The organism is Mycobacterium sp. NGS58, from assembly GCF_059812385.1.
In genome coordinates, this window is the sequence record NZ_JCALCO010000018.1 from 57,672 (window position 1) to 115,342 (window position 57,671).

Genomic DNA, 57,671 nt, shown 5'->3' on the forward strand with positions numbered 1-57,671 from the left:
CGACCGCGGCTACTGCATGTCGCTGCGCGGCCTGGCCCGCGAGATCGCCTGCGCCTACGACGTTGACTATGTCGATCCCGCCAGCAGCCAGGTGGTCAAGCCGCTGCCGGTCAACGGCGAGGCGTGGCCGCTGACCGTGCAGCCCGACACCGGCGTGCGGCGATTCGCGCTGCGCCCGGTCATCGGCATCGACCCGGCGGCGGTGTCGCCGTGGTGGCTGCAGCGCCGGCTGCTGTTGTCCGGCATTCGCGCGACCTCCCCGGCAGTCGACGCCACCAACTACGTGATGCTCGAGCTCGGCCACCCCATGCACGCCCACGACCGCAAACGGATCACCGGTAGCTTCGGCGTCCGGTTCGCCCGGCCCGGCGAGACCGTGGTGACCCTCGACGACATCGAGCGCAAACTCGAGCCGGTTGACGTCCTCATCGTCGACGACACCGCGACCACCGCGATCGGCGGCGTGATGGGTGCGGCGAGCACGGAGGTGCGCGCCGACTCGACCGACGTGCTGCTGGAGGCCGCGGTGTGGGATCCCGCCGCCGTCTCGCGCACCCAGCGCAGGCTGCATCTGCCCAGCGAAGCGGCCCGACGCTACGAGCGGGGAGTGGATCCGGCAATCTCGGTGGTCGCGTTGGATCGGTGCGCCACGCTGCTCGCCGACATCGCCGGCGGGGTGGTCTCCGACGGCCTGACCGACTGGCGCGGTGACCCGCCGGTCGGCAACTCGGTCGCCGATTGGGCTGGGTCGCCCATCGAGATCGCCGTCGACCTGCCGGATCGCGTCGCCGGGGTGGGCTACGCCCCGGGCACGACCGCCAGGCGGCTCACCCAGATCGGCGCCGACGTGGCCGAGCGGGGCGACACGCTGACGGTGACCCCACCGAGCTGGCGGCCCGACCTCGTCCAGCCCGCCGACCTCGTCGAGGAGGTGCTGCGGCTCGAGGGACTGGAAGTCATCCCGTCGGTGTTGCCGTCGGCGCCGGCCGGCCGGGGCCTCTCGGCCGTGCAGAAGCGCCGCCGCGCCATCGGCAAGTCCCTGGCCCTGTCCGGTTACGTCGAGGTCCTGCCGACGCCGTTTTTGCCCGCGGGCGTCTTCGACCTGTGGGGCCTGCCGGCCGACGACCCGCGGCGTTCCACCACCGAGGTGCTCAACCCGCTGGAGGCCGACCGTCCGCACCTGGCCACCACGCTCCTGCCCGCACTGCTGGAAGCCTTGGTGCGCAACGTCTCTCGCGGCCTGGTCGACATTTCGCTGTATGCCCTGGCGCAAGTGGTCCAGCCGACGACGGACACGCGCGCGGTCGACCTCATTCCCGTCGACCGCCGGCCCACCGACGCCGAGATCGCGGTGCTGGACGAGTCGCTGCCGCGGCAACCACAGCACGTGGCGGCGGTGCTGACCGGCCTGCGCGAGAACCGCGGGCCCTGGGGCCCCGGCCGCCGGGCCGAGGCCGCCGACGCTTTCGAGGCGGTGCGCATCATCGCCCGTGCCAGCGGGATCGACGTGCGGTTCCGCGCGGCGCAGCAGCTGCCGTGGCATCCGGGACGGTGCGCCGAAGTGCTCGTCGGGGACATTCCGGTGGGCTATGCGGGCCAGCTGCACCCCGCGGTGATCGAGCGCTCCGGGCTGCCCAGGGGCACCTGCGCCCTCGAGCTGAACCTGGACGCGATGCCCATCCCGCTGACGCTGCCCGCGCCCCGGGTGTCGCCTTTCCCGGCCGTGTTCCAGGACGTCAGCCTGGTGGTGCCCGCGCACGTCCCGGCTCAGGCGGTGGCCGACGCGGTACGCGAGGGCGCGGGGGAGCTGCTCGAAGACCTGCAGTTGTTCGACGTGTTCACCGGCCCGCAGATTGGCGAGGACCGCAAATCGCTGACCTTCGCGCTGCGGTTCCGCGCACCCGACCGCACGCTGACCGAGGACGACGCCACCGCGGCTCGCGACGCGGCCGTCCGCCGCGCCGCCGAGGCGGTCGGCGCGGAGTTGCGCGCCTAGTGGAATGGATTTGCAAACCACTGCATAACCATGCAGAATCGGCGGAATGGCCGACGGGATGAAGGTGGCGGTTGCCGGTGCCAGCGGCTACGCGGGCGGCGAAATCCTGCGCCTGCTGCTCGGGCACCCGGCCTACGCGCACGGGCGCCTCACCATAGGCGCGGTGACCGCCGCCGCGAGCGCCGGCAGCACGCTCGGTGAGCACCACCCGCACCTGACACCGCTGGCCCAGCGCGTGGTCGAACCCACCGAGCTGGACGTGCTCGCCGATCACGATGTGGTGTTCCTGGCCTTGCCCCACGGCCATTCGGCTGCGCTGGCCGAACGGCTCGGCCCCGACACCCTGATCATCGACTGCGGCGCCGACTTCCGGCTCACCGACGCCGCCGCGTGGGAGCGGTTCTACGGATCGCCGCACGCCGGGAGCTGGCCGTACGGGCTGCCGGAGCTGCCCGGTGCGCGCGAGCGGCTGCGCGGGGCCCGCCGCATCGCGGTTCCGGGCTGTTACCCGACCGCGGCGCTGCTGGCCCTGCTGCCCGCGGTCGCCGACGACCTCATCGAGCCCGCCGTCACCGTGGTCGCCGTCAGCGGCACCTCCGGCGCCGGCCGCGCCGCGAAGACGGACCTGCTGGGCGCCGAGGTCATCGGCTCGGCGCGGGCCTACAACATCGCCGGGACGCACCGGCACACCCCCGAGATCGCTCAGGGCCTGGGCGCCGTCACCGGCCGCGACGTCACCGTGTCGTTCACCCCGGTGCTCATCCCGACGTCGCGCGGCATCCTGGCCACCTGTACCGCGCGCACCCACGCACCGCTGTCACAGTTGCGGGAGACCTACGAAAAGGCTTACCACGCAGAGCCTTTCATCTACCTGATGCCCGAGGGGCAACTGCCCCGCACCGGGGCGGTGATCGGTAGCAACGCGGCGCACATCGCTGTTGCGGTGGACGAGGCCGCTCAGACATTCGTCGCGATCGCCGCGATCGACAACCTGGTCAAGGGGACGGCCGGTGCCGCCGTGCAGTCGATGAACCTGGCGCTGGGTTGGCCGGAGACCGAAGGCCTTTCGGTGCTCGGGGTGGCGCCGTGACGTCCACGGCTGCCCATGCGCGATTGCTGCGCGAACAGGGCGTCACCGCGCCCGCCGGGTTCCGCGCCGCCGGCATCGCCGCCGGGATCAAGGCCTCGGGCAATCGCGACCTGGCCCTGGTCTTCAACGAGGGGCCCGACTACGCGGCGGCCGGGGTGTTCACCCGCAACAAGGTCAAAGCCGCGCCGGTGCTGTGGAGCCAACAAGTGCTGACCACCGGCGCGCTGCGCGCGGTGATTCTGAACTCCGGCGGCGCCAACGCCTGCACCGGACCGGGCGGCTTCCAGGACACCCACGCCACCGCGGAAGCGGTGGCGGCCGCGCTGTCGGACTGGGGAACCGAGACCGGGGCCATCGAGGTGGCGGTGTGCTCGACGGGGCTGATCGGTGACCGGTTGCCGATGGACAAGGTGCTCGCCGGCGTGCGCACGGTGGTGCACGACATGGCGGGCGGCTTGTCCGGCGGTGACGAGGCGGCCCAGGCGATGATGACCACCGACACCGTGCCCAAACAGGTTGCGTTGCACCATCCGGACAATTGGACGATCGGCGGGATGGCCAAGGGCGCCGGCATGCTCGCGCCGTCGCTGGCAACGATGCTCTGCGTGCTCACCACCGATGCGGCCGTCGACGCGGCCGCCCTGGACCGAGCGCTGCGCCACGCCGCCGCGCGCACCTTCGACCGGCTCGACATCGACGGGGCGTGCTCGACCAACGACACGGTGCTGCTGCTGACTTCGGGGGCCAGCGGGATCGCCCCCGGGCAGGCCGAGCTCGACGAGGCCGTGCTGCGGGTGTGCGACGACCTGTGCGCCCAGCTGCAGGCCGACGCCGAGGGCGTCACGAAGCGGGTCAACGTCACCGTGACCGGTGCCGCCTCCGAGGACGACGCCCTGCTCGCCGCCCGGACGATCGCCCGTGACAGCCTGGTCAAGACGGCGGTGTTCGGCTCCGACCCCAACTGGGGCAGGGTGCTCGCCGCCGTCGGCATGGCGCCCATCGCCCTGGACCCGGATCGGATCACCGTGGCTTTCAACGGCTTTGAAGTCTTCGCCGACGGGACCGGAGCGCCGGGCGCGCGTGCGGTGGACCTCTCGGGACCCGACATCGACATCACGGTCGATCTGGGGCTCGGCGACGGCCGGGTCACCATCCGGACCACCGACCTGTCGCACGGCTACGTCGAAGAGAACTCGGCGTACAGCTCATGAGCTCCGCCACCGAATCGCTGTCCACCGCGGTCAAGGCGCAGGTGCTCGCCGAGGCCCTGCCCTGGCTCAAGCAGCTGCACGGCAAGATCGTCGTCATCAAGTACGGCGGCAACGCCATGACCGACGACACGCTGCGGCACGCCTTCGCCGCCGACATGGCATTCCTGCGCAACTGTGGCATCCATCCCGTGGTGGTGCACGGCGGAGGGCCGCAGATCAGCGCGATGCTGCGCCGGCTCGGCATCCCGGGCGACTTCAAGGGCGGATTCCGGGTCACCACACCCGAAGTGCTCGACGTGGCGCGGATGGTGCTGTTCGGCCAGGTCGGCCGCGAACTGGTCAACCTGATCAACGCCCACGGACCGTACGCCGTCGGCATCACCGGCGAGGACGCCCAGCTGTTCACCGCCGTGCGGCGCAGCGTCACCGTGGACGGCGTGGCCACCGACATCGGCCTGGTCGGGGACGTCGAACGGGTGAACACCGCCGCCCTGCTGGATCTGATTGCCGCACGGCGTATTCCGGTGGTGTCGACGCTGGCGCCGGACGCCGAAGGCGTGGTGCACAACATCAACGCCGACACCGCCGCGGCGGCGCTGGCCGAAGCGCTGTGCGCCGAGAAGCTGTTGATGCTCACCGATGTCGAAGGCCTGTACACGAGCTGGCCGGACCGCGGCTCGCTGGTCAGCGAAGTCGACACGGGCACATTGTCGCAACTGCTACCCACGCTGGAGGCGGGCATGATCCCCAAAGTCGAAGCATGTCTGCGGGCCGTCACCGCGGGCGTGCCGAGCGCGCACGTCATCGACGGCCGGGTCGAACACTGTGTGCTGGTGGAGCTTTTCACCGACGCGGGCACCGGCACCAAGGTGGTCCGCGCGTGACCGCGACGGACGCCATCAAGCAGCGGTGGGAAGCCGTGATGATGAACAACTACGGCACCCCGCCGATGGCTCTGGCGAGCGGCGACGGCGCGGTGGTCACCGACGTGGACGGCAAAACCTATCTCGATCTGCTCGGCGGCATCGCGGTCAACGTGCTGGGCCACCGTCATCCGGCGATCATCGAGGCGGTCACCCACCAGATGTCGACGCTGGGCCACACCTCCAATCTGTATGCCACCGAACCGAGTCTCGCGCTGGCCGAAGAACTCGTCGCCCTGCTCGGCGCCGGCAACGAATCGGGCACCACGGCGCGGGCGTTCTTCTGCAACTCCGGAACCGAGGCCAACGAGGTGGCGTTCAAGCTGTCCCGGCTCACCGGGCGCACCAAACTGGTTGCCGCACAAGAGGCCTTCCACGGCCGTACCATGGGAGCGCTGGCGCTCACCGGTCAGCCGAGCAAGCAGGCGCCGTTCGCGCCGCTGCCCGGCGACGTCACCCATGTGCGGTACGGCGACACCGACGCGCTGGCCGACGCGGTCGACGACGCGACCGCGGCCGTGTTCTTGGAACCGATCATGGGGGAGAGCGGCGTCGTCGTCCCACCGGAGGGATACCTCGTCGCCGCACGCGACATCACCGCGCGGCACGGGGCATTGCTGGTGCTCGACGAGGTGCAGACCGGGATGGGCCGCACCGGAACGTTTTTCGCCCACCAGCACGACGGCATCACCCCGGATGTGGTGACGCTGGCCAAGGGGCTCGGCGGCGGCCTGCCCATCGGGGCCTGCCTGGCCGTCGGCCCGGCCGCCGACCTGATGACCCCCGGCCTGCACGGCAGCACCTTCGGCGGCAATCCGATCTGCGCGGCGGCGGCGCTCGCGGTGCTGCGGGTGCTGGCCGAGCAGAATTTGGTGCGGCACGCCGAGGTGCTGGGTAAGTCGTTGCGCCACGGCATCGAGGCGCATGCCCACCCGCTGGTCGACCACGTGCGCGGCCGCGGCCTGCTCTGCGGCGTGGCGCTCACCGAGCCGCGCGCCAAGGACGCCGAAGCGGCCGCTCGCCGGGCCGGGTTCCTGGTGAACGCGGCCGCGCCCGACGTCCTGCGGCTGGCGCCGCCGCTGATCATCACCGAAGCCCAGATCGACGGCTTCGTCGCGGCACTGCCGGGCATTCTCGATGAATCCGCCGGAGCCGCAGCATGACTCGCCACTTCCTGCGCGACGACGACCTGTCGCCCACCGAGCAGGCCGAGGTGCTGCAGCTCGCCGCCGAACTGAAGAAGGATCCGCTGCGTGCCCGCCCGCTGGACGGCCCGCGCGGGGTCGCGGTCCTGTTCGACAAGAACTCCACCCGTACCCGCTTCTCGTTCGAGGTGGGCATCGCCCAGCTCGGCGGGCACGCCGTTGTCGTCGACGCCCGCAGCACCCAGCTGGGCCGCGACGAAACCCTGGAGGACACCGCGCGGGTGCTGTCGCGCTACGTCGAGGCCATCGTCTGGCGGACGTTCGGCCAGGAGCGCCTCGAGGCCATGGCCGCGACCGCGACGGTGCCGGTGGTCAACGCGCTCTCCGACGAATTCCATCCCTGCCAGGTGCTCGCCGATCTGCAGACCATCGCCGAGCGCAAGGGCGCGCTAACTGGTTTGCGGATGACTTACTTCGGTGACGGCGCCAACAACATGGCCCACTCGCTGATGCTCGGTGGCGTCACGGCCGGCATGCACGTCACCATCGCCGCCCCCGACGGCTTCGCCCCCGACCAGGCCTTCGTGACCGCGGCCCTGCGCCGCGCGGAAGACACCGGCGCTTCGGTCGCCGTCACCACCGACGCCGACGCGGCCGCGCGCGGCGCCGACGTCCTGGTGACCGACACCTGGACGTCGATGGGGCAGGAGGACGACGGGCTGGACCGCCTCACACCGTTTCGGCCCTACCAGATCAACGCTCGGCTGCTGGCCCTCGCCGACCCGGAAGCCATTGTCCTGCACTGTCTTCCGGCTCACCGCGGCGACGAGATCACCGACGAGGTGATGGACGGGCCGGCGAGCGTGGTCTGGGACGAGGCCGAAAACCGGCTGCACGCCCAGAAAGCGCTGCTGGCGTGGCTGCTGGAGCGACGCTCATGACTCGATCGAAGACCACACCCGAAACCACCCGGGCCGGCCGGCAGGCGCGCATCGTGGCCATCCTGTCGTCGGTCGAGGTGCGCAGCCAGAGCGAACTGGCTGCGCTGCTGGCCGACGACGGCATCGACGTCACCCAGGCCACCCTGTCGCGGGACTTAGAAGAGCTGGGCGCGGTGAAGCTGCGCGGCGCGGACGGCGGGGTCGGCGTCTACATGGTCCCCGAGGACGGCAACCCGGTGCGCGGCGTATCGGGCGGCACCGCGAGGCTGTCCCGGCTGCTGAACGAACTGCTGGTGTCGGCCGACGCGAGCGCCAACCTCGCGGTGCTGCGCACACCGCCCGGCGCCGCCGACTATCTGGCCAGCGCGATCGACCGCGCGGCGCTCCCGTACGTCGTCGGCACCATCGCCGGCGATGACACCGTCTTCGTGGCCGCTCGCGAGCCGATGACCGGCGCCGAGCTGGCCGACACCCTGGAAAAACTCACGTAAGCGTTTCAACCTAAGGAGATTTATGTCAGAACGCGTCATCCTGGCGTATTCCGGCGGTCTGGACACCTCGGTGGCCATCAGCTGGATCGGCAAGGAGACCGGCCGCGAGGTCGTAGCGGTGGCGATCGACCTCGGCCAGGGCGGCGAAGACATGGAGGTCATTCGCCAGCGGGCCCTGGACTGCGGTGCGGTCGAAGCCGTCGTGGTCGACGCCCGCGACGAGTTCGCCGAGGAATACTGCCTGCCCACGATCCTGTCCAACGCCCTCTACATGGATCGCTACCCGCTGGTGTCGGCGATCAGCCGGCCGCTGATCGTCAGGCACCTGGTGGCCGCGGCGCGCGAGCACGGCGGCAGCATCGTCGCGCACGGCTGCACCGGCAAGGGCAACGACCAGGTCCGGTTCGAGGTCGGATTCGGTTCGCTGGCACCCGATCTCGAGGTGCTGGCGCCGGTTCGTGATTACGCGTGGACGCGGGAGAAGGCGATCGCGTTCGCCGAAGAGAACGCGATCCCGATCAACGTGACCAAGCGCTCGCCGTTCTCCATCGACCAGAACGTGTGGGGCCGCGCGGTGGAAACCGGTTTCCTGGAACACCTTTGGAACGCGCCCACCAAGGACGTGTACGCGTACACCGAGGACCCCACGCTGAACTGGAGCACGCCCGACGAGGTGATCGTCGGGTTCGAACGCGGCGTGCCGGTGACGATCGACGGCAAGCGGGTCTCGGTGCTGCAGGCAATCGAGGAACTCAACACCCGGGCGGGCGCGCAGGGCGTCGGCCGCCTCGACGTCGTCGAGGACCGGCTGGTGGGCATCAAGAGCCGCGAGATCTACGAGGCGCCCGGCGCCATGGTGCTCATCACCGCGCACACCGAGCTCGAACACGTCACGCTGGAGCGGGAACTGGGCCGTTTCAAGCGGCATACCGATCAGCGTTGGGCCGAGCTGGTTTATGACGGGCTCTGGTATTCACCGCTCAAGGACGCCTTGGAGAGCTTCGTCGCCAGGACCCAGGAGCACGTGTCGGGCGAGGTGCGAATGGTGTTGCACGGCGGCCACATTGCGGTCAACGGCCGGCGCAGCGCGGAATCGCTGTACGACTTCAATCTGGCCACCTACGACGAGGGCGACTGCTTCGACCAATCGGCCGCAAAGGGTTTCGTCTACGTGCACGGGCTGTCCTCGAAGATCGCGTCCCGCCGGGACCAGACCTCACAGGGCCCGGCCGAAGCGTGAGCACGCGCGAGGGGTCACTGTGGGGCGGGCGGTTTACCGACGGCCCGTCGGACGCGCTGGCCGCGCTGAGCAAGTCCACCCACTTCGACTGGGTGCTGGCCCCCTACGACATCGTCGCCTCGCGGGCGCACACCGTGATCCTGTTCCGGGCCGGACTGCTCAATGAAGAGCAGCGCGACGGACTGCTGGCCGGCTTGGACCAGCTCGCCGAGGATGTCACGGACGGCAGCTTCGCGCCGTTGGTCACCGATGAGGACGTGCACGGGGCGCTGGAACGCGGGCTGATCGAGAGGGTCGGGCCCGACCTGGGCGGGCGGTTGCGGGCCGGCCGGTCGCGCAACGACCAGGTGGCCACGCTGTTCCGGATGTGGCTGCGCGACGCGGTGCGCCGGGTCGCCGCCGCGGCGCTGGACGTGGTCGGCGCGCTGGCCGCCCAGGCCGCCGCGCACCCCGGCGCCATCATGCCGGGTAAGACCCATATGCAGTCGGCGCAGCCGGTGCTGCTGGCCCACCACCTGCTGGCGCACGCCCACCCGCTGCTGCGCGACGTCGACCGGATCGTGGACTTCGACAGGCGCGCCGGGGTGTCGCCGTACGGCTCGGGCGCACTGGCCGGCTCGTCGCTGGGCCTGGACCCCGACGCGATCGCCGCGGAGCTCGGTTTCGCCACCGCGGCCGACAACTCCATCGACGCGACGGCCTCCCGGGATTTCGCCGCCGAGGCCGCCTTCGTGTTCGCCATGATCGGTGTCGACCTGTCCCGCCTGGCCGAGGACATCATCCTGTGGAGCTCGACGGAGTTCGGCTACGTCACCCTGCACGATTCGTGGTCGACCGGCAGCTCGATCATGCCGCAGAAGAAGAACCCCGACATCGCCGAGCTGGCGCGGGGCAAGTCCGGGCGGCTGATCGGGAACCTGACGGGCCTGCTGGCCACGCTGAAGGCCCAGCCGCTCGCCTACAACCGTGACCTGCAGGAAGACAAGGAACCGGTGTTCGATTCGGTCGCCCAGCTGGAGCTGGTGCTGCCGGCGATGGCCGGACTGGTGGGCAGCCTGACCTTCGATCTCGAACGGATGGCCGCCCTGGCGCCCGCCGGCTACACCCTGGCCACCGATATCGCCGAATGGCTCGTGCGCCAGGGGGTGCCGTTCCGGTCCGCGCACGAGGCGGCCGGGGCCGCGGTGCGCGTGGCCGAGGAGCGAGCCGTCGGCCTCGACGAGCTGACCGACGACGAATTGGCCGCCATCAGCCCCGATCTCACGCCGCGGGTCCGGGAGGTTTTGACGATCGAGGGCTCGGTGTCCTCGCGGGACGCGCGTGGCGGCACCGCGCCGGTTCGGGTCGCCGAGCAGATCGAAATTGTCCTGGCCAGCGCCGATAGGCTCAAAAGCCGGCTGCGCGACGAGTGAGATGAGGTGAGTTTCCCTGACGTGCCGTGACGTGCACACTAGAATTCGGGCTCAAAGCGATCCGCTTGAACGTGTGGGGCCAGGTCCTCGTTACCAAGGGGTGGAAGAACAATGAGCGTCGTCGCCGGCGTCTTCGGTGCGTTGCCACCGCACCGATATTCCCAGCGTGAGCTCACCGACTTCTTCGTCAGCATCCCGGAGTTCGAGGGCTACGAAGACATCGTCCGGCAGCTGCACGCCAGCGCCAAGGTCGGCAGCCGCCACCTGGTGCTGCCGCTGGAGCAGTACCCCGCGCTGACCGACTTCGGCATGGCCAACCGGATCTTCACCGAGCACGCGGTGAAGCTGGGCTGCGAAGCGCTGTCCGGCGCTCTCGACGAGGCGGGACTGCGGCCGCGGGACGTCGACGCGCTCATCACCACCACCGTCACCGGCCTCAGCGTGCCCTCCGTGGACGCCCGGATCGCCGCCCAGCTCGGCCTGCGCGACGACGTGCGGCGGGTGCCGCTGTTCGGCCTCGGCTGCGTCGCCGGCGCCGCCGGTGTGGCCCGCGTGAACGACTATCTGCGCGGCGCACCGGACGCCGTGGCCGCGCTGATCTCCGTCGAGCTGTGCTCGTTGACCTATCCCGGGTACACGCCGTCGCTGGCCGGCCTGGTCGGGAGCGCCCTGTTCGCCGACGGTGCCGCGGCGGTGGTGGCCGTCGGCGAGCGCCGCGCCGAACAACTGGATCCCAGCGGGCCCACCGTCCTCGACTCGCGTAGCCACCTGTATCCCGACTCGCTGCGCACCATGGGCTTCGACGTGGGTGCCACCGGGTTCGAGTTGGTGCTGTCCAAGGACGTCGCTGCCGTCGTCGAGCAATACATCGAAACCGATGTCACCCAGTTCCTTCAGGCGCATGGCTTGACCACGGCCGACATCGGCGCCTTCGTCAGCCACCCCGGCGGCCCGAAGGTCATCGAGGCCATCAACGCGGCGCTCAGCCTGCCACCCGAGGCACTCGAACTCACCTGGCGTTCGCTCGGCGAGATCGGCAACCTCTCGTCGGCGTCGGTGTTGCATGTGTTGCGCGACACCATGGCCAAGCCGCCGCCGAGTGAAAGCCCCGGCCTGATGCTCGCGATGGGTCCAGGATTCTGTTCCGAATTGGTGTTGTTGCGGTGGCACTGATTTTCGCCCGTGCACTTCTACCGCAAGGCGTCGCTTCTTGGGCTTGAAAGTTTGTGGCGATGGGACCGGCCCCGGCGTGGGACAGACCCATCGCGGGAGTATCGCCGTGATTGACACGAGAGGCCGCCTTCGATGAACGGCAACACCGAAGAGCTGATCAAGGCTCTTCGCCAATCGCTGAAAGAAACCGAGCGGCTCAAGCGCGAGAACCGCGAATACTTGGCCTTGTTAGCGGAAAGTGCGGCCGAACCGGTGGCGGTGGTCGGCATGGGCTGCCGGTACCCGGGCGGTGTGAGTTCGCCAGAGGCGTTGTGGCAGATGGTGGCTGACGGCCGCGACGTGGTTTCGGAGTTTCCCGGGGACCGCGGCTGGAACTTGGCCGGTCTGTTCGATGCGGATCCCGACGCCGTGGGCAAGTCGTACGCGCGGTGCGGCGGGTTCCTTTCGGATGTCGGCGAATTCGATGCCGCGTTCTTCGGGATCGCCCCCAGCGAGGCGCTGGCCATGGACCCGCAGCAGCGCCTGCTGCTCGAGGTGTCCTGGGAGGCGCTGGAGCGGGCCGGTATCGATCCCGCCACCCTGCGCGGGTCGGCGACCGGTGTGTTCGCCGGGATATTCCACGGCTCCTACGGCGGGCAGGGCCGGGTCCCGGGACACCTGGAGCGATACGGCCTGCGCGGCTCGACGCTCAGCGTCGCCTCCGGCCGGGTGGCCTACTCGCTGGGGTTCGAAGGGCCTGCCGTGTCGGTGGACACGGCCTGTTCGTCGTCGTTGGTGGCCCTGCACCTGGCGGCGCAGTCGCTGCGTTCCGGCGAGTGTGACCTGGCGCTGGCCGGCGGGGTGACGGTGATGGCCACACCGGCGATGTTCATCGAGTTCAGCCGGCAGCGCGCGTTGGCCGCCGACGGCCGGTGCAAGGCATACGCGGGCGCCGCCGACGGCACCGGGTTTTCCGAAGGCGTCGGTGTGCTGGTGCTGGAACGGCTGGCCGACGCCCGGCGAAACGGGCATTCGGTGCTGGCGGTGATACGCGGGTCCGCGGTGAACCAGGACGGCGCGTCCAACGGCCTGGCGACGCCCAACGGGCCGTCGCAGCAACGGGTGATCAGGGCGGCGCTGGCCGATGCGCGGCTGGGCACGGCCGATGTCGATCTGGTCGAGGGTCATGGCACGGGCACCACGCTCGGGGATCCGATTGAGGCTCAAGCGGTCCTGGCCACCTACGGGCAGGACCGGCCGGCGGATCAACCGTTGTGGTTGGGTTCGATCAAATCGAACATGGGCCATACCTCGGCCGCCGCGGGCGCCGGCGGGGTGATCAAGGTGGTGCAGGCGATCCGCCACGGGGTGATGCCCAAGACGTTGCACGTGAACGAGCCAACGCCGCACGTGGACTGGACGGCCGGTGCGGTGTCGCTGCTGACCGAGCAGCGGCCCTGGCCGGCGGTGGGCCGGCCGCGCCGTGCGGGAGTGTCCTCGTTCGGCATCAGCGGCACCAATGCGCACGTCATCGTGGAGCAGTACGTCCCGGAGCAGGAAAGCGTCGCGCGCCGAGGTGATGACGTGGTGGTGCCGTGGGTGCTCTCGGCCCGCTCGGGTGAGGCGCTGGCCAACCAGGCGGCGCGGCTACTGGCCCGCGTGAAGGCCGATCCCGGGGTGCGGGTGTTGGACGTGGGCTGGTCGCTGGTCGCGACGCGGTCGAGCTTCGAGCACCGGGCGGTCATCGTGGGCGCCGACGGTGCGCAGTTGTTGCGTGGGCTGACGGCGTTGGCGGCCGTTGAGCAGGGTGCCGGCCTGGTGACGGGGCGCGCGCAGCCGGTGGGCAAGACGGTGTTCGTGTTTCCCGGTCAGGGCTCGCAGTGGCCCGGCATGGGCGCCCAATTACTCGACAGTTCAACCGTGTTCGCGGAGCACCTGGAGCGCTGCGCTCACGCGCTCGCCGAATACGTCGACTGGTCGCTGATCGACGTGATCCGCGGCGCCCCGGGCGCACCCGGATTGGACCGGGTGGACGTTGTGCAGCCGGCGCTCTGGGCGGTGATGGTGTCCCTGGCGGAACTGTGGCGCTCGGTGGGGGTGGTCCCCGACGCGGTGATCGGCCATTCGCAGGGCGAGATCGCGGCCGCCTATGTGGCGGGGGCGCTGTCGCTCCAGGACGCCGCCCGCGTCGTCGCGCTGCGCAGCCGGCTGCTGGTGCAGCTGTCGGGCCGGGGCGGCATGGTCTCGTTGGCGTGCAGCCTGCCGCGGGCCGAGGAGCTGATCGCCGGCTGGGGTGAGCGACTGAACATCGCGACCGTCAACGGTGTTGGCGCGGTGGTGGTGTCCGGTGAGGTGGACGCACTGGACGACCTGATGCGACGGTGCGACGCCGAGAACGTTCGCGCCCGCCGGATCGACGTCGACTACGCATCGCATTCCGCGCAGGTGGACTCGATTCGCGAGCCCCTCGCCGACGCGCTGCGCGGACTCCAGCCGCGGTCCGCCGCGGTCGCCTTCTTCTCCACGGTCACCGGTGAGCCGATGGACACCGCGGGCCTGAGCGTCGACTACTGGTTCCAAAGCATCCGGCGCACCGTGCAATTCGAGCGTGCGGTGCGCAAAGCGTGCGAGGCGGGCTATCGGGCGTTCATCGAATCCAGCCCCCATCCGGTGTTGATGGCCGCCGTCGAAGAAACCATGCCCGACAGCGAGCGGGCATGTGTCATCCCGTCGCTGGGCCGCGATGACGGTGGTCTGGACCGCTTCTGGCTCTCGGTCGCCCAAGCCCACGTCGCGGGCGTGGCCGTGGACTGGCGCGCCGCGATGGCCGGCATGGGTGGCCGGGCGGTCGACCTGCCGACATACGGCTTTGTCCGGCAACGCTTCTGGCTCCCGGGCGGGTCGACCGGGTCGCAAGACGTCGCCACCCTGGGCCTGGCCGCCGCCGAGCACGGATTGCTCGGTGCCGTGGTGCCACGGCCCGATTCCGGCGGTGTTGTGCTGACCGGCCGGTTGTCGACGGCGGATCACCCGTGGCTGGCCGATCATGCGGTGGGGGACACCGTGTTGTTTCCTGGGGCCGGGTTCGTCGAGCTGGCCATCCGCGCGGGCGACGAGGTCGGCTGCGGGGTGCTCGACGAGCTGACCTTGTCAACTCCGTTGCTGCTACCCCCCGCCGGGGGCGTACAGGTACAGCTGGTGGTCGGCGCGGCCGACGAGACGGGCGTGCGGCGGTTGTCGGTGTATTCGGCCGGCGCCCAGCCGGATTCGGACTGGGTGCTGCACGCCGAGGGCGCATTGCGGCCCGGCTCCGCGGCACCGGCCGCGGACCTTTCGGTCTGGCCGCCCGCCGGGGCCACCGCGGTGGACGTAACCGGCGCCTACGCGCGCCTGGCGCGGCGGGGCTACGAATACAGTGCCGCTTTCCAGGGTCTGCGGGCCATGTGGCAGCGGGGGGACGAGATCTTCGCGGAGGTCGCCGTGCCCGATTCGGGCGCCCAGGACGGTGGCTTCGGAGTGCATCCCGTGCTCCTGGATGCCGCGCTGCATGCGGTCGGCGCCGTCACCGAGCAGGACCAGACCGTGTTGCCGTTCTCGTGGCAGGGTGTGTCCCTGCACGCATCGGGTGCGTCGCGGGCGCGGGTCCGGATCGCCCCTGCCGGCGCCGGCGCGGTCTCGGTGGATTTGGCCGACGGGACGGGACTTCCGGTGCTCACGGTGCGGTCGCTGGCGATGCGCCCGGTCTCGGCCGGGCAGCTGACGGCGGCGGGTCCCGCGCAGCGCTCCGAGGGATTGCTGGACGTGACATGGTCGCCGATCGCGCTGGTCGGCGCCGCGGGCGGCGCCGACGTCACGGTGTGGGAACTCGGCGATCATGGCGGCGACGTGGTGAAGGCGGTGCACGCCGCGGCCACCGAGATACTGGTGGCGCTGCAATCGGAGTTGCGCGACGAAGGCGGCGCGATGCTGGCCGTGCAGACTCGCGGGGCGGTCGCCCTCGCCGGGGAGGATGTTTCGGACCTGGCCGGCGCCGCCGTGTGGGGACTGGTGCGGTCGGCGCAAGCCGAGCACCCGGGCCGGGTGATGCTGATCGACTCCGACGGCTCGGTGGACGCCGGCGCGGTGATCGATTGTGGCGAGCCGCAGGTGGTGATTCGTCAGGGTGTGGCGTATGCGGCCCGGTTACGGCCGGCGCGCGCCGCGATCGGGCTACCCTCCGCGGGCTGGCGGCTGGACGCCGGCGGGGAGGGAACGCTGGAGGACCTGGTCGTAAGCCCATGCCCACGAACGGATTTGACTGCTGGGCAGGTTCGGGTGGCGGTGGCCGCGGTCGGGGTGAACTTCCGCGATGTCCTGGTGGCCCTGGGGATGTATCCGGGCGGTGGTCAGCTGGGAGCCGAGGGCTCCGGCGTGGTCGTCGAGGTCGGGCCGGACGTGACCGGTCTGGCCGTCGGTGACGCGGTGATGGGCTTGCTGGGGGTCGTCGGTTCCGAAGCGGTGGTGGATCAGCGTGTGGTGACCCCGGTGCCGCCGGGGCTTTCGCTGGTCGCCGCCGCTGGGGTGCCGGTGGTCTTCCTCACGGCGCTGTACGGGCTGTCGGTGCTGGGCGGGCTGCGCGCCGGCGAGCGGGTGTTGGTGCACACCGCCACCGGCGGGGTGGGCATGGCCGCGGTGCAGCTCGCGCGGCACTGGGGCGCCGAGGTGTTCGTCACCGCCAGCCGGGGTAAGTGGGACACCTTGCGCGCGATGGGTTTCGACGACGACCACATCGGCGATTCGCGCACGACGGAGTTCGAGGCGAAATTCTCGGGTGCCACGAACGGGACCGGATTCGACGTCGTGCTCAACTCCCTGGCGGGCGAGTTCACCGACGCGTCGTTGCGACTGTTGGCTGCCGGCGGCCGATTCATCGAGATGGGCAAGACCGACGTGCGTGACCCGCGCGTCGTCGCCGACCAGTATCGGGGCGCGCGGTATCGGGCGTTCGACCTGATGGAGGCCGGCCCCGACCGTACCGCGGCGATGCTGACCGAGATCGTGGGACTGCTGGCTGACGGCACCCTGAAACCATTGCCGCTGAGGACCTTTGACGTGCGCTGCGCCTCGGCGGCCTATCGGTACGTCAGCCAGGCACGCCACATCGGCAAGGTCGCGCTCACGCTTCCGTCGGGGCCCGGCGAGGTGCTCAGCGGCTGTGGTGGCGGCCTGGCCGGGGGCAGCGTGGTGATCACCGGCGGCACCGGTATGGCGGGTTCGGCGCTGGCCCGCCACCTCGTCGACCGTTACCGAGTAGCCCACGTGGTGCTGGTCAGCCGCACCGGGGCCCGGGCCGCCGGCGTCGCCGATCTGGTGGCCGGGCTGCAGGAGGCCGGCGCGCAGGTGTCGGTGGTGGCCTGCGATGTCGCCGATGCGAAAGCGGCATCGGCGATGCTGGCCGGGATACCGGCGGAATATCCGCTGCGCGGAGTCGTCCACGCCGCGGGCATTCTCGACGACGGACTGATCTCGTCGCTGTCGCCGGATCGGGTGGACGCGGTACTGCGCGCCAAGGTCGACGGGGCCTGGAACCTGCACGAGCTCACCCGCCACCTGGATCTCTCCGCGTTCGTGGTGTTTTCGTCGATGGCCGGGATTGTGGGGACCCCGGGACAGGCCAACTACGCGGCGGCCAACAGTTTCCTCGACGGGCTGGCCGCCTACCGGCGCGCCCACGGACTTGCGGGCCTGTCGCTGGCCTGGGGCCTGTGGGAGCAGGCGTCGGCGATGACCGCGCACCTCGGCGACCGCGACAAGGCCCGGATGAGCAGGATCGGGCTGGCTCCGCTGTCCACCGAGCAGGCGCTGGCGGCGTTCGACGCCGCGATGCTGCTCGACAGCCCGGTGCTGGTTGCCGCCCGAGTGGACCGGGCCGCCCTGTCCGACAACATCGCCGCGCTGCCCGGGCTGCTGCGGGAACTCGTGGCCGGTCCGACTCGGCGCGTCATCGATGACACGGAGGTCGCCGCCTCGACGAGCGGGCTTTCGGCACGCCTGCACGGCCTGAGCCCCGACGCACGACAGCGCGAGCTGGTCGACCTGGTTCGCGGCAACGCGGCGATGGTGCTCGGCGTGCCCAATCCGGCGGACATCGACGCCGGCCGCGCGTTCCAAGACCTGGGGTTTGATTCGCTGACCGCCGTCGAGCTGCGGAACCGGCTCAAAAATGCCACGGGCCTTACCCTTTCACCGACGCTGATATTCGACTATCCGACACCGATGGTGCTGGCGACGCATCTGGACACCCAGCTGGCCGGCACCGACGATCAGCCGAACCTGATGGGTCGCTTCAACGACATCACCCGGGAACTGCAGGCGCTGCTCGGCGCGTCCAGCTGGGATGCCGACGACAAGTCGGTGCTGCGGGCCCGCCTGCACAACCTGTTCGCTTCGGTTGCGCCGGGCGATCTTTCCGATGCCGAACCCCTCGACGACGACCTCGACGCCGCCACCGAAAGCCAACTCTTTGCGATCCTCGATGAAGAACTCGGCCGCTGACACCCCACAAGGAGCAACGATGCCGGGCACCACGCAGCACGTCGACTACCTCAAACGCCTCACGGCGGATCTCAGGCGGACCCGGCGGCGCGTAGCGGAATTGGAGGGCCGGCTTTCCGAGCCGGTCGCCGTGGTGGGCATGGCGTGCCGCTATGCCGGTCGAGTCGAGTCGCCGGAAGACCTGTGGCAACTGGTGATCGAGGGCCGTGACACGGTCTCGGACTTCCCGGCCGACCGCGGCTGGGACGTCGAAGGGTTGTACGACCCCGATCCCGACACCAAGGGGAAGATGTACACGCGGCAGGGCAGCTTCCTGCAGGACGCGGGCGACTTCGACGCCGGGTTCTTCGGCATCGGGCCAAGCGAGGCGCTGGCCATGGATCCCCAGCAGCGGATGATGCTGGAGATCTGCTGGGAAGCGTTGGAGCGCGCGGGCATTGACCCCTTCGCGCTGCGGGGCTCGTCGACCGGAGTGTTCGCGGGGGTCATCCACGCCGGCTATGGCGGCGAAGTGAAGGGCGAACTCGAGGGCTACGGGCTGACCGGCTCGACGCTGAGCGTGACCTCGGGCCGGGTGTCCTACGTGTTGGGCCTGGAAGGCCCGGCGGTGTCGGTGGACACGGCGTGTTCGTCGTCGCTGGTCTCCATGCATCTGGCCGCGCAGTCGCTGCGGTCCGGGGAATGCGATTTGGCGCTCGCCGGTGGCGTGACCGTCATGGCCACACCCGCGGCGTTCGTCGAGTTCAGCCGCCAGCGCGCGCTGGCTCCCGACGGTCGCTGCAAGGTGTATGCCGGTGCGGCGGATGGGACTTCGTGGTCGGAGGGCGCGGGCGTGCTGGTGCTGGAGCGGCTCGCCGACGCGCGCCGCCTGGGGCATCCCGTCTTGGCGGTGCTGCGCGGCACGGCGGTGAATCAGGACGGCGCGTCGAACGGGTTGACCGCGCCCAACGGGCCGTCGCAGCAGCGGGTGATCCGGGCGGCATTGGCGAACGCCGGACTGGCGGCGGCCGACGTGGATGTGGTCGAGGGCCACGGAACCGGGACGGTGCTCGGGGATCCCATCGAGGCCCAGGCCCTGCTGGCGACCTACGGTCAGGATCGCGCGGCGGACCGGCCGCTGTGGTTGGGGTCGATCAAGTCGAACATCGGGCATACCTCGGCCGCCGCCGGGGTGGCCGGGGTGATCAAGATGGTGCAGGCGATTCGGCATGGGGTGATTCCCAAGACGTTGCACGTGGACATGCCGTCGCCGCATGTGGACTGGTCGGCCGGCGCGGTGTCGCTGTTGACCGAGGCGCAGCCGTGGCCCGATCACGGCGGGCTACGGCGGGCGGGCGTCTCGTCGTTCGGGATCAGCGGCACCAACGCGCACGTGATCGTCGAGCAGGCTCCCACCCAACTCGACCTGGAGGCCGAACCGGTAGCGGCGACGCCGAATCCGGTGATCCCGTGGGTGGTTTCGGCCCGGTCACCCGAGGCGCTGGCCGGTCAGGCGCAACGACTGCTGGATCGGCTCAGCGCCGACGAGGGCGCGCGGGCGGTCGACGTGGGGTGGTCGCTGGCGACCACCCGGGCGGCTTTCGAGCACCGGGCGGTGCTGGTGGGTGCCGACCGCGCCGACCTGGCGGTGGGGTTGACGGGTCTGGCGTCCGGGCGGCCGGACCCGGGCGTGCTGGTCGGCCGGAGCCGGTCGGTGGGCAAGCGGGTGTTCGTCTTTCCCGGCCAGGGCTCGCAGTCGCTCGGGATGGGCGCCGAACTGTATGAGCGTTTCCCCGAGTTCTCCCGGGCTTTCGACGAGGCCGCCGCGGCGGTCGACGCCCATGCGCGGTTGCCGCTTCGTGAGGTCATGTGGGGCGGCGACCCGGAGTTGTTGGAAAGCACGGAGTTTGCCCAGCCGGCGTTGTTCGTGCTGGAGATCGCGTTGGCCGCGTTGTGGGAGTCCTTCGGTGTGACACCGGATGTGGTGATCGGCCACTCGGTGGGGGAGATCGCCGCGGCGTGCGTGGCCGGGGCGCTGTCGCTGCCCGATGCGGCTCGGCTGGTGGCGGCGCGCGGCCGGTTGATGGCCGGGCTGCCCACCGGCGGCGTGATGGTCGCCGTGACCGCGACGGAAGCGGACGTGGCACCCCTGCTCAACGGTGCCGTGAGCATCGCTGCGGTGAACGGCCCGCAATCGCTGGTGCTTTCCGGTGCTCAGGACGCGGTGGCGGCGGTCGCGGACCGGCTTGCGGCCGGTGGCGCGAGGGTGCACCGGCTGGCGGTCTCGCACGCGTTTCACTCGCCGTTGATGGAGCCCATGATGGAGGACTTCGCGGCGGTGGCGGCGCAGGTGTCGGCGGGGGAGCCGCGGGTCGCCCTGGTGTCCAACCTGACCGGGCAACTGGCCGGGCCCGACTATGGGACCGTCGGGTATTGGGTGGACCACGTGCGCAACCCGGTGCGGTTCGTGGACGGGGTGCAGCTGGCCGAATCCCTCGGCGCCGGTGTGTTCCTGGAGGTGGGTCCGGGGGCGGCGTTGACGTCCGCGGTGGAGCAATCCCTGACGACCGACCGGGCGACCTCGGTGGTGACCATGGCCAAGGGCCGCCCCGAAGTGGAGTCGGTGCTGCGGGCGGCGGGTCAGCTGTTCACGGCGGGGTCCGATGTGCGGTGGGCGGCGGCGTTCGCCGGCTCCAACGCCCGGAGTGTCGAGTTGCCGACGTATGCCTTTGTGCGGCGGCGCTTTTGGCTGTCTGGCGATTCGGTGGGTTCGGCCAACATCGCCAGCCTGGGCCTGGCCGAGGCCGAGCACGCGCTGTTGGGCGCGGTGGTGGACCGGCCGGATTCCGGCGGTGTGGTGTTGTCGGGCCGGCTTTCGCTGGCCGCTCAGCCATGGTTGGCCGACCACGCGGTCGCCGGCACGGTGCTGTTTCCGGGGGCCGGCTTCGTCGAGTTGGCGTTGCGCGCCGGCGACGAGGTCGGCTGCTCTGTGATCGAGGAGTTGACGCTGTCCGCGCCGCTGTCGGTGCCGGCGGCCGGGGTGGTGCAGCTCCAGGTGGTGGTGGCCGCGGCCGGCGCGGCGGGAACCCGCTCGGTCGCCGTGTATTCGCGTGCGGCGCAATCTGATTGGCTGCTGCACGCCGAAGGTGTGCTGAGCGACGGTCCGCCCGCACCGGGCGCAGACCTGTCGGTGTGGCCGCCGCCGGGTGCGGACGGGGTGATCGTGACCGGCGCCTACGACGGCCTGGCGGCCCGGGGCTACGGATACGGTCCGGCCTTTCAGGGGTTGCGGGCCGTCTGGCGAAGGGGGAGCGAGACTTTCGCCGAGGTGGAGCTTCCGCAGCAGGCCGGGGTGTCGACCGCTGGCTTCGGCATCCATCCGGTGCTCCTGGACGCGGCGCTGCATGCGCTGGGTGCCGCCGACGAACGGATCGAGACCGTGTTGCCGTTCTCGTGGCAGGGGGTGAGTCTGAACGCCGCCGGCGCATCGCGGGTCCGGGTCAGGCTGGCGCCGGTCGGCGCAGGCGCAGTGTCGGTCGAGCTGGCCGATTCATCCGGGCTGCCCGTCTTGTCGGTGCGCGAGCTGGTGACGCGAGCCGTCTCGGCCGATCAGTTGACCGCGGCCGTGGCTTCCCGCGCCGGCAGCGGCGAGCTGCTCGACGTGGTGTGGTCGCCGGTCTCGCTGCCCGGCAACGATGTTGGTGAGGACTTCACCGTCTGGGAGTCACCGTCGGCGGTCTCGGGCGCGGTCACCTCCGTGTACAGCGCGACCCACGAGGCCCTGGGCGCGCTGCAAGCCTGGCTGACGGGTGCGGCGGCCGGGGTCCTGGTGGTGCTGACGCGCGCGGCGGTGGGCCTGGCGGGCGAGGACGTCGCGGACCTGGCGGGTGCCGCGGTATGGGGGTTGACGCGCTCGGCCCAGGCCGAGCACCCGGGCCGTGTGGTGTTGGTCGATACCGACGGAACCCTCGATATCTCAGCGGTGATCGGTTGTGGCGAGCCACAATTGGTGGTGCGCGACGGCGTGGCCTACAGCGCCCGGCTGAAGCCGGCGGACCGGCGGCCCCTGCTGCGGCTGCCCGACCCGCCGTCGGTGTGGCGGCTGGCCGCCGGCGACGCGGGAACGCTCGAGGATCTGGCGGTGCAGGAGTCCGCGCCGGCGTCATTGGAGGCCGGTCAGGTGCGGGTGACGGTCGCCGCCGCCGGCGTGAACTTCCGCGATGTGCTGGTGGCACTGGGCATGTACCCGAGCGCCGCGCAGCTGGGCGCCGAGGGCGCGGGAATCGTCACCGAACTCGGCGCGGGCGTGACGGATCTGGTCGTCGGGGACGCGGTCTTGGGGATCTTCGGGCTGGCCGGCTCCGAGGCGGCCGTCGATCGCCGGTTGGTGACCCGGGTGCCGCAGGGCTGGTCGATGGCGCAGGCCGCGGCCGTGCCGGTGGTGTTCTTGACGGCCTATTACGGGCTACGGGTGCTGGCAGGCCTGCGCGCCGGGCAGCGGGTGCTGGTGCACGCCGCCACCGGCGGGGTGGGCATGGCCGCGGTGCAGCTGGCGCGGCACTGGGGCGCCGAGGTATTCGCGACCGCCAGCCGCGGCAAGTGGGACACCCTGCGCGCCATGGGATTCGACGACGACCACATCGCGGACTCCCGAACGCTTGACTTCGAACAGAAATTCGGCGGCGGCGTGGACGTGGTGCTCAACTCCCTGGCGGGGGAGTTCAACGATGCGTCGCTGCGTCTGCTGGGGCCCGGCGGCCGCTTCATCGAGATGGGCAAGACCGACCTGCGCGACCAGGATGCCGTCGCATCGGCCCACCCCGGGGTGACGTATCGGGCGTTCGATCTCATGGAGGCCGGCCCCGACCGCATCGCCGAGATGCTGGCGGAGCTGATGGGGTTATTCGCCGGAGGAAACCTGGGGCCGTTGCCGGTCAAGGCATTCGACGCGCGGAGCGCGGCCGACGCCTACCGGTTCGTCAGCCAGGCGCGCCACATCGGCAAGGTCGTGCTCACCCTGCCGAATGGGCCCGCCGGGCTGGCCGGCGGCACCGCGTTGATCACCGGCGGCACCGGCATGGCGGGTTCGGCGGTGGCGCGGCATCTCGTCGAGCGGTACCGGGTGCCCCACGTGATGCTGGTCAGCCGCAGCGGTGAACGTGCCGACGGTATCGCCGAGCTGGCCGCCGAATTGCGCGAGGCGGGGGCGGCGGTGGCCGTGGTGCCGTGTGATGTCGGCGACCGGGACGCCGTCGCGGCGTTGCTGGCGCAGGTGCCGGAACGGTACCCGTTGCGGTCGGTGTTCCACGCGGCGGGCGTGCTCGACGACGCGGTGATCGCATCGTTGACGCCCGCGCGCATCGATACGGTGCTGCGCGCCAAGGTCGACGGGGCGTGGAATCTGCACGAGCTCACCAAAGAGCTGGATTTGTCGGCGTTCGTGGCGTTTTCGTCGATGGCGGGCATCGTGGGTGCGCCGGGTCAAGGGAATTACGCGGCCGCCAACAGCTTCCTGGACGCGCTGGCGGCGCATCGCCGGGCTCACGGGCTGCCGGGCCTGTCGGTGGCCTGGGGGATGTGGGAGGAGACCTCCACGATGACCCGACACCTCGGTGAGCGTGACAAGGCCAGGATGAGCCGGGCCGGGCTGAGCGCGTTGTCCACTCGGCAGGCGCTGGAGCTGCTGGACGCCGCGTTGCTCACCGAACACCCCATGGTGGTGGGCACGCGACTGGACAGGGGAGCGCTGGCGCATCACCGCGACACGCTGCCGCCGTTGCTGAGCCAGTTGGCGACCCGGCCGGCACGCCGGGTCCTGGAGCACACCGACATGGTGTCCCTGACGGGCCTGCGGGCACGCCTGGAGGGCATGACCCCCGAACAGCGGCACGGCGAATTGGTCGAACTGGTCTGCAGCAACGCGGCAACCGTCTTGGGCCACAGCACCGCGGACGTCAACGCGGACGACGCGTTCGGCGACCTCGGCTTCGATTCGCTGACCGCGGTCGAACTGCGCAACCGGCTGAAAATTGCCACCGGGCTTACCCTTTCGCCCACGCTGATCTTCGACCAGCCCACGCCCGGCGCGCTTGCCGAACACCTCGACGTCCAGCTGGCCACCAGCTCCCCCGAAGGGGCGACTGCCACGCCGCCCGATCGCATGGCCCGTTTCAACGACATCGTCCTCGAACTGCAGGCACTGCTCAAGGCGCCCGACCTGAGTCCCGGCGACAGGGCGCAGCTCATCACCCGGCTGGAAAGCCTGTCGAGCACCGCGACGGGCCCGTCGCCGGCTCCGCTCCTGTTGCCTCCCGAGGACGCGTTCGACGACGACATCTCCACCGCCACCGAGAGTCAGCTTTTCGCGATTCTCGACGACGAAGTCGGCCCCTGACTTTGCGATCGACGGACGTAGCGATCATCGGGCTGGCATGCAGGTTCCCCGCCGCGGCCGGCCCCGGCGCGTTCTGGCGCTTGCTCTGCGACGGGCGGGAGGTCACTCAGTTCGCCGAGGACGCGGGCGAATTCGACGCCGACTTCTTCAATGTGTCACCGCGCGAGGCATGCGCGATGGATCCCCGGCAACGCCTGGCCCTCGAACTGGCCTGGGAGTTGTTCGAGGACGCCTTCTTGGTTCCGGAAACACTTGAAGGAGAGCAGGTTTCGGTGTACCTCGGGGCGATGACCGATGACTACGCCGCGCTGACGCTGCGCGATCTTGCCGACAACCTGGACCACCACACCTTCACCGGGATCAGCCGGGCGATGATCGCCAACCGCGTCTCGTATGCCTTCGGGTTGCGGGGACCCAGCATGACCATCGATTCCGGCCAGTCGTCTTCTCTGGTGGCCGTGCACCTCGGCTGCGAAAGCGTCGCCGCCGGTCAGTCGACGCTGGCGATCGCGGGCGGAGTCCATCTCAACCTGGCCGACGAAATCGCCGCGCTGGAACGGGAATTCGGCGCGGTATCGGTGTCCGGTCACACCTATGCGTTCGATCGGCGCGCCGACGGCTACGTGCGCGGTGAAGGTGGCGGGCTGGTGTTGCTGAAGCCCCTACCCGCGGCCCTGGACGACGGGGACCGCATCCGCGCGGTCATTCGCGGTAGCGCCGTGGGCAACGCCGGGCACAGCGCTACCGCCCAGACCGTGCCATCGGCGCGCAGCGAAGCCGGCGTGATCCGGCGCGCGCTCGCCGATGCCGGCCTGCGGCCCGGCGATGTCGATTACATCGAGGCCCACGGCACGGGGACGAAGGTCGGCGATGCGATCGAGGTCGAGGCGCTGGGGGAGATCTTCGCCGAGCGCGCCCACGATCCGGTGCGGGTGGGATCGGTGAAGACCAACACCGGTCACGCCGGAGGTGCGGCGGGAATCGCGGGCCTGCTCAAGGCCGTACTGGCAGTCGAGGACGGCACCATCCCACCCAGCCTCAACTACGCCGACCCGGAGGTTGACCTCAAAAGCCTTGGGCTGCAGGTCAACACCGCACTGACACCGTGGCCGGCGGTGGGTCATCCGCGGCGGGCGGGGGCCTCCTCGTTCGGCATGGGCGGCACCAACGCGCACGTCATCGTCGAGCAACCCCCCGTTCAGCGAGAAATGACGCCGCCGGAAGGGCCCGCGCGCGCAGTCGAGGCAGTGCCGTCGGTGTTGTCGGCCCGTTCCGAGGAGGCGCTGGCCAACCAGGCGCAACGGTTGTCCGCCCACATCGCCGACCGGGCTGATCTGAGCCCCCTCGACCTGGCCTGGTCGTTGGTCAGTACCCGGACGGTCTTCGAGCACCGAGCGGTGGTGGTGGGCGGCGATCGTCCGGCGCTGGTCCGCGGTTTGGCGGCCCTCGCGGCCGGCGAATCATCGCCGGATGTGGCGGTGGGCCGGGCGATCCGGTTGGGCAAGACCGTCTACGTGTTCCCCGGCCAGGGGTCGCAGTGGTTGGGGATGGGACGGCAACTCTATGACCGGTTCGACGTGTTCGCCCGGGCCTTCGACGAGGCCGCCGTGGCGGTGGACGCGCATCTGCGGCTGCCGCTGCGTGAGGTGATGTGGGGCAGCGACCCGGAGTTGTTGCAGAGCACCGAGTTTGCCCAGCCGGCGTTGTTCGTGCTCGGGATCGCGCTGGCGGCGTTGTGGCAGTCTTTGGGTGTGGCGCCGGACGTGGTGATGGGCCACTCGGTGGGCGAGATCGCGGCGGCATGTGTCGCCGGCGTGCTGTCGCTCGCGGACGCGGCGCGCATGGTGGCGGCGCGGGGACGGTTGATGGCGGCGCTGCCGGCCGGCGGGGTGATGGTGGCGGTCGGTGCCGGCGAGGCCGAGGTGGCTGGGTTGCTGAACGACGGGGTAAGCATCGCCGCGATCAACGGTCCGAACGCGGTGGTGCTTTCCGGGGCGCAGACGGCCGTGGAAGCGCTGGCGGACCGGCTGGCCGGGCAGGGCCGGCGCGTGCACCGGCTGGCGGTATCGCACGCGTTTCATTCGCCGCTAATGCAGCCCATGATGGCGGAATTTTCCGCGGCCGTGGCCGGCATCGAGGTGGGGGCGCCGCGAATCGGGTTGGTCTCCAACGTGACCGGGCGGCTGGCCGGTGCAGGATACGGGTCGCCGCAGTACTGGGCGGCGCACGTCGATCAGCCGGTGCGCTTCTTCGACGGTGTGCGGGCCGCAGAGGCGGCCGGCGCCGGAATCTTCCTGGAATTGGGTCCGGGCGCCTCCTTGACCGCGGCGATGGACCAATCGCTGAGCGCCGAGCGGGCCATATCGGTGGCCACCATGGCCATCGATCGCCCCGAGACGCAATCGCTGCTGGGCGCGGTCGGCCAGCTCTTCACCCGCGGTGTCGACCCGAACTGGGCCGGCCTGTTCGCCGGGATGAGCGTGCGACGCGTCGAGTTGCCGACGTATGGCTTTGTGCGGCAGAGGTTTTGGCTGGGCGCCGGCGCCTCGGAAACACCGGCCGCCGCCCGCACGCCCGACCTGGCGCGCCAGCTGCACGGACTGGCGCCCCACGACCAGAACCGGGTGTTGGTGGAGCTGGTGTGCGAGCATGCGGCGGCGGTGTCGGGCCATCCGGACGGCCACGCCATCGACCACGACCGCGCTTTCGGCGACCTCGGCTTTGATTCGATGATCGGGGTCGAGCTGCGCAACCGTCTCACCAGGCATACCGGCCTGGCGTTGTCGCGAACGCTGATCTTCGATTACCCGACTCCGGCCGCGCTGGCCGCCCATCTGCGCCGGCAGCTTCTGCATGACGAGGCGGGCGAATCGGAGGAGGAAAAGGTTTGGTCGGCGCTGCGCACCATTCCGGTGCGCGAGCTTCGAAGAACCGGGTTGCTCGAGAAACTTCTATTGCTCGCCGGCGTGCCGGAAACGCCGGTCCCCGATGCAAATGTCAGTGGCGACGACATCGACTCGTTGAGCCCCGACGCGTTAATCGCGATGGCGCTCAGATCGGCGGACGAGGATGACCCCGAATGACGAATTCTGTGCTGGCGTACATGATTACGCGACGGTCGGGCCGATTTAATAAGACATGTGTTGAATACATGGAATTTTTGCACCACCAAACGAAACCGCATAAACTTCCCCGCATTACGGGGAGCTTTTCTGCTGGGCCATCACGAGGTAGAACATGAGCGTCATCGCGGGTGTATTCGGCGCGTTGCCGCCACATCGGTATAGCCAACGCGAAATCACCGACGCGCTGGTCGAGTTCCCCGCATTAAAGGAACACGAAGGCATCGTCCGGCGCCTGCACGCCGCCGCCAGGGTCAACGGCCGCCATTTCGTGCTGCCCCTCGAGCGGTACCGCGAGCTGACCGACTTCGGCGCCACCAACGAGATTTTCATCGACAAAGCCGTGCAGCTGGGCTGCGACGCGCTGCAGGGTGCCCTCGACGAGGCCGGGCTGCAACCGCAAGACATCGACATGATTGTCACCACGACGGTCACCGGCATCGCCGTCCCGTCGCTCGATGCCCGGATCGTCGGGCGGCTGGGCCTACGTCCGGACGTGCGCCGCGCGCCGCTGTTCGGGCTGGGCTGCGCGGCCGGTGCGGCGGGCGTTGGACGGCTGCACGATTACCTGCGGGGCGCGCCCGACGGCGTCGCCGTCCTGGTGTCGGTCGAGCTCTGTTCGCTCACCTTCCCGACGGTCAGGCCGACCGTTTCCGGACTGGTCGGGACGGCCATGTTCGGTGACGGCGCCGGGGCCGTGGTCGCAGTCGGCGACCGTCGCGCCGCGCAGCTGGATTCCGCCGGGCCCGACATCGTGGATTCGCGTAGCCGCCTGTACCCCGAATCGCTGCACATCATGGGCTGGAACATCGGCTCGGACGGCATGCAGCTGGCGATGTCCCCCGAACTGCCGGACGTCATCGAGCGTTATCTGGCCGACGACGTGAACGGGTTCCTCGCCGGACACGGCCTGACCAACGACGACATCGGCGCCTGGGTGACCCACCCCGGCGGGCCGAAGGTGATCAACACGATCGCCAGGAGCCTCGAACTGCCCATGGAGGCGCAGGAATTGACCTGGCGCTCGCTCGGGGAAGTCGCCAACCTTTCGTCGGCGTCCGTGCTGCACATCCTGCGCGACACGATCGCCAAACCGCCGCCCAGCGGCAGCCCGGGGCTGATGCTCGCGATGGGTCCCGGCTTCGGCTCCGAACTGGTCTTGCTGCGCTGGCACTGACCAGGTGATTGCCTCGCGAAACCTGTTGCGGCTTAATTTCTTTACTCCAGCTGCTCCGAGCGTTCCAGCCAGCGGATCTCCGTGTCGGCGACCTCGTCTTCGAGCGCGCGCAACTCCTGGGTGAGCCGGGTGATGCCGACGTGGTCGGACTGATCGTGCGCGGCGAGCTCCTTGTGCTTGTCCTCGATCCGGTCCGCCAGCCGCGCGAGCTGCCGATCGAGGGCGGCGACCTCTTTTTCCGCGGCTCGGCGCTGCGCGCCGGACATCTCGGGTTGCGTTGGCTGCGCGGGCCCCGTGGACCGCGACGCTCCAGCGGACGCCTCGCTGGTCCGCCGGGCGGCCAGTCGCAGATACTCGTCGACACCGCCGGGCAGATGGCGTAACCGGCCGTCGAGCACCGCGTACTGCTGGTCGGTGACGCGCTCCAGCAGGTAGCGGTCGTGCGAGACGACGATCAAAGTGCCCGCCCACGAGTCGAGCAAGTCCTCCATCGCGGCCAGGGTGTCGGTGTCGACGTCGTTGGTCGGCTCGTCGAGCAGCAACACGTTGGGCTCGGACAGCAGCGTCAGCATCAGCTGCAGCCGCCGCCGCTCACCGCCGGAGAGATCCTCGACGCGGGCGGACAGCTGACCGCGGCCGAACCCGAGGCGCTCCAGGAGTTGCGTCGGGGTGGCCTCCCGGCCGTCGACCTGATAACTGCCCCGCAGCCGGCCCAGCACGTCGGCGATCCGCTCGCCACCGACCGCGACCAGGGCGTCGCCCTGCTGGTCGAGCACGGCCAGGCGGACGGTCTTGCCGCGTTTGACGCGGCCGGTGTCCGGCGTGATGGTGCCGTCGATCAAGCCCAGCAGCGTCGACTTCCCCGCGCCGTTGGCCCCGACGATGCCGGTGCGCTCGCCGGGGGCGATCCGCCACTCGATGTCACGAAGCACCGGGCGGCCCCCGAACGAGACCGACGCGCCGAGCAGGTCGATCACGTCCTTGCCCAGCCGGGCGGTGGCCAGCTTGGCCAGCTCGACGGTGTTGCGCAGCGGCGGCACGTCGGCGATCAGCTGGTTGGCCGCCTCGATCCGGAACTTGGGCTTGGAGGTGCGCGCCGGCGCCCCGCGGCGCAGCCATGCCAGCTCCTTGCGCATCAGGTTTTGCCGCTTCGCCTCGGCGGAGGCGGCCGCTCGGTCCCTTTCGAGCCGCTGCAGGACGTAGGCCGCGTACCCGCCGTCGAACGGTTCGACGATTCCGTCGTGCACCTCCCACGTGGTGCTGGCGACTTCGTCGAGGAACCAGCGGTCGTGGGTCACCAACAGCAGCCCGCCGGTGTTGCGTGCCCAGCGCTGGCCCAGATGGCCGGCCAGCCAGGTGATGCCCTCGATGTCCAGATGGTTGGTGGGCTCGTCGAGTGCGATGACGTCCCACTCGCCCACCAGCAACCTGGCCAGCTGCACCCGCCGGCGCTGGCCGCCGGACAGCGTGGCGACCGTTGCCTCCCAGGCGATGTCGGAGACCAGTCCGGCGACCACGTCGCGGACCCGCGGGTCACCGGCCCACTGGTGTTCGGCCGCCTCGCCCACCAGCGTGTAGCCCACGCTGCGGTCCGATTCCAGGGTGTCGGCCTGGCTCAGCGCACCGACCCGCAACCCGCTGCGCTGGGTGACCCGGCCGGAATCGGGGCGTAGTTGGCCGGTCAACAGCCGCAGCAGGCTGGATTTGCCGTCACCGTTTCGCCCGACGATGCCGATCCGCGCTCCGTCGTTGACCCCGAGCGTGATCGAGTCGAAGACCACCTGAGTCGGATATTCGAGGTGTACGGCCTCAGCTCCAAGTAGGTGCGCCACCGGGCCGACCCTACTGTCGCGGCTAGCCGAGGGTCAGCAGTGCCTGGTCCACCTCGTTCTGTGTTTCCGACGACGTCTTGCTGGCCACGGCGTCCAGGAAGCGGTTGGCGACGTCGCGCAGCTTGAGATTCGTCTCCTGGGAACGCCACACCAGGATGTCGAACGCGCGCGCGGCCGAGATGCCGTAGGCCGTCATCAGCACGCCCTTGGCCTGCTCGATACGCGCCCGTGCCTCGGCCACGGCCGACAGGACGTTGGTGATATCGGAGTGCAGTGACTCGGTGACGTCGACGTAGAACCCGGACGTGCCGGCCAGGTTGCCGTCGTCATCGAGTATCCGGTCGCCGACGACGACGACGCAGTGAGTGCGCCCGCGGGTGTCGACGATGCGATGCCTGCTGCTGAACGGTTTACCCTTGCGCACTCGATCCAGCACCGCCGCAACGTGTTCGCGGTCTTCGGGATGTTTGTGCTGCAGCAGTAGTTCCGTGGTGGGCTCCACCTGCCCCGGCTTGTAGCCGTGCATCCGCGCCACCGCGTCCGACCACTCCCAGCGATCGCCGTCGAGGAAAAAGCTGAATCGGCCGACCTTCTGCGGGTCGCCAAGACCGAGAACCAAGTCGACCGCGCTCAGGTCGTTGTCCTCGACGACGTCGGACCCCAGCGCCTCACGGCACTCAACGGTTTTGTCGTCGGAGTTCTTCACCGTCATCGCGTTTCCCCAATTCCTGTTGTGAAAACCTTGGCGTATCAATTCCCGTTTTTGCGGACTTCCATACCTGGCCGCACCAGGGGAATTCGGCGCCCGCTCGACCGTCAGGCCGTCCGAAAGGGCTCGGCGTCTTGATGCTTGAACTCCAGGCCGAACCCCGGGCGATGTTGATCGGGCCGCAATGCGCCGCCCTCGGGCGACAGCGCGCCGTCGAAAAGCATCTGTTCGATGCGGTGGTGGTCGTGGAAGTACTCCAGATGCCGCAGATTGGGGACGGTGGTAGCGACGTGGGCGTGCAGGTTGGGAGCGCAGTGCCCCGAGACGTCCACGTTGTAGGAGGCGGCCACGGCCGCGGCGCGCACCCAGTCGGTGATTCCTCCGCAGCGCGTGACGTCGATCTGCAGGCAGTCGACCGCGTCGGCGGCGAGCATCCGGTTGAAGTAGGCCAGGTCGTAGCCGTACTCGCCGGCGGTGACGTCCGGGCTTACTTGGTCGCGCACCTCACGCAACCCGGCCAGGTCGTCGGAGGACACGGGTTCTTCGAACCACGTGACGCCCTGGTCGGCCATGGCGTGGGCCACCCGAATCGCCTGTTTGCGGCGATAGCCACCGTTGGCGTCCACGTATAGTTCGACGTCGGGCCCGATCACCTTGCGCGCCAATGCGATCCGATCCAAATCCCGGCTTACGTCGGAGCCCCACGACTCACCGATCTTGATTTTGACGCGCGGAATCTTCCATTCGTCGACCCAGCGCTCGAGCTGGGCTCGGGTGGTGGACTCGTCGTAGGTGGTGAACCCGCCGCTGCCGTAGATCGGTACCTCGGGGTGCGCCATGCCGAGCAGCCGGCATACCGGTAGCTCAAGCAGCTTGCCCTTGAGATCCCAGAGCGCGGTGTCGACCGCCGAGATCGCGCACGAGGCCAGCCCGGGCCGCCCGTTGTTGCGCATTGCGCTGACCATCGACCCCCACCGCGCCGGGATGTCCACGGCGCTGTGTCCGGTGAGCGCTGCGGCGAGCTTGCCGCCGATCAGCTTGCCGCACGCGCCGTCGGCATAGGTGTAGCCGATCCCGCGTCGGCCGCCGGCCGCAACCTCGGCCAGCACCAGGGTGGTTGACGACCAGGACAGGGTGCCGTCGGCTTCTGGTGCGTCGGTGGGGATTTCGTAAACCTGCGCGGTGACCTCCTCGATCCGCGCGTCGGGCGTCATCGACACCACCGTCGCCCCGCCCGGCCCGCGAGCCAGGCGCCCAGTCCGGCGGCGCTCAGTGCGCCGGTGCCGCTGACGACCGGGTGCTGGGACGCCCACAGTTGCGGGCTGTGGGCATGCGACTTGTCGTCGAACTGCCCGCGCGGCCCGTGGTCGGTGCCCGGCTCCTGATCCAGCGGCTGCCACAAGTTGTTGGGCCGGTCGCGGCTGACGTGCTCCTTGGTCTGCTGGGAGTCGTAGCCGGTGCGGCCGAGATAGCGGTCCAGCAGCGGCGCGACGAACTTCTGGCCCAGCAGCGTCACCATGGTGGAGTCGCCGACCCAATATTGTTTCCGCCCAGGATGATCGGCGGCATACACGACGCCGCGGGCGGCCACCTCGGGCTGATAGATCGGCGGCACCGGCTGGGGATGGCGGGGGAGCCGGGACAACACCCAGGAGAATTGCGGGGTGTTGACCGCCGGCATCTGGACGACGGTGATCCGTACCTTCGAGCCCTCGTGGAACAGTTCGCAGCGCACCGACTCGGTGAAACCATTGACGGCGTGTTTGGCGCCGCAGTAGGCGGACTGCAGCGGGATCGATCGCTGGCTCAGGGCCGAACCGACCTGCACGATGGTGCCGCGGTTGCGGGGGCGCATCTTGGCCAGTGCGGCCATGGTGCCATGCACATAACCGAGGTAGGACACCTCGGTCACGCGTTTGAATTCCTCGGCGCTGATCTCGCTGAACGGCGCGAACACCGACGTGAACGCGACGTTGACCCAGACGTCGATGGGGCCGAAGGCGGATTCGGCCTCGTCGGCGGCGGCGACGACGGCCGAGTGGTCGGCCACATCGGTCGGAATGGTCAGCGCCTTGCCGCCGCCGGCTTCGACGTCGCGCGCGGCACCGTCGAGCCCGGCGGCGCCGCGAGCGAGCAGGACGACGTTGGCACCGCGCTGTCCGAACTCCTTCGCGGTGGCGCGGCCAATGCCCGCGCTCGCTCCGGTGATCACCACTGTCTGTGTCATCGCAGAACTGCCTTTCGCTCGATCGGAGGAATCACTCATGGTGGGCGTCGTCGTCGGTGAGGGTTGCCGTGCATTCGAGCATCAGCGCGTGCGCGAACGCCTGCGGCAGGTTGCCGCGGAGCTGGCGCTGCCGGACGTCGTACTCCTCGCAGAACAGCCCCGGAGGGCCGCATGCGGCGCGGTTGCGTTCGAACCAGCGCATCGCGCAATCACCATGGCCCAGTTGATCTTCGGCCAGCGCCATCATGAAACCGCAGAGCAGGAAGGCGCCCTCGGCATCGCCGAGGTCGCGCTCGTCGTGGCGGAAACGGTAGACGAAACCGTCGTCGGTGAGTTCCCGGCGGACGGCGTCCAGGGTGGCCCGGGTGCGCGGGTCTTCGGCGGGCAGGGCGCCGCGCACGGGCGGCAGCAGCAGTGAGGCGTCGACCCCCGTCAGCCGGGGGCTGCGTTGCCAATAACCTTGCGGGTGCAGGCTGCTCGACGCGGTGTCGGCCAGGATCGCGTCGGCCAGCGAGGCGCAGGCCGCCACGTCGGGACCGGCGCCGGCCAGTTTCGCGATGGCACGCAGCCCGGCCACGCAGGCCAGTCGTGACTGCGTCCAGTGCTCGTCGTCGATCTCCCAGACCCCGGCATCCGGTTCGCGCCAGCGCTTTTCGATGGCCCCGATGGCCGTCTGCACGGCGCGCCAACCGTCGGCATCGAGCCGGTCGGCCTCGCCCGCCTTGGCCAGCAGCTGCAGCGCCTCGCCGAAGACATCGAGCTGGAATTGCTGGTTGACCCAGTTGCCGACCTTGTCGGTGCCGCCGGGATACCCGGGAAGGTCGAGCGCTTCCTCGCTGGGCACCGCCCCGCCGGTGACGGTATAGGCGGGTTTGAGGTTCGGGCCGTCGTCGAGCAGCCGGGCCCCGACGAATTCGACCGCCGCGTCCAGCAATTCGGTCGTGCCGACGGCGGCGGCGGCCATGCCGGCGTACACCTGGTCCCGGATCCAGGCGTACCGGTAGTCGTAGTTCTGATTGGTGTGCGCGCGTTCGGGCAGGCTCATCGTGGCAGCGGCCACCATGCCACCGCCACTGCTGGTCAGCCCGCGCAGCACCGCGTAGGAGTGGCGACCGTCGCGGGGGGCGATGGTGCAGTCCAGGCTGGGCATGCTGCGCTGCCAGGCGGCCGCGGTGGCGTCCCAGGCCAGATCGGGATCGGGAGGCGCCTCGGGCAGCGCGCGTTCGGACAGCTCCAGCACCAGGTCGTGCTGGCCGCCCTCCTCGAGGGTGATCTCGCAGGTGAGCAACTCGCCGTTGTCGTGCGCGGCCTTGAGGGTGCGCGCGTCGCAGCCGGGCAGCCACCGCCAGCGCAACCGCCCCGACCGTCCGCTCCACACCCCGCCATCACAGGTCGGCTGTTCCAGGCCGTGCCGGCCGAAGCCCGCGGCGGGGGCCAGCAGCACCCGCACCCGCGCCGTCCCCCGGCACACCGTGAGCCGGCGCAGCAGCACCACCCGGTCCCGGTCGCCCGGAAAGGCCAGCGCCTCACGGCATTCCACGGTGCCGTCGCGGGTAATCCAGCGATTGCGCCAGATCAGGCTGCCCGGCTCGTAATAACCTCCCCACACGTGCCGGACATCGGTCGGGGTGATCGCGTAAACACCGCCACCGCCAATGAGATTGGAGAAGACGGCGTCGGAGTCCCAGTGCGGCGCGCACATCCACGCCACGTCACCCTGCGGCCCGAGCAGCGCGCCGCGCTCGCCGTCGGCGAGCAGCGCGTACTCACGCAGCACCCGCGGCGCGAAAATCGTTTCGGTGTCGATCGTCTGGTCAGCCACGGGCTCCCGCCTCCGACCTCCGTCCCGCAGTGGTATCGATCTTCCCGCCGGCCAGCCGTTGGGCGAGCCGCGAGGCGAGCGCCATGATGGTCAGGGCGGGGTTCGCCGACCCTTGGGTCGGGCATACGGAGCCGTCGGCGAGGAACAGGTTCGGCACGCCCCACACGCGTTGATCGGAGTCCACGACCGAGTTTCGCGGGCTGGTGCCCATGCGGGCGCCGCCGATCAGGTGGGCGAAGCGCTCGATGGTGAGCACGTCCTGGGCGTCGGCGGCGTGCAGTATGTCGCCGATCACTTTGGTGGAGTACGCCATGTTGGCCTTGTCGTTGTCGCACAGCGTGTAGTCGAACCGGGCCACCGGAATGCCGTACGGATCCTTCTCGTCGGCCAGCGTCACGCGATTGTCCGGCAGCGGCAACAGCTCGTTGAGCACGCCGACGGTCGCCCAGTGGTTGTAGTCACGCATGTATTCGCGCATGGCCCGGCCCCAATGACCTTCGGCAAGAACATGTTCCGCCCAGCCGATGGGCATCGGCGATACCGTCTGGATGGCGAAGCCGCGGGCGAACCCCCGGGACAGGTCGGTCTCGTAGAACTGTTCGGACGTCACCTCCGGGGGCGGCGCCTTGTACATCCGGACCTCCTCGGCCCACCGGCCCGCGGACTGGGTGGCGCCCTGCACCATCACGTAGCGCCCGACCTGATCGTCGTTGTTGCCCAGCCCATTCGGGAAGCGTTCGCTGGCAGAATTCAACAACAGGCGCGGTGTTTCGATCGAGTATCCCGCGATGGCAACAACTTTGGCGCGCTGCAACCGCTCCTTCCCGCCGATCTCGTCGTAGTAGACCACGCCCCTGGCGGTGCCGCTCTCGTCGAGCTCGACGCGGGAGGCCATGCAGTTGGCGCGTATCTCCACGGCATGGGCCAGCGCGTCGGGCAGGTGCGTGACGTACGGGCTGGCCTTCGCATTGACCTTGCAGCCCTGCAGGCAGTAGCCGCGGTAGATGCAGTGCGGGCGGTTGCCGAAGGTGCCGTTGACGATGCCGACGGGTCCCACCCGCATCTCGATGCCGAGCTTGAGCGCTCCCTCCCAGATCTTCGCGGCAGCCCCCGAAATCGGATGCGGCGCAAAGGGATAGCGATGCGGGTCGCCCCAGGGCCAGTTCTGGCCGGCCACGGGCAGCTCGAGTTCCACCTGTTCGTAGTGGCGGCGAATGTCCTCGTAACGGATGGGCCAGTCCGCGCCGACCCCGTCTCGGGTATAGGTCTCGAAGTCGCTGGGGTGAAACCGCGGGGTGTACCCGGCGTAATGCACCATGGAGCCGCCCACCCCGCGCCCGGAGTTGTTCTTGCCCAGCTCGATTGGGTCATCGCCGCCGATGATGCGTTTCTGCGTCCAGTACAGAGCATGGGACCCGGCCTCGTCGGACACCCAGTCCTCGTCGGGATGCCAGAACGGGCCGGCCTCGAGGATCACGACCCGCCAGCCCTCGCGCGCCAGCCGTTGCGCCAGCACCGAACCACCGGCCCCGGCGCCCACTACGACCAGATCGACCTCGTCGTCGTCGGCGTAGCGGCGCATCGTCTTCTCGCCGGGCAAGTCGCGCGTGTGCACGTCGAGCAGGAATCGCGAATCGTTGTCCTTCGGTTCGACCGCTCCCTTGAACAGGCCCCGCAGCAGGTCACCCATCACAGCTCCCCGTTGTTCACGACCTGCACCGGATCTTCGTCGGTGGCGCCGCGGGTCTCATACGGTTCGCGCGCGGCGGCGGGGCCGGTGGCACCGCCCAGGCGCATGAAACCCCGCGGGTACGCCGGCCCGCCGAATCCGATCTCGTTCCACGCCCACGGGTGGGAGTAGAAGCCGGACAACGTCGCTCGCATGCACACCGACCACGCGCGCTTGACGTTCAAGCTCTCCCACACTCCGCCTTGCAGATCCGCCTGCGCAAACTTGTCGATGATCGCTTCGCGGGTGGCGGGATCGGCGTCGGCGAATGACGATTTGCCGTACTGGGCCGAGGCCGTCTCGTCGAGTCCGCGCAGCACCAGCCGCCAGGTGTCACGATCGTCGGGCATGTCGGCGTACTGGTAGCCGTCCAGGCGGCCGTCGGCGAGCTTGGAGTCGACGGACTCCGCGGCCGGCACTCGCGGTTCGACGTCCTGCGCGAGCACGGTGTCGCAGAACGCGCGCAGGCACGGTTCCTCTTCGGGAGTGAAAAACCGTAGCGGCCCAGGCGGTTCCAGCCGGGCCAGCACCACCTTCCTGGTGGCCTCGTCCCACTTGTCCGCGGTTTCCAGCACGTCGTAATCGGGGTAGCGACCGATCATCTGCGGCGTGATGCCGCGGCGTTGCTTGGGCAACCAGGACGGGTGCGGTGGCTTGCCATCGGGGCGCAGGTTGGGCAGGTGGTCGGGGCGTGAGGTGTTGGCCATCTCAGGAATCCCAGCCCCCTAGTCCCGGAACCGTTCGCGGCGCAGGATCGACGCCAGCAGCCCCATCCCGCCGACCATGCACATCAGTCCCGGCGCCGCGATCGGCGGCCCCATCGGCACGTTGTACGACGCGTTCTTCCACCCGCCCGGCTTGCGGGCAACCCCGCGCGCATGCAGGTATTCGCCCATCAGTCCGTTGGCCGTGTAGATGCCCGCGGTGATGGGCAGCCAGAGTTTGGCCCAGCGCCGCGAGAACACCCCGCCGACTCCGGCGACGACCACCGGCGGCGTCACCACGATCGGGCTCCACATCCACTTGTTGCCGAAGCTGGCTTTGTAGTGCTCGAAGTAGATTTCGGCGGTCGTGACCAGTGCCGCCACGGCGGTCAGCCCGGACAGCGAGCGTTCGAAACGGCCGTGCGCGACGTCATACAACGCCCTTCCGGCCAGATGCTGGACCTCGCCGAGTCCGTCGCTGCCAGCGGTGCGGCCTTTGCGCCGCCCGCCGTTGCCCAGCAACAACATTTCTCTTCCTTTCTCGCGTATGCCCGGTCCGGCGACTACCGGCGCCGGCCGGCTTTTTCGGTACGGAGGTTGGCGGCGTTCTGCGCGCGGGCCAGACCGTCGTTCGCTGGCCGCGAGAACGCGGGGATGGATTCGGTGGTGGGTCCGCCGACGAACTCTGTCGTCGTGTCCAAGAAACGACCTCGCCTTCGGGCTAAAGACACACACGATCCGGCGGGCTTCGGTCCCGGCACTGTCGCTGCAGTACGGGTTGCCAAAGCTGCCCAGATAACTGGAAAGCGCCCAGCTGTGTCTTTCAACCGAGGAGGCCCCGACGACGCGTCGCGACCGAAGCGCATCGGCTGTGTACCCGGCGTCGTGCCGCGCAAACTGGGCCGCAGCCGGTTCTCAGCGTGCTTTCAGGAGCATTGACCGGGATTGGTCAGCGCCCAAGTGGGTAACACCCGATCATGAAAAAGATCGTGCGCATCGCAGCATCGGCGATCGCCCTGGCCGCCGGCCTTGGGCTCGCCGGGTCGGGGGCGTCCGCCGTGGCACACGCCCATCCCGCGCCGTTGCCCGCTTACCACTGGTGCCCCGGGCAATGGTGGGATCCGGGCTGGGGCGGTAACTGGGACGCGGGTCGTTGCCACGGCGACCACTTTTACGACGGTGAAGTCCACGACCAGGGCCACTGGCACAACGGTCCGTGGGATCCGAACTGGCGCTGATCGGCCGTCGGGCCCGGCTATACAGCGGATTACACTGCGCTGCCGTGTATTTCGCGTAGACGCTTGAGCGTGCGACGCGCGGCGCACGTCGAGATACTCGGCGCGAACCGATCCAGGTACCACAGCGCCTTCCACCAAGACGGCACTATGACGATCGCGTCCCCGCGTAACACGGCCCGAAGGACGCGGGTGGCGAATTTGTCCGGAGCCATCGGCCGCATCGGCTTCCAGAACTTGAGCAGCTCCTCGTCGCTGGCGCCCGTATTCGTCATGCGCCCATACACGCCGCCGGTGAGGATAGGGGTCCTGATCGCGCCGGGGCACAGCACCGACACCTTCACGTTGTGGCGCTCGGCTTCCAGCCGCAACGCCTTCGACAGCGCGACCACGGCATGCTTGGAGGCGGTGTAGCTGGCGGTGCCGGGGCCGGCCAACAGTCCGGCCATCGACGCCGTGTTGACGATGTGGCCCGAGCGCTGCCGGATCATGGTCGGATACACCGCCTGGATGCCGTGCACCACTCCGTGCAGGTTCACGGCCAGCACGTCATTCCAGTCGTCAAGGGTGTAGGAGTCGACCTCACCGCCGACCCCGATGCCGGCGTTGTTGAACAGGTAATCGATCCGCCCGGACCGTTGCACCGCTTCGGCCACCGCAGCCTCGAACGCGGGGTAGCTGCGGACATCGAGTTGGACCGCGTGCGCTTTGGTGCGGTCACTGCCGAGGCGCTGCGCCAGCTCTTGCGCCGCACCAAGCTGGCGATCGGCGAGCCACACCTCCGCGCCGCCCTCGACCAACGTGGTGGCCAGCGCGGCGCCGATGCCCGAGGCACCGCCGGTGATGAACGCGACCTTTCCCGACAGGCTCGACACCATGAGGGAAGGATAGGCGGCTGCCTGGCCGGCCGGACACAGGTTTTGCCAGGACAGTCGCGGATAGTCACGGCGCCGATGTCGTACCCGGTTGGCATAATCGAATGTATGTTCGAGTGGTGGTCTGCGTCGCGGGAGACGGCGGAGTCGGCGGCGTTGCTGGATCGGGTGCGTGAGGCCGGGCGCGCGGAGGCGCGGGCGGCCGCGCAGCGGTTGGTGGCCGCGGGTGAGTTGTTGGTGTTGCGCTGCCGGGAGTCGGGGGAGCGGGCGGACTGGTCGGCTGATGCGTGGGAGGCGGTGGCCGCGCAGCTGGGTGCGGCGCTGGGGTGCAGTGTGGCGATGGGGCACAGTTATCTGCGCTATGCCATGGCGATGCGCGATCGGTTGCCGCGGGTCGGCGAGGTGTTTCGGTCCGGTGATATCGACTATCGGGCGTTTCAGACGATCGTGTTTCGCACCGACTTGATCACCGATGCCGGGGTGCTGGCCCAAGTCGACGCGCAACTGGCGGCGTTGGTGTCGCGGCGCCCCTCGCTGACCCGGGGCGGGTTGGCCGCCGCGGTGGACCGGGTGGTGGCGGTGGTGGATGCCGACGCGGTGCGCCGCGCCAAGGACGCGTTGCGTGATCGCTATGTCGATGTGCTCGCCCACGAGTCCGGGATGGCGTATGTGAGCGGCAGCGTCGTTGCCACTGACGGCCAGGCGTTGGATCGGCGCCTCGATGCGCTGGCCGCCACCGTGTGCGAGGCCGATCCGCGGACCGCCACGCAGCGGCGCGCGGATGCGTTGGGGGTGTTGGCCGCGGGGGGCTCGCGGCTGGTGTGTGGCTGTGGGCGTGGTGAGTGCACGGCGGGCGCGCCGGCGCCCAAGAGCAGTGTGGTGATCCACGTGGTCGCTGAGCGGGCCAGCGTGGAGGGCATGGCGTCGACGCCGGCCGTGTCGCCGGGGGTGGAGGGGCTGATCCCGGCCGAGGTGGTCGCCGAGCTGGCCCGCTCGGCGCGGCTGGTACCGCTAAGGCCACCGGCCGGCGCCGAGGACCGCTACACCCCGTCGGCTGCGCTGGCCGACTTCGTGCGGTGCCGGGATCTGACCTGTCGGGCCCCGGGCTGTGATCGTCCGGCCACCGAGTGCGATCTCGACCATACGATCCCGTACGCCGATGGCGGCGCTACGCAGGCCTCGAACCTCAAGGCGTTGTGTCGTCTTCACCATTTGATGAAGACGTTCTGGGGCTGGCGCGACTGCCAGCTGCCCGACGGGACAGTGATCTGGACGCTGCCCGACGCACAGACCTACGTCACCACCCCGGGCAGCGCCCTGCTGTTTCCCAGCCTCTGCGCCCCCACCGGCGACGCGCCTGCACCGGCCGCACCCACACCCGGCTACTGCGGCGACCGCACCGCCATGATGCCTCGGCGCACGCGCACCCGCGCCCAAAACCGCGCCGCCCGCATCACCACCGAACGGCGGCAAAACCACCAAGCACGGCTGGCACGCGCAGCCTCCTCGGCGGGCTATGCCCGGTCCACCACCTACGAACCCGACGAGGATCCACCACCCTTCTAACGGGGTTCAGGGCTGGTTCTCACCTCATACCGAGCGGCGGCTGCGACCTTGAGGGCGTTGATCAACGATGGGTCAAAACCATGAGGAACCTTGCGCTGCCCGCAGTCACCGGACTCGTCGCCGCTGCCGTCCCAATACTGGTTGCGCCGCACGCCGCCGCGGACATCTCCCTGTACTGCAGGCCGGGATGCTGGGGCGCGATCGCGGCGTCGCTGTCCACCGGAGAGGAAGCAATCCGGCTCAACTACACGACTCAGCAAAAGGCGGAGGACGCGGCCGTCTTGTGGTGCGACGTCATCGGCAAGACGAACGACTGCCAGTTGCTCACCTCGGGGCTGGGCTGCCTCTCGATCGCGGAGAGCAACGACGGGAAGACGCTCGCGGCGCGACAGGCTTTCAGCCAAGACGCCGCCGATGCCGCGGCCCTCGACGGCGCCGGACCAGGGTCGACCATCGATCTCAACGGGTGCAGCGGTTGACGCCCAATTAGGGAACCACTGCCCTTCTAGCTGGCCTGATGTGCCATGATGTCCAAGCTGTCAAGACTCAGGGAGCAGCAGTGGATCTCAATTTTTCGATGGTCACACGACCGGTCGAGCGGCTGATCGCTACAGCGCAGAACGGGCTGGAAGTCTTGCGACTGGGCGGCTTGGAAACCGGTAGTGTCCCGTCGCCGTCGCAGATCGTCGAGAGCGTGCCGATGTACAAGCTCCGGCGATACTTCCCACCGGACAGCCGGGGCGGCCAGTCTCCCGTCGGACCGCCGGTGCTGATGGTGCACCCGATGATGATGTCCGCGAACATGTGGGACGTCACGCGGGACGAGGGAGCCGTGGGAATCCTGCACGCCCACGGGCTTGACCCCTGGGTCATCGACTTCGGCGAACCCGACAAGGTCGAGGGCGGCATGCGCCGCACCCTGGCCGACCACATCGTGGCGCTCAGTCAGGCGATCGACACGGTCCGGGACACCACCGGCGGCGACATCCATCTGGTCGGCTATTCGCAGGGTGGCATGTGGTGCTACCAGGTCGCCGCCTACCGGCGTTCGAAGAGCCTGGCCAGCATCGTCACTTTCGGTTCACCGGTGGACACCCTGGCCGCGCTGCCCATGGGTATTCCGGCTAACTTCGCCGCGCCCGCCGCCAACTTCATGGCGGACCACGTCTTCAGCCGGCTGGCCATCCCGAGCTGGATGGCGCGGACCGGCTTCCAGATGCTCGACCCGCTCAAGACCGCCAAGGCGCGCGTCGACTTCGTGCGCCAGCTGCACGACCGGGAGGCGCTGCTCCCGCGCGAGCAACAGCGCCGCTTCCTCGAGCGCGAAGGCTGGATCGCGTGGTCGGGCCCGGCGATCTCCGAACTGCTCAAGCAATTCATTGCCCACAACCGGATGATGACCGGCGGCTTCGCGGTCAACGGCCAAATGGTCACGCTCACCGACATCACCTGCCCGGTGCTGGCCTTCGTCGGCGAAGTCGACGACATCGGGCAACCGGCGTCGGTGCGCGGTATCCGGCGCGCTGCGCCGGACGCCGAAGTGTACGAATCCACCATCCGCACGGGTCATTTCGGATTGGTTGTCGGATCCAAGGCGGCACAACAGAGTTGGCCGACCGTGGCCGAATGGGTGAAGTGGCTGTCCATCGGCGGCGACAAACCCGACAGCATCGACCTGATGGCCGATCAGCCCGAGGAGCACACCGACAGCGGCGTCGCGTTGAGCTCGCGGGTCGCGCACGGAGTCGGTGAAGTCTCCGAGGCGGCGCTGGGGCTGGTGCGGGGAGCGGCCACCACGGTCGTCGCGGCCAACAAGTCGGTGCGCACCCTGGCCGTCGAGACGGCCCGCACCATCCCGCGACTGGTCCGGCTGGGCCAGATCAACGACCACACCCGGATCTCGCTGGGCCGCATCATCGAAGAACAGGCCCACGACGCGCCCCAGGGCGAATTCCTGTTGTTCGACGGTCGCGTGCACACCTACGACGCGGTGAACCGGCGCGTGAACAACGTCGTCCGCGGCCTGATCGAGGTCGGGGTGCGACAGGGGGACCGGGTCGGGGTGCTGATGGAGACCCGGCCCAGCGCGCTCGTGGCGATCGCCGCGCTGTCCCGGCTCGGTGCCATCGCGGTGGTGATGCGGGCCGACGCCGACCTGGCGGCCTCCGTGCGGCTCGGGGGAGTGACCGAGCTCCTCACCGACCCCGCCAACCTCGACGCGGTGCGCGGGTCCGACCGCCAGGGCTTGCGGCAGGTGCTGGTCCTCGGCGGCGGGGAGTCGCGCGATCTGCACCTGCCCGACGATTCCGACGTCATCGACATGGAGCAGATCGACCCGGACGCCGTCGAGCTGCCCGGGTGGTACCGCCCCAACCCGGGTCTGGCCCGAGATCTGGCGTTCATCGCGTTCAGCGCGGCGGGCGGCGAGCTGGTGGCCAAGCAGATCACCAACTACCGCTGGGCGGTGTCCGCCTTCGGTACCGCCTCGACGGCCGCCCTGGACCGTCGCGACACCGTCTACTGCCTGACCCCACTGCACCACGAGTCGGCGCTGCTGGTCAGCCTCGGCGGCGCGGTGGTCGGCGGCACCCGCATCGCGCTGTCGCGCGGCCTGGACCGGGACCGATTCGTCCAGGAGGTGCGCCAATACGGCGTCACCGTGGTGTCCTACACCTGGGCCATGCTCCGGGAGATCGTCGACGATCCCGCGTTCGTACTGCAGGGCAATCACCCGGTGCGGCTGTTCATCGGTTCCGGCATGCCGACCGGCCTGTGGGGGCGCGTCGTCGAGGCGTTCGCGCCCGCGCACGTCGTCGAGTTCTTCGCCACCACCGACGGGCATGCGGTGCTGGCCAACGTGTCCGGCGCCAAGATCGGCAGCAAGGGCCGCCCGCTGCCGGGCGCCGGACGAATCGAGTTGGGCGCCTACGACGTCGAGCACGACCTGATCCTGGAGAACGAGCGCGGCTTCGTGCAGGTCGCGGAGCCCAACCAGGTCGGCGTCCTGCTCGCAGCGTCCAACGGCCCGGTCGATCCGAGCGCTTCGGTCAAGCGCGGCGTTTTCGCCGCCGGCGACACCTGGATCTCGACCGAGTATTTGTTCTACCGCGACGACGACGGCGACTTCTGGCTGGCGGGCCGGCGCGGCTCGGTGGTGCGCACCGCGCGGGGCCTGGTCTTCGCCGAGCCGGTCACCGACGCGCTGGGTTGCCTCAACGGCGTCGACCTCGCGGTGACCTACAACGTTCCGGTGGGCGATCACGAGGTGGCGGCGTCGGCGGTCACGCTGTTGCCGGGTGCCTCCATCACCGCGGCCGACCTGACCGAGGCCTTCGCCAAGCTTCCGATCGGCCTGGGGCCAGACATCGTGTGTGTGGTGCCGGAGATGAACCTGAGCGCGACGTTCCGGCCCACCGTCAGTGCCCTGCGCGCGGCCGGCATCCCGAAGGCCGGGCGTCAGGTCTGGTACTTCGACGCCGACGCCAACGAGTACCGCCGCCTGACCAGCGGGGCTCGTTCCGAGCTGAGTGGAGCGCATTCATGATCGACGATGCACTGCTGAGCATCTTGGTGTGTCCGGACGACCGGGGGCCGCTGGTGCTGGTCGGGTCCGAACTGCTCTACAACCCGCGGTTGCGGCGCGCCTACCGCATCGAGGACGGCATCCCGGTGTTGCTCATCGACGAGGCCCGCGACGTCGGCGACGAGGAGCACGCCAGGCTCATGGCACAAGGCCGTCCGGCAGCTCCCCGGTGAGGTAGCGCTGCAGGTTCGGCGCGATGGTCGCCGCGACCTGTTCGGCCGGCAGCGACGCGAACGGCTCGATCCCCACGATGTAGCGCGCCATCACGACGCCCATCAGTTGGGATGCGACGAATTGGGCACGAATCCTGCCCGTCCCCGGGGGATTGTCGACGCGGGAGCCCACCTCTTCGACGACGATCTCCTGCAGAAACGAACGCGCCAGGGTCACGTCCGCTCCGGTGAGCAGGCCCCGCAGCGTCGCGATCAAACCGGAGCCCATCTCCGAATCCCAAATCGGTAACAGCACCGACGGCAGCCGCAACCCAAGCTCGTCGAGCGGCGTCTCCCGCATCGGCACCAGCACGGTCATCGGATCGATCGGCAGATGGATCGCGGCGGCGAACAGTTGCTGCTTGGTGCCGAAATAGTGATGCACCAACGCGGAATCCACTCCCGCAGCCGCCGCCACCGCGCGAATCGATGTCCGGTCGATGCCGTTGCGGGCAAACAGTTCTCGCGCGCTGGCCAGGATGCGGTCCCGGGTGTCAGAAGTACCGGCCGGCCGGCCGGGGCGTCGTCGCCGGGCGTTGGCGGTCGTCACCAAAACCCTCCGTGGCGACCCGCTGCGCCCGGCTGCGCCGCGCTTGCGATCGCCACTACGGCGTCCGGCGCCGCAAGGTCGCCGCGGCCAGGCACAGCGCCGCGAACGCGGAAGCCGCCACCACGACGATGTCGCGTACCGCGACACCGGTCAGTTCGGTATGCGAGCTCACCTGCTGCAGGGCCTCCAGCGCATAGCTCGCCGGCATGACGTTGCTGATCCATTGCAGCCAGTCTGGCATCATCGCTCGCGGCACGATGATGCCGGCCAGCAGCAGCTGTGGCACCATCACCAGTGGGATGAACTGCACCGCCTGAAACTCGGTGCGCGCGAACGCGCTACACAGCAGGCCCAGACCCACACCCAGCACCGCGTTGACGATCGCGATCACGAAAACCCAATACCAGCTCCCCGCGGTGTCGAAGCCCAGCAGCCAGAACGACACGATGCACGCCAGCGTCGCTTGTGCGGCCGCCGCGATCGAGAAGGCGCTGCCGTAGGCGATCAGCAGATCGAGCCGGCGCAAGGGAGTGGTCAGAATGCGCTCCAACGTCCCCGAGGCCCGTTCGCGCTGCATGGTGATCGCCGTGATGATGAACATCACGAACAGCGGGAAGAGCCCGAGCAGGATCAGGCAGGCGTTGTTGAACGGCGAAGGTGTGCCCGGGAGGTGCCGGGCGTTGTGGAACATGAAGTACATCAACGTGATAACCAGGATCGGCACCGCGAGGATCATCGCGACACTTCGGTGATCGGCGACTAGCTGACGCAGGATCCGCGTCGTGGTGGCGGTATAGCCGTTGAGCCCTAACCGGCTTGGTGCACCATGCTCCGCTTGATGATGGACAGAAACGCGTCCTCCAGTGACGTGCATCCGGTGTCCTCTCGTAGTTGGGTCGGTGTGGTGTGAGCGACCAAGTTCCCGTCGCGCATCAGCAACAGGTCTTTGCAGTGATCGGCCTCGTCCATCACATGGCTGGAGACCAACAAGGTGGTTCCGGCGCGGGCCAGCTGGGCGAACTGCTCCCACAGGTCCGCCCGCAACACCGGGTCCAGCCCAACGGTGGGTTCGTCGAGCACCAGCAGATCGGGCTGGCAGACCAGCGCGCATGCCAGCGAAACCCTGGTGCGCTGACCGCCGGAGAGGTTGGCGCACAACGCTGTCCGGTGATCGGTCAAGCCGACGCGGTCGATGGCCGCATCGGCGGCCCGGCCGTCGAAGCCGTACAGCGCCGCGAAGTAGCGGACGTTGTCGACGATCCGCAGGTCGTTGTAGATGGTCGGGTCCTGCGGCAGGTATCCGACGCGGCGACGCAACTCGGGGGAGCCGGCCGGTTTGCCGAGAACCGTGACCGTGCCCGACGCGACGATCTGCGTGCCGACGATGCATCGGATCAGCGTGGTCTTGCCGCAGCCGGAGGGGCCCAGCAGGCCGGTGATGCTGCCCCTGGCGATCTGCACCGAAAAGTCGTGCAGGGCTGGGCGTTTCCCGCGGATCACCCGCAGATGGGTGATGTCGACGGCCGCCGCGGAGCCAGTCGGGATTAATTCATCACGAGATGAAATCATCATGTGATGAATATGCGCCTTGCGGGCGACGCTGTCAAGACCCGGCTCGCGCCGGCGCCGGGAAACCAGAGAATCGCCGTGTGGTCAGGTCACGGCGGATAAGGGGCGCTGGGTGCCGGCCGTCTAGTTGAAGCGTTCGCCGGTGGCCGGGCGGCGCTGCGGCAGGTGGCCGTGCACGCCCTCGGCATAGGCGGTTTCGGCGTGCTGCGTGAGGTCGACACCGGTGGTCTCGTCTTCGGCGCTGACCCGGAAACCGATCAGCCGGTCGATGAGCTTCCCCAACACGAACGTCATGGAGAACGCGTAGAGCGCGACCACCCCGATCGCCAGCGCCTGCTTGCCCAGTTGGCCGAAGCCGCCCCCGTAGAACAGGCCCTGCGGGCCCGCCGTCATGACCGCCGTCGCGAACAGGCCGATCAACGACACCCCGACCACGCCGCCGACGAAGTGCACGCCGACCACGTCGAGCGAATCGTCGTAGTTGAAGCGCAATTTCGCGCCCACCGCGAACGCGCACACGATGCCGGCCGCCAGTCCGACGACCGTCGCGCCGAGCGTGTTGACCGTGCCGCAGGACGGGGTGATGGCGACCAGGCCGGCGACCACACCTGAGGCCGCGCCGAAGGTGGTGGGCCGGCCGTCGCGGATCTGTTCTACCGAGAGCCAACCGAGCATGCCCAGGCACCCGGCCACCAAGGTGTTGAGGAAGATCGCCGCGGCAGTTCCGTTGGCGGCCAAGGCGGAACCGGCGTTGAAGCCGAACCAGCCGAACCACAGCAGCCCCACGCCGACGAACAGTAACGGCAGGTTGTGCGGCCGCATGGCGTCCTTCTTGAAGCCGATGCGCGGTCCGAGCACCAGCGCCAGCGCCAGCGCAGAGGACCCGGAGACGATTTCGACGACGAGACCGCCGGCATAGTCCAGGACACCCAGCTTGGCCAGCCAGCCGCCGGGCCCCCATACCCAGTGCGCGACAATCGAATACACCGCGATCGTCCACACCGGGACGAAGACCATCCAGGCGGCGAACTTGGCGCGGTCGGCGATGGCGCCGCTGACCAGGGCTGCGGTGATGATCGCGAACGTCAGCTGGAACGTGGCGTAGAGCAGCTCGGGAACTGCACCGTGGACGGTGCCGGGGGTGATGCCGAGCATGCCGAAGTGCCTGAGGTTGCCGGCGAGTCCGCTTGCCCCATCCTCGGAGAACGCGATGGTGTAGCCGACCAGCAGCCACGCCACCGTCACCAGCGGTATGGAGATGAAGCTCATCATGATCATGTTGAGCACACCGGTGGTCCGGACCATGCCTCCGTAGAAGATCGCCAGGCCGGGGGTCATCAGCAAAACGAGTGCGGTGCTGGCCAGCAGCCATGCCGTGGCGGCGGGATCGATCGCATGCATGAGGTGGGCTCCTTCTCGCGGCCCCCGGGGTCACGGGACACCGGGATACTGTCACGTTCGGCCTGCCGGTAGGTTCGTTGGGTTCAAGAAAAGAGGATTCAGGATCTGATGTGGCCGAGGCTCGAGAACACTGTCGCGAAGGGACGGCTGCGGCGCAGCTGTTAGTCGACCCGGTCGAGGCCGCGCGCCGCTTATTGGGCGCCACCCTCACCGCGCGGGGTGTGAGCGGGATCGTCGTCGAGGTCGAGGCCTATGGGGGAGTCCCCGACGGCCCCTGGCCCGACGCCGCAGCGCACTCGTACAAGGGCTTACGCGCCCGCAACTTCGTGATGTTCGGGCCCCCCGGGCGGCTGTACACCTACCGCAGCCACGGCATCCACGTCTGCGCCAACGTCTCCTGCGGACCGGACGGCACCGCCGCCGCGGTCTTGCTGCGCGCCGCGGCCATCGAGGACGGCACCGACGTCGCGCGCACCCGGCGTGGCGAGTTGGTGCACACCGCCGCCCTGGCGCGCGGTCCGGGCAACCTGTGCTCTGCCATGGGAATCACCATGGACGACAACGGCATTGACCTCTTCGCGCGCAACGGTCCGGTGACCCTCGAACTGCACGAACCGCTGACCGCGACGTCCGGCCCGCGGGTCGGCGTCAGCCAGGCCGCCGACCGGCCATGGCGGCTATGGCTTCTTGGGCGTCCGGAGGTTTCGGCGTATCGCCGCAGCCCTCGCGCGCCGGCGCCGGGCGCCAGCGACTAGCCGAACAGTTCTCGGGTGGAAGGATCTTGGATCATGGGCGACATGATCATCGACGAGTTGGGCTGGCGCGGCCTGATCGCGCAGTCGACCGACCTCGATGCGCTGACCGCCGAAGCCCGGCGCGGGCCGATGACGGTGTACGCCGGTTTCGACCCCACCGCGCCCAGCCTCCACGCCGGACACCTCGTGCCCCTGCTGGCGTTGCGCCGGTTCCAGCGGGCCGGCCATCGTCCGATCGTGCTCGCCGGAGGCGCCACCGGCATGATCGGTGACCCCCGTGACGTCGGCGAGCGCACCCTCAACGAGGCGGACACCGTCGCCGAGTGGACCGAGCGGATCGGCGGTCAGCTGCAACGATTCGTCGACTTCGACGAGTCACCGACAGGCGCCGTCGTCGTCAACAACCTGGACTGGACCAGGCCCATGTCGGCGATCGAGTTTCTCCGCGACGTCGGCAAGCACTTCTCGGTCAACGTCATGCTGGACCGCGACACCGTCCGCCGGCGTCTCGAGGGCGACGGCATCTCGTACACCGAGTTCAGCTACATGCTGTTGCAGGCCAACGACTACGTCGAGCTGCACCGGCGCTACGGCTGCACCCTGCAGATCGGCGGCTCCGATCAGTGGGGCAACATCATCGCCGGCGTCCGGTTGGTGCGCCAGCAGCTGAGCGCCTCGGTCCACGCGCTGACGGTCCCGCTGGTGACCGCCGCCGACGGCACCAAGTTCGGCAAGTCCACCGGGGGCGGCAGCCTGTGGCTCGACCCGGCGCTGACCACGCCCTACGCCTGGTACCAGTACTTCTTCAACACCGCCGACGCGGACGTGATCCGGTACCTGCGCTGGTTCACGTTTTTGACGGCCGACGAGCTCGGCGAGCTGGAGCAGGCGACGGCCGAGCGCCCTCAGCAGCGTGCCGCCCAGCGGCGCCTGGCGCGCGAACTGACCGTGCTGGTGCACGGCGAGGCGGCCACGGATGCCGTCGAGCACGCCAGCCGGGCGCTGTTCGGGCAGGGCGAACTGTACCGTCTGGACGAGGCCACGCTGGCGGCGGCGCTGCGCGAAACCTCGGTCGCCGAGCTCAAACCCGGTGGACCTGACGGGATCGTCGACCTCCTGGTCGCCAGCGGCCTGTCCGAGAGCAAGAAGGCCGCGCGCCGCACCATCGGTGAGGGCGGCGTGTCGGTAAACAACGTGCGCATCGACAACGAGGAATGGGCGCCGCAGCCGTCGGACTTCCTGCACGGCAAATGGCTGGTGCTGCGCCGCGGCAAACGCACCGTCGCGGGGGTCGAAAAGCTCTAGCCGGGCTAGCCCGTCCTGGGCCCCGACCGCGTGCGCAAAACGCGTGCGTGCACAATCTTTACCTCACCGTGTCATTGACGTGACCATCGGGGACCACTGTTGTCACGGTGCTTTTCGCCACGCGTGTGCGGTTGACCGTCCTGCCGATCCTTGGGGTGATCACCGGCCTGGTGGCACTGGCCGCGACGCTGTCGGCACCGATTCGCGCCGACATGGTGGGCAACGCGTTCCTGGCCGCGCTGACGAATGCCGGGATCTCCTATACCCAGCCGACCGGCACCACGGCGATGGGACAGTCGGTGTGCCCGATGCTGTTCGAGCCCGGCGGTTCGTTCGACGAGGTGGCCGCCAAGATGGCCCAAGGCAGCGGAATGTCGTACGAGACGGCGGGCCGGTTCACCATCGTCGCGATCGCGACCTACTGCCCGGCGCTCATCGCGCCGCTGCTGGGTAACCGGCCGCAAAGTTAGTCGGCGGGCTGCCCGTATTCTCGGCTGCGTGGTCGACGACAGGCAAAGGCACCGCGGCGAACGACGGGCGCGGCCGGCCTCCAACGGCTGGTCGGGCCCGGGCCGTGCGCGCCCGGCCCAGCCGCAGGGCACCGGGCGCCGGGAGGCCCCACCCGACCGCGCATCGCAGGACGGCCCGCCGATACCGCCCGGAGTGGAAGCCAAACAGCTGGCGCCCGAGATCCGCCGCGAGCTCAGCACGCTGGATCGCGCCACCGCGGACGCCGTCGCGCGCCACCTGGTGGCCGCGGGCGAGCTGCTCGACGAAGACCCGGAGGCCGCGTTGCGCCACGCCCGGGCGGCGCGCGCCCGGTCCAGCCGGATCGCCACCATTCGGGAAGCGGTCGGCATCGCCGCCTACCACTGCGGCGACTGGGCACAGGCGCTCGCCGAATTGCGCGCGGCCCGCAGGATGGGCAGCAAGTCCGCGCTGCTGGCCCTGATGGCCGATTGCGAACGCGGGCTTGGCCGTCCGGAGCGGGCGATCGAGCTCGCACGCGGACCGGAGGCCGCCGAGCTCAGCGGGGACGACGCCGACGAGTTGCGCATCGTCGCCGCCGGGGCGCGCGCGGATCTAGGCCAGCTCGAGCAGGCGCTCACCATGTTGTCTACGCCGCAGCTGGACCCGGCCCGCACCGGCACGACGGCCGCGCGGCTGTTCTACGCGTATGCGGACACCCTGCTGGCGCTCGGTCGCGGCGACGAGGCGCTGCAGTGGTTCCTGCACTCGGCGGCCGCCGACGTCGACGGCGTCACCGACGCCGAAGATCGGGTCAGTGAACTCGGCTGATGACGGGGCAGAATCACACCGAAACCCTTGCGCAGCAATATGACTGCCTGCTGATCGATCTGGACGGTACGTTGTTTCGCGGCCGTCGGCCGACCGAGGGCGCGGTGCAGACGCTGGCCGAGGTCCGCAGCCGCGCCTACTTCGTCACCAACAACGCATCGCGCAGCGCCGACGAGGTCGCCGCACACCTGACGGAACTGGGCTTCACCGCCATCGCCGACGACGTCGCCACCAGTGCCCAAAGCGCGGCGCGGCTGCTGGCCGACCAGCTGGCGCCGGGCTCGCCGGTACTGATTGTGGGCACCGAGGCCCTGGCCGACGAGATCACGGCGGTCGGACTGCGGGCGGTGCGCAGTTACGACGACGGCCCCGCCGCGGTCGTGCAGGGACTGTCACAAACCATCGGGTGGCCGGAGCTGGCCGAGGCCGCGCTGGCGATCCGGGACGGCGCGTTGTGGGTGGCGTCCAACGTCGACCTGACGCTGCCCACCGAACGCGGGCTGCTGCCGGGCAACGGGTCGTTCGTGGCCGCGCTGCGGGCGGCCACCGGCGGCGAGCCGCAGGTCGCGGGCAAGCCGGCGCCCGGACTGCTGCGGGATGCCGCGGCCCGCGGCGACTTTCGCGCCCCGTTGGTGATCGGGGACCGGCTCGACACCGACATCGAGGGCGCCAACGCCGCCGAGCTGCCCAGCCTCATGGTGCTCACCGGGGTCAATTCCGCACGGGATGCGGTTTTCGCCAAGCCCGCCCAGCGACCCACCTATATCGGGCACGACCTGCGCTCACTGCACACCGACGCCGGGCGGCTCGCGGTCGGGCCGCAGCCCGGCTGGCGGGTCGACGTCGCGGACACGGCGATCACCGTCCGTAGCGGCCAGGCGGACGACGACGATGACCTGTCGATCGTTCGCGCGGTTGCCGCCGCGGTGTACGCGCGCCCCGACTCCGCCGAGGTGCGCATCGAGGGCGCCGACGACCGGGCCCGCGGCGCGCTGCAACGCTGGTCTTTGGTGCACAGCGACTGACGGATGACTAGCGTAGGAACGCGATGACTATCGATCCCGATGAGATTCGCGCTGAAATCGACGGCCTGCTCGCGCGGCTGCCCCAACCCGGGGACGGCGAAAACCCGGACAAGGTGCCGTCGCTCGAGGAGCTCGAGGAAATAGCACGCCGCCTGTCCGAGGCGCACGACGTGCTGCTGGCCGCGCTGGAGTCGGCGGAGAAGGGCTGAGTGCGCGGATGTCTCGACGGGCCCGCGTTGACGCCGAGCTGGTCCGGCGCGGACTTGCCCGGTCCCGCCAGCAGGCGGCCGAGCTGATCGGGGCGGGGAAGGTCTGCATCGACGGGATGCCGGCGCGCAAGCCGGGCACCGCCGTCGCCATCACCGCGGCCCTGACCGTCGCCGAGGACGGCGAACGCGGCTGGGTGTCGCGCGGGGCGCACAAACTCATCGGGGCGCTGGACGCCTTTGACATCTCGGTCGCGGGCCGTCGCTGCCTGGACGCCGGCGCGTCGACGGGTGGCTTCACCGAAGTCCTGCTCGATCGCGGGGCCACCCAGGTGGTGGCCGTCGACGTGGGCTACGGCCAGCTGGCCTGGTCGCTGCGCAGCGACGTCCGGGTGGTCGTCGTCGAACGCACGAACGTCCGCGACCTCACGCCGGAAGCGATCGGCGGACGGGCTGACCTCGTGGTGGCTGACCTGTCGTTCATTTCGCTGTCCACGGTTTTGCCGGCGCTGGCTGGATGTGCCGCACCGAACGCGGATATCGTTCCCATGGTGAAGCCGCAGTTTGAGGTGGGCAGGGGCCTGGTCGGCGCAGGCGGAGTGGTGCACGACCCCGGCCTGCGCGCCGACGCCGTGCTGGCGGTCGCCGGTCGCGCGGGCGAGCTGGGCTGGCACACCGTCGACGTCGCCGCCAGCCCGCTGCCGGGACCGTCGGGCAATGTCGAGTACTTCCTGCGGCTGCGCGCCCAGACCGATCGCCCGCTCACCGGCGACGGCCTGGTGACGGCGGTGCGGCGCGCGGTGGAAAGCGGGCCACAGTGAACGGAAACGCGACACGCACCGTGTTGATGGTGGCCCACACCGGCCGGGACGAGGCCGCCGAGACCGCACGGCGCGTGCAGAAGGTGCTGAGCGACAACGGGATCGAGCTTCGTGTGTTGTCCGCCGAGGCCGTCGACAAGGGGCCGATGCACCTGGCCCCCGACGACATGCGCGCCCTGGGTATCGAGATCGAGGTGGTCAACGCCGACCCGCAGGCGGCCGAGGGCTGCGAACTGGTGCTGGCCCTGGGCGGCGACGGCACGTTCCTGCGGGCCGCCGAGCTGGCCCGCAACGCCAACATTCCGGTGCTCGGCGTCAACCTGGGGCGCATCGGATTCATGGCCGAGGCCGAGGCCGAGGCCATCGACCAGGTGCTGGATCATGTTGTCGCACAGGATTATCGGGTAGAGAACCGGTTGACGCTCGACGTGATGGTGCGCCACGGCGGCGACGTCTCGGTACACGGTTGGGCGCTGAACGAGGTAAGCCTGGAGAAGGGTCCCCGGCTGGGCGTGCTCGGGGTTGTCCTCGAAATCGACGGGCGCCCGGTGTCGGCGTTCGGCTGTGACGGCGTGCTGGTGTCGACGCCCACCGGATCCACCGCGTACGCGTTCTCCGCCGGCGGACCGGTGTTGTGGCCGGACCTCGAGGCAATCCTGGTGGTTCCCAACAACGCTCACGCTCTGTTCGGCCGCCCCATGGTCACCAGCCCGGACGCCACCATCGCGATCGAGATCGAGGCCGACGGACATGACGCCCTGGTGTTCTGCGACGGTCGCCGCGAAATGTTGGTCCCGGCGGGCAGCCGGCTGGAGGTAAGGCGTTGTGACACACCGGTGAAATGGGCCCGGCTGGACAGCGCGCCGTTCACCGACCGGCTGGTTCGCAAATTCCGGTTGCCGGTGACCGGGTGGCGCGGGAACTGACGGCCTTAACAGCGGGGCTGATTGCATGCTGACCGAAATCCGCATCGAGTCACTCGGTGCCATCAGCGCCGCGGTCGGGGAGTTCGACCGCGGCCTGACCGTATTGACCGGCGAGACCGGTACCGGCAAGACGATGGTGGTGACCGGGTTGCACCTGCTCGGCGGTGCCCGCGCGGACGCGACCCGGGTGCGGTCCGGTGCCGATCGCGCGGTCGTCGAAGGCCGTTTCACCACAACAGATCTCGACGATTCCGTGATCGCGAAGCTGGACGAGACGCTGGACGCGTCGGGCGCGCAGCGCGACGAGGACGGCAGCGTGATCGCGCTGCGCTCGGTCAGCCGTGACGGACCGTCGCGGGCGTATCTCGGCGGCCGCAGCGTGCCGGCCAAGTCGCTGGGCGACTTCACCGCGGGCCTGTTGACCCTGCACGGGCAGAACGACCAGCTGCGGCTCATGCGGCCCGAGGAGCAGTGCGGCGCGCTGGACCGGTTCGCGAAGGCCGGCCCCGCGCTGGAGCGCTACTGCAAACTGCGTGACGCCTGGCTGTCGGCGCGACGCGACCTGCTCGACCGCCGCAACCGGATGCGCGAGCTCGCGCTGGAGGCCGACCGGCTGAACTTCGCCCTCAACGAGATCGACGCCGTGGACCCGCAACCCGGCGAGGACGAGGCACTGGTCGCGGAGATCCTGCGGCTGTCCGAACTAGACACCCTGCGCGAGGCCGCGGCCGGGGCCCGCGCGGCCCTGTCCTCGGACGAGGCGGACGGATCCGGGTTCAGCGCGACCGACAACCTGGGAAAGGCAAGGGCCGCACTGGAATCGACGGACGACGGGAAGCTGCTGGCATTGGCCGGCCAGCTCGGCGAGGTGCTCACGGTGGTTGTCGACGCGGCCGGTGAGCTGGGCGGCTTCCTGGAGGAACTGCCGGTCGATGCCAGCGCGCTGGAATCCAAACTGGCCCGGCAGGCCGAACTGCGCACGCTGACACGCAAATACGCCGCGGACATCGACGGCGTGCTCGCCTGGGCCACGGACGCCAGGGAGCGACTGGCTCAACTCGACGTCTCCGAGGAAGGGCTGGCCGCGCTGGCGAGGCGGGCGGACGAGCTCGCGCACGAATTAGCCCAGGCCGCGGGCGATCTGAGCAACATCCGGCGCAAGGCCGCCAAGCGGCTCGCCAAAGAGGTCACCGCCGAGCTGTCCGGGCTGGCGATGGCCGACGCCCAGTTCGGTATCGACGTCAGCGTTGACGTCGCGTCGGCCGCCGAGGAAGCGGCCGCGCTGATGCTGCCCTCGGGCGTGCTGGCCCGCGCCGGCGCCGACGGCGTCGACCAGGTCGAGTTCGGCTTTGCGGCGCACCGCGGGATGGACCAGCTGCCGTTGGCGAAGAGCGCTTCGGGGGGTGAGCTGTCCCGGGTGATGTTGGCGCTGGAAGTGGTCCTGGCCGCCTCGACGGCGGGCACGACGATGGTGTTCGACGAGGTCGACGCCGGCGTGGGTGGCCGGGCGGCGGTGCAGATCGGGCGGCGGCTGGCACGGTTGGCGCGTACCCACCAGGTCATCGTCGTGACGCACCTGCCGCAGGTCGCGGCGTACGCCGACGTGCACCTGGTGGTGCATGGGGCAGGACCCAAGGGGACCAGCGTGGTGCGGCGGGTCGCCGACGACGAGCGGGTCGCCGAGCTGGCGCGGATGCTGGCCGGGCTGGGCGAGTCCGACAGCGGCCGTGCGCACGCCCGTGAGCTGCTCGAGGCGGCGCAGAAGGATGAGATCTAACCGTCGGGAACACTTAATACAGATGTGACTAATGGGACTCTAGATAACTTCTGAGGCTGATGTTACGGCGCGCCTCCCGTCCTCACCGAGGCTTCGCGGACAGAATCGCCCCCATGAAGATGTCAGGTCTGCTTTCCCGTAACCCCGCCCGGCCGGGCCTCGTCGGCACCGCCCGCGTTGACCGGAACATCGACCGGCTGCTGCGCCGGGTCTGCCCCGGCGACATCGTGGTGCTCGACGTCCTGGATCTGGACCGCATCACCGCCGACGCGCTGGTGGAGGCTGACATCGCCGCGGTCGTCAACGCGTCTCCGTCGGTGTCGGGCCGCTACCCGAACATGGGGCCCGAGGTCCTGGTCAACAACGGGGTGACGCTGATCGACGAGGCCGGACCCGACATCTTCAGGAAGGTCAAGGACGGCTCCAAGATCCGCCTGCACGAGGGCGGGGTGTACGTCGGCGATCGCAGGCTGGTCCGCGGAACCGAGCGCACCGATCACGACATCGCCGACCTGATGCGCGAGGCCAAGAGCGGGCTGTCCGCGCACCTGGAGGCGTTCGCCGGCAACACAATCGAGTTCATCAAGAGCGAGAGCCCGCTGCTGATCGACGGCATCGGCATCCCCGACGTCGACGTCGACCTGCGCCGCCGGCACGTCGTGATCGTCGGCGACGAGCCCAGCGCCGCCGAGGATCTGCGCTCGCTCAAGCCGTTCATCAAGGAGTATCAGCCGGC

General features: G+C 69.6%; 42 protein-coding genes and 1 pseudogene (2 of these 43 cut by a window edge). 29 read left to right on the forward strand and 14 right to left on the reverse strand.

Features of this window, described 5'->3' with window-relative positions:
* From pheT to AC5Y4H_RS17615, 14 genes and pseudogenes are all read left to right on the forward strand, one after another.
* A protein-coding gene (gene pheT / locus AC5Y4H_RS17550) for a phenylalanine--tRNA ligase subunit beta (RefSeq protein WP_499983532.1) crosses the window boundary here: on the forward strand, nucleotides 1-1,996 show its 3' portion. It extends 512 nt beyond the left edge of the window; 1,996 of the gene's 2,508 nt are visible here — the last part of the coding sequence; its start codon lies off the left edge, out of view; it ends in the stop codon at nucleotides 1,994-1,996.
* A gap of 30 nt (nucleotides 1,997-2,026) precedes the next feature.
* Nucleotides 2,027-3,086: pseudogene (gene argC / locus AC5Y4H_RS17555) on the forward strand (N-acetyl-gamma-glutamyl-phosphate reductase).
* On the forward strand, nucleotides 3,083-4,297 hold the full coding sequence (argJ, locus tag AC5Y4H_RS17560; protein WP_499983533.1) for a bifunctional glutamate N-acetyltransferase/amino-acid acetyltransferase ArgJ: 1,215 nt from the start codon (nucleotides 3,083-3,085) through the stop codon (nucleotides 4,295-4,297). The pseudogene argC and the gene argJ overlap by 4 nt, the downstream one beginning before the upstream one ends.
* The gene (gene argB, locus AC5Y4H_RS17565; RefSeq protein ID WP_499983535.1) at nucleotides 4,294-5,181 is read left to right on the forward strand and encodes an acetylglutamate kinase; all 888 of its coding nucleotides are present in this window, start codon (nucleotides 4,294-4,296) and stop codon (nucleotides 5,179-5,181) included. The genes argJ and argB overlap by 4 nt, the downstream gene beginning before the upstream one ends.
* On the forward strand, nucleotides 5,178-6,383 hold the full coding sequence (locus tag AC5Y4H_RS17570) for an acetylornithine transaminase (RefSeq protein WP_499983536.1): 1,206 nt from the start codon (nucleotides 5,178-5,180) through the stop codon (nucleotides 6,381-6,383). Before argB ends, AC5Y4H_RS17570 begins: the two co-directional genes overlap by 4 nt.
* Nucleotides 6,380-7,306 carry an ornithine carbamoyltransferase gene (argF, locus tag AC5Y4H_RS17575; RefSeq protein ID WP_499983537.1) on the forward strand — a complete coding sequence of 309 codons (927 nt, stop codon included), beginning with the start codon at nucleotides 6,380-6,382 and terminating at the stop codon, nucleotides 7,304-7,306. Before AC5Y4H_RS17570 ends, argF begins: the two co-directional genes overlap by 4 nt.
* Nucleotides 7,303-7,797: an arginine repressor gene (locus tag AC5Y4H_RS17580; RefSeq protein ID WP_499983539.1), complete on the forward strand. Its 495-nt coding sequence runs from the start codon at nucleotides 7,303-7,305 to the stop codon at nucleotides 7,795-7,797. Before argF ends, AC5Y4H_RS17580 begins: the two co-directional genes overlap by 4 nt.
* A gap of 22 nt (nucleotides 7,798-7,819) precedes the next feature.
* Nucleotides 7,820-9,037, forward strand: coding sequence for an argininosuccinate synthase (locus AC5Y4H_RS17585; RefSeq protein ID WP_499983540.1), 1,218 nt, complete (start codon nucleotides 7,820-7,822; stop codon nucleotides 9,035-9,037).
* A complete protein-coding gene (argH, locus tag AC5Y4H_RS17590) occupies nucleotides 9,034-10,449 on the forward strand; it encodes an argininosuccinate lyase (RefSeq protein WP_499983541.1) in 1,416 nt (471 codons plus the stop codon). The genes AC5Y4H_RS17585 and argH overlap by 4 nt, the downstream gene beginning before the upstream one ends.
* Nucleotides 10,450-10,560: 111 nt before the next feature.
* The gene (locus tag AC5Y4H_RS17595) at nucleotides 10,561-11,622 is read left to right on the forward strand and encodes a type III polyketide synthase (protein WP_499983543.1); all 1,062 of its coding nucleotides are present in this window, start codon (nucleotides 10,561-10,563) and stop codon (nucleotides 11,620-11,622) included.
* Nucleotides 11,623-11,754: 132 nt separating this feature from the next.
* Nucleotides 11,755-18,135 (forward strand): SDR family NAD(P)-dependent oxidoreductase, encoded by a 6,381-nt coding sequence (locus AC5Y4H_RS17600; protein WP_499983544.1) that lies wholly within the window; start codon nucleotides 11,755-11,757, stop codon nucleotides 18,133-18,135.
* Nucleotides 18,136-18,154: 19 nt separating this feature from the next.
* Nucleotides 18,155-24,508: an SDR family NAD(P)-dependent oxidoreductase gene (locus tag AC5Y4H_RS17605; protein WP_499983545.1), complete on the forward strand. Its 6,354-nt coding sequence runs from the start codon at nucleotides 18,155-18,157 to the stop codon at nucleotides 24,506-24,508.
* A gap of 2 nt (nucleotides 24,509-24,510) precedes the next feature.
* Entirely contained in the window at nucleotides 24,511-27,591 is a 3,081-nt protein-coding gene (locus AC5Y4H_RS17610) for a type I polyketide synthase (protein ID WP_499983546.1), read from the forward strand.
* Between the two features lie 154 nt (nucleotides 27,592-27,745).
* The gene (locus AC5Y4H_RS17615) at nucleotides 27,746-28,807 is read left to right on the forward strand and encodes a type III polyketide synthase (RefSeq protein ID WP_499983548.1); all 1,062 of its coding nucleotides are present in this window, start codon (nucleotides 27,746-27,748) and stop codon (nucleotides 28,805-28,807) included.
* Nucleotides 28,808-28,848: 41 nt separating this feature from the next.
* On the opposite strand, the gene AC5Y4H_RS17620 is transcribed toward AC5Y4H_RS17615, so the two are convergent.
* The 9 genes from AC5Y4H_RS17620 to AC5Y4H_RS17660 form a co-directional block, all read right to left on the reverse strand.
* Nucleotides 28,849-30,639, reverse strand: a complete 1,791-nt coding sequence (locus tag AC5Y4H_RS17620; RefSeq protein WP_499983550.1) for an ABC-F family ATP-binding cassette domain-containing protein — start codon at nucleotides 30,637-30,639, stop codon at nucleotides 28,849-28,851.
* A 22-nt stretch (nucleotides 30,640-30,661) separates the two neighbouring features.
* Nucleotides 30,662-31,351, reverse strand: a complete 690-nt coding sequence (locus AC5Y4H_RS17625) for a PAS and ANTAR domain-containing protein (protein WP_499983551.1) — start codon at nucleotides 31,349-31,351, stop codon at nucleotides 30,662-30,664.
* 104 nt (nucleotides 31,352-31,455) lie between these two features.
* A complete protein-coding gene (locus tag AC5Y4H_RS17630; RefSeq protein ID WP_499983553.1) occupies nucleotides 31,456-32,562 on the reverse strand; it encodes an enolase C-terminal domain-like protein in 1,107 nt (368 codons plus the stop codon).
* On the reverse strand, nucleotides 32,559-33,575 hold the full coding sequence (locus tag AC5Y4H_RS17635; protein WP_499983554.1) for an SDR family oxidoreductase: 1,017 nt from the start codon (nucleotides 33,573-33,575) through the stop codon (nucleotides 32,559-32,561). The genes AC5Y4H_RS17630 and AC5Y4H_RS17635 overlap by 4 nt, the downstream gene beginning before the upstream one ends.
* Before the next feature lie 31 nt (nucleotides 33,576-33,606).
* On the reverse strand, nucleotides 33,607-35,397 hold the full coding sequence (locus AC5Y4H_RS17640; protein ID WP_499983556.1) for a glycoside hydrolase family 15 protein: 1,791 nt from the start codon (nucleotides 35,395-35,397) through the stop codon (nucleotides 33,607-33,609).
* Nucleotides 35,390-37,087: a GMC family oxidoreductase gene (locus tag AC5Y4H_RS17645; RefSeq protein ID WP_499983557.1), complete on the reverse strand. Its 1,698-nt coding sequence runs from the start codon at nucleotides 37,085-37,087 to the stop codon at nucleotides 35,390-35,392. Before AC5Y4H_RS17645 ends, AC5Y4H_RS17640 begins: the two co-directional genes overlap by 8 nt.
* Nucleotides 37,087-37,833 (reverse strand): gluconate 2-dehydrogenase subunit 3 family protein, encoded by a 747-nt coding sequence (locus tag AC5Y4H_RS17650; RefSeq protein WP_499983559.1) that lies wholly within the window; start codon nucleotides 37,831-37,833, stop codon nucleotides 37,087-37,089. Before AC5Y4H_RS17650 ends, AC5Y4H_RS17645 begins: the two co-directional genes overlap by 1 nt.
* 18 nt (nucleotides 37,834-37,851) lie before the next feature.
* On the reverse strand, nucleotides 37,852-38,358 hold the full coding sequence (locus tag AC5Y4H_RS17655) for a hypothetical protein (RefSeq protein ID WP_499983560.1): 507 nt from the start codon (nucleotides 38,356-38,358) through the stop codon (nucleotides 37,852-37,854).
* A 35-nt stretch (nucleotides 38,359-38,393) separates the two neighbouring features.
* Nucleotides 38,394-38,531 (reverse strand): hypothetical protein, encoded by a 138-nt coding sequence (locus AC5Y4H_RS17660; protein ID WP_499983562.1) that lies wholly within the window; start codon nucleotides 38,529-38,531, stop codon nucleotides 38,394-38,396.
* A gap of 276 nt (nucleotides 38,532-38,807) precedes the next feature.
* On the opposite strand from AC5Y4H_RS17660, the gene AC5Y4H_RS17665 reads away from it, so the two are divergent.
* A complete protein-coding gene (locus AC5Y4H_RS17665) occupies nucleotides 38,808-39,068 on the forward strand; it encodes an Mtp family mycobacterial-type pilin (RefSeq protein WP_499983564.1) in 261 nt (86 codons plus the stop codon).
* A 29-nt stretch (nucleotides 39,069-39,097) separates the two neighbouring features.
* Here AC5Y4H_RS17665 and AC5Y4H_RS17670 read toward each other — a convergent pair whose 3' ends face one another.
* A complete protein-coding gene (locus AC5Y4H_RS17670; protein WP_499983566.1) occupies nucleotides 39,098-39,943 on the reverse strand; it encodes an SDR family NAD(P)-dependent oxidoreductase in 846 nt (281 codons plus the stop codon).
* Nucleotides 39,944-40,048: 105 nt separating this feature from the next.
* Between AC5Y4H_RS17670 and AC5Y4H_RS17675 the strand changes: the two genes are divergently transcribed.
* The 4 genes from AC5Y4H_RS17675 (at nucleotide 40,049) to AC5Y4H_RS17690 (ending at nucleotide 45,262) form a co-directional block, all read left to right on the forward strand.
* Nucleotides 40,049-41,506, forward strand: coding sequence for an HNH endonuclease signature motif containing protein (locus AC5Y4H_RS17675; RefSeq protein ID WP_499983568.1), 1,458 nt, complete (start codon nucleotides 40,049-40,051; stop codon nucleotides 41,504-41,506).
* 80 nt (nucleotides 41,507-41,586) lie between these two features.
* Nucleotides 41,587-41,985 carry a DUF4189 domain-containing protein gene (locus AC5Y4H_RS17680; protein ID WP_499983569.1) on the forward strand — a complete coding sequence of 133 codons (399 nt, stop codon included), beginning with the start codon at nucleotides 41,587-41,589 and terminating at the stop codon, nucleotides 41,983-41,985.
* Nucleotides 41,986-42,023: 38 nt separating this feature from the next.
* Nucleotides 42,024-45,050: an acyl-CoA synthetase gene (locus AC5Y4H_RS17685; RefSeq protein WP_499983570.1), complete on the forward strand. Its 3,027-nt coding sequence runs from the start codon at nucleotides 42,024-42,026 to the stop codon at nucleotides 45,048-45,050.
* On the forward strand, nucleotides 45,047-45,262 hold the full coding sequence (locus AC5Y4H_RS17690; RefSeq protein ID WP_499983571.1) for a Trm112 family protein: 216 nt from the start codon (nucleotides 45,047-45,049) through the stop codon (nucleotides 45,260-45,262). Before AC5Y4H_RS17685 ends, AC5Y4H_RS17690 begins: the two co-directional genes overlap by 4 nt.
* Here the strand turns inward: AC5Y4H_RS17690 and AC5Y4H_RS17695 are convergent.
* From AC5Y4H_RS17695 to AC5Y4H_RS17710, 4 genes are all read right to left on the reverse strand, one after another.
* Nucleotides 45,228-45,851 (reverse strand): TetR/AcrR family transcriptional regulator, encoded by a 624-nt coding sequence (locus AC5Y4H_RS17695; protein ID WP_499983573.1) that lies wholly within the window; start codon nucleotides 45,849-45,851, stop codon nucleotides 45,228-45,230. The genes AC5Y4H_RS17690 and AC5Y4H_RS17695 overlap by 35 nt on opposite strands.
* Before the next feature lie 55 nt (nucleotides 45,852-45,906).
* On the reverse strand, nucleotides 45,907-46,725 hold the full coding sequence (locus tag AC5Y4H_RS17700) for an ABC transporter permease (protein ID WP_499983574.1): 819 nt from the start codon (nucleotides 46,723-46,725) through the stop codon (nucleotides 45,907-45,909).
* Nucleotides 46,659-47,423: an ABC transporter ATP-binding protein gene (locus tag AC5Y4H_RS17705; protein WP_499983575.1), complete on the reverse strand. Its 765-nt coding sequence runs from the start codon at nucleotides 47,421-47,423 to the stop codon at nucleotides 46,659-46,661. The genes AC5Y4H_RS17700 and AC5Y4H_RS17705 overlap by 67 nt, the downstream gene beginning before the upstream one ends.
* Nucleotides 47,424-47,543: 120 nt before the next feature.
* Entirely contained in the window at nucleotides 47,544-48,821 is a 1,278-nt protein-coding gene (locus AC5Y4H_RS17710; protein WP_499983576.1) for an ammonium transporter, read from the reverse strand.
* A gap of 110 nt (nucleotides 48,822-48,931) precedes the next feature.
* Here AC5Y4H_RS17710 and AC5Y4H_RS17715 point away from each other — a divergent pair, with 110 nt between their 5' ends.
* The 10 genes from AC5Y4H_RS17715 to steA all read left to right on the forward strand — a co-directional run.
* Nucleotides 48,932-49,576, forward strand: a complete 645-nt coding sequence (locus AC5Y4H_RS17715; protein ID WP_499983577.1) for a DNA-3-methyladenine glycosylase — start codon at nucleotides 48,932-48,934, stop codon at nucleotides 49,574-49,576.
* A gap of 33 nt (nucleotides 49,577-49,609) precedes the next feature.
* A complete protein-coding gene (gene tyrS, locus AC5Y4H_RS17720) occupies nucleotides 49,610-50,881 on the forward strand; it encodes a tyrosine--tRNA ligase (protein WP_499983579.1) in 1,272 nt (423 codons plus the stop codon).
* Between the two features lie 107 nt (nucleotides 50,882-50,988).
* Complete coding sequence (locus tag AC5Y4H_RS17725) at nucleotides 50,989-51,351, forward strand: DUF732 domain-containing protein (protein ID WP_499983580.1); 363 nt, start codon at nucleotides 50,989-50,991, stop codon at nucleotides 51,349-51,351.
* Nucleotides 51,352-51,379: 28 nt separating this feature from the next.
* The gene (locus AC5Y4H_RS17730) at nucleotides 51,380-52,180 is read left to right on the forward strand and encodes a tetratricopeptide repeat protein (RefSeq protein ID WP_499983581.1); all 801 of its coding nucleotides are present in this window, start codon (nucleotides 51,380-51,382) and stop codon (nucleotides 52,178-52,180) included.
* Complete coding sequence (locus AC5Y4H_RS17735; protein ID WP_499983583.1) at nucleotides 52,180-53,205, forward strand: HAD-IIA family hydrolase; 1,026 nt, start codon at nucleotides 52,180-52,182, stop codon at nucleotides 53,203-53,205. Before AC5Y4H_RS17730 ends, AC5Y4H_RS17735 begins: the two co-directional genes overlap by 1 nt.
* Nucleotides 53,206-53,228: 23 nt before the next feature.
* Nucleotides 53,229-53,414: a hypothetical protein gene (locus AC5Y4H_RS17740; RefSeq protein ID WP_499983584.1), complete on the forward strand. Its 186-nt coding sequence runs from the start codon at nucleotides 53,229-53,231 to the stop codon at nucleotides 53,412-53,414.
* Between the two features lie 8 nt (nucleotides 53,415-53,422).
* Complete coding sequence (locus AC5Y4H_RS17745; RefSeq protein ID WP_499983585.1) at nucleotides 53,423-54,232, forward strand: TlyA family RNA methyltransferase; 810 nt, start codon at nucleotides 53,423-53,425, stop codon at nucleotides 54,230-54,232.
* Nucleotides 54,229-55,158, forward strand: coding sequence for an NAD kinase (locus AC5Y4H_RS17750; RefSeq protein WP_499983586.1), 930 nt, complete (start codon nucleotides 54,229-54,231; stop codon nucleotides 55,156-55,158). Before AC5Y4H_RS17745 ends, AC5Y4H_RS17750 begins: the two co-directional genes overlap by 4 nt.
* A 25-nt stretch (nucleotides 55,159-55,183) precedes the next feature.
* Nucleotides 55,184-56,935, forward strand: a complete 1,752-nt coding sequence (gene recN / locus AC5Y4H_RS17755) for a DNA repair protein RecN (RefSeq protein WP_499983587.1) — start codon at nucleotides 55,184-55,186, stop codon at nucleotides 56,933-56,935.
* Between the two features lie 113 nt (nucleotides 56,936-57,048).
* Nucleotides 57,049-57,671, forward strand: partial view of a putative cytokinetic ring protein SteA gene (gene steA / locus AC5Y4H_RS17760; RefSeq protein WP_499983589.1) — the 5' portion only. Its footprint extends 559 nt past the window's final position; only the first 623 of its 1,182 coding nucleotides appear in the window; the start codon lies at nucleotides 57,049-57,051; its stop codon lies off the right edge, out of view.

Coding starts and splice junctions, on each gene's coding strand:
- AC5Y4H_RS17685 (WP_499983570.1), top strand. CDS start 42,024: ATGTGCCATGATGTCCAAGCTGTCAAGACTCAGGGAGCAGCAGTGGAT.
- AC5Y4H_RS17600 (WP_499983544.1), top strand. CDS start 11,755: ATGAACGGCAACACCGAAGAGCTGATCAAGGCTCTTCGCCAATCGCTG.
- AC5Y4H_RS17735 (WP_499983583.1), top strand. CDS start 52,180: ATGACGGGGCAGAATCACACCGAAACCCTTGCGCAGCAATATGACTGC.
- AC5Y4H_RS17615 (WP_499983548.1), top strand. CDS start 27,746: ATGAGCGTCATCGCGGGTGTATTCGGCGCGTTGCCGCCACATCGGTAT.
- AC5Y4H_RS17670 (WP_499983566.1), bottom strand. CDS start 39,943: ATGGTGTCGAGCCTGTCGGGAAAGGTCGCGTTCATCACCGGCGGTGCC.
- AC5Y4H_RS17580 (WP_499983539.1), top strand. CDS start 7,303: ATGACTCGATCGAAGACCACACCCGAAACCACCCGGGCCGGCCGGCAG.
- AC5Y4H_RS17740 (WP_499983584.1), top strand. CDS start 53,229: ATGACTATCGATCCCGATGAGATTCGCGCTGAAATCGACGGCCTGCTC.
- recN (WP_499983587.1), top strand. CDS start 55,184: ATGCTGACCGAAATCCGCATCGAGTCACTCGGTGCCATCAGCGCCGCG.
- AC5Y4H_RS17705 (WP_499983575.1), bottom strand. CDS start 47,423: ATGATGATTTCATCTCGTGATGAATTAATCCCGACTGGCTCCGCGGCG.
- AC5Y4H_RS17645 (WP_499983557.1), bottom strand. CDS start 37,087: ATGGGTGACCTGCTGCGGGGCCTGTTCAAGGGAGCGGTCGAACCGAAG.
- argB (WP_499983535.1), top strand. CDS start 4,294: ATGAGCTCCGCCACCGAATCGCTGTCCACCGCGGTCAAGGCGCAGGTG.
- AC5Y4H_RS17585 (WP_499983540.1), top strand. CDS start 7,820: ATGTCAGAACGCGTCATCCTGGCGTATTCCGGCGGTCTGGACACCTCG.
- AC5Y4H_RS17655 (WP_499983560.1), bottom strand. CDS start 38,358: ATGTTGTTGCTGGGCAACGGCGGGCGGCGCAAAGGCCGCACCGCTGGC.
- AC5Y4H_RS17650 (WP_499983559.1), bottom strand. CDS start 37,833: ATGGCCAACACCTCACGCCCCGACCACCTGCCCAACCTGCGCCCCGAT.
- AC5Y4H_RS17635 (WP_499983554.1), bottom strand. CDS start 33,575: ATGACACAGACAGTGGTGATCACCGGAGCGAGCGCGGGCATTGGCCGC.
- AC5Y4H_RS17605 (WP_499983545.1), top strand. CDS start 18,155: ATGCCGGGCACCACGCAGCACGTCGACTACCTCAAACGCCTCACGGCG.
- AC5Y4H_RS17680 (WP_499983569.1), top strand. CDS start 41,587: ATGAGGAACCTTGCGCTGCCCGCAGTCACCGGACTCGTCGCCGCTGCC.
- tyrS (WP_499983579.1), top strand. CDS start 49,610: ATGGGCGACATGATCATCGACGAGTTGGGCTGGCGCGGCCTGATCGCG.
- AC5Y4H_RS17665 (WP_499983564.1), top strand. CDS start 38,808: ATGAAAAAGATCGTGCGCATCGCAGCATCGGCGATCGCCCTGGCCGCC.
- AC5Y4H_RS17630 (WP_499983553.1), bottom strand. CDS start 32,562: ATGACGCCCGACGCGCGGATCGAGGAGGTCACCGCGCAGGTTTACGAA.
- AC5Y4H_RS17710 (WP_499983576.1), bottom strand. CDS start 48,821: ATGCATGCGATCGATCCCGCCGCCACGGCATGGCTGCTGGCCAGCACC.
- AC5Y4H_RS17595 (WP_499983543.1), top strand. CDS start 10,561: ATGAGCGTCGTCGCCGGCGTCTTCGGTGCGTTGCCACCGCACCGATAT.
- AC5Y4H_RS17625 (WP_499983551.1), bottom strand. CDS start 31,351: ATGACGGTGAAGAACTCCGACGACAAAACCGTTGAGTGCCGTGAGGCG.
- AC5Y4H_RS17700 (WP_499983574.1), bottom strand. CDS start 46,725: ATGCACGTCACTGGAGGACGCGTTTCTGTCCATCATCAAGCGGAGCAT.
- AC5Y4H_RS17745 (WP_499983585.1), top strand. CDS start 53,423: ATGTCTCGACGGGCCCGCGTTGACGCCGAGCTGGTCCGGCGCGGACTT.
- argF (WP_499983537.1), top strand. CDS start 6,380: ATGACTCGCCACTTCCTGCGCGACGACGACCTGTCGCCCACCGAGCAG.
- AC5Y4H_RS17690 (WP_499983571.1), top strand. CDS start 45,047: ATGATCGACGATGCACTGCTGAGCATCTTGGTGTGTCCGGACGACCGG.
- AC5Y4H_RS17675 (WP_499983568.1), top strand. CDS start 40,049: ATGTTCGAGTGGTGGTCTGCGTCGCGGGAGACGGCGGAGTCGGCGGCG.